Genomic DNA, 57,671 nt, shown 5'->3' with positions numbered 1-57,671 from the left:
AAACCGATTGGTATAACTTCCGCCTCGACAGAATCCAAGATATCACCCCTATTGAGTGGACACATCAAGATATCCCCAAAAATCTGCAACTACGCTACCACAAGCGCAATTTACCCACCCCGGATGAAATAGAAGCAAAAATGTCAGAGGCTTGGGGGTTTGATTTCTATTTAGATGCTCGCTCGATGTTATTACGATTTGACCGAGATTATCACGATCGCTACATTCGCCGAACTTTTCGCCATGACACATTTAAAGCGATCGCCTATTCACAAGTCAAAAATCTGATCAAAAAGCATACAGTCAATCTAGAACAACAGCAGGCATTATTACAAATTCTCGCCCATCGCTCCCCAGATGATGCTTACTACCGCGTGCAGTATCGACACGGTGATCACAACGTTATTATGCGTTTACGAGCATGGCGACCCAGAATAGAAGTTTTTCTCCCTTGGGATATGCGGCAAAGTATAGCTAATGATGTGGCTAGGGAGTTTCAACTTTATAATTCGTAGTTCATAATAACCTGAGACAAATGTAAATTAAGTAGGACGACTTGAAAAAACCAAACTATGCTAAGTAATGTAAAAAAATTAGGATTGAGTTCGTAGTATTCGCGTAGCGTCTCGTAGAGAGGACTTTAGTCCTTTTTTGTTCGCGCAGCGTCCCGCAGGGAACGGAGAGAACGCAGAGAGAACTAAAGTTCTTACTACAAACCTTTAATTATTTACCCTGTTCTACTTACATAAGTAATTAATATTTAATTACGCATTACGAATTACGAATTATGGTCGCACATATCCTTTTAGTTGAAGATGAAGTCAAACTGGCTCGATTTGTGGAATTGGAACTGAGTAGTGAAGGTTACAAAGTCAGCGTAGCCCATGATGGTATGACTGGTTTGACCTTAGCGCGGGAGTCAACGCCAGATTTAGTAATTTTAGATTGGATGTTACCAGGACTCACCGGCTTGGAACTGTGTCGGCGGTTGCGTGCAACTGGAAATAAAATACCAGTAATTTTGTTAACAGCCAAAGATGAAGTGAGCGATCGCGTGGCAGGATTAGATGCAGGAGCTGATGATTATGTAGTCAAACCATTTAGTATTGAGGAACTATTGGCAAGAATCCGCGCTCATTTACGCCGCACCCAAGAGACAAATGAAGACTCCTTACAATTTGCAGACTTAACACTCAACCGCCTTACCCGTGAAGTATTTCGAGGTAAACGAGCAATTGAACTCACCGCCAAAGAATTTGATTTATTAGACTATCTTCTTTCTCATCCCCGTCAGGTATTTACTAGAGATCAAATTCTCGAAAAAGTTTGGGGTTATGACTTCATGGGTGATTCTAATATTATTGAAGTTTATATTCGTTATCTCCGGCTCAAGTTAGAAGAAAATAATGAAAACCGTTTAATTTATACAGTGCGTGGTGTAGGTTATGCCCTGCGAGAATCTTGATAGTAGAGATGTAGCACTGCTACGTCTCTACTGGATGACGCATATTTCATTTTTGGAGATGTCAATGATCCGGATAAATCAGAATAAAGCTGAATAATGACTTTACAGTGAATCTATATGCTCAACTTATGGAAATGCCCCAACGCGTATCAGTTCGCTATAAAGATACGCCCTACAATACTAGTGAAATACGTTTAAAAACCTTCCGCCTTGGGTTACAAATTTGGGAAGAACAAACCAAACCTAGAAAAACAGAACTGTATGAGTTTATTTTGTCTTGCTTGAAGCAAATTGATCGCCAAGATCGTTTTATGGTTTCTCTATTATTTGTAGAGTTAGCAGACCTCATTCGCGATACTGCCCTAGATAGAAACATGAAAGAGGATATAATTAAAACCGCGTTTCGAGAGTTTGCTTGTGCAGTAACAGATTTTGAAGATATTGCCAAATAACTAAATAGTAAAGACGTTGCATGACAACGTCTTTACACATTCATAGAGTTAACAGAATCAGATTACATCTATTTTTTCTTGTTTTTATTCTTTTGGCTTTGTCGTCCGGCTTCAGCGTGTTGCTCGCTTGTACCACCAAGAGTTTTCTTCTCTTCACCACTATCCTGAATTTCTTCGGTATCTTCGCTACCTTCTTTCTTGCGTCCACCGCCATGAGAGTGTTTACCACCCTCACGACCGATTTCGGCCATATGTTCTCTGTCTTGGCTGACAGTTTCACCGCCTTTGCGTCCGGCTTCACGCGCTTCTTCAGGAGTAAATTCGTGAGCAGTTCCCTTCTCGTGAGCAGCGTGTCCACCCTTGCTAGCAATTTCACGCTGTTTGTCTTCATCCATCGAAGCGAAACCGCGCTTGCTTGTATCTGACATAATCAGACTCCTTGTAGATGTTTGGAGTTTTTGTCTTTTTGAGCCAGTGAAAATTTTTACTGGCTACGCTTTGAATGTAACTGAGCAAATTACTTTTATTCATTACCCATTAGTGAGAATCATGTCAGGGTAAACTCGTACTTTAGACATATCACCTGAGTTTAACTTGATTCTCAGAGTACGGGCTATGCAATTCTCACATATATAGTAAGTGAGTAAGTGTATTGAAAGTCTGATTCTACAGATTATCATTTTAGAATAATCAACCAACAACCTCTTAGCCGTAGATTTTATAAGTTATCACATTTATCCACTGGTTATTTTATAATTAAATCTAATGATTCAAACTCAGTCTGAAGTCAAACGCGCTCATGAACTGCGCCAGCTGTTGCAACAAGCTAGCTATGCTTATTATGTCTTGGATGCACCAATCATGGATGATGTCATCTATGACCAGCTATATCGAGAACTGCAACAACTAGAAATTCAATATCCAGAATTAGTATCACCCGACAGTCCCACTCAGCGCGTCGGGGAAAGGCCTGCTACACACTTTACCTCTGTACGGCACAATGTCCCCCTGTATAGTTTAGAGAATGCCTTTAATATTGATGAGTTGCAAACATGGGATCAGCGTTGGCGCAGACAAGTACCGCCAACAGATTCAGCCGAATACGTTACAGAATTGAAAATCGATGGTTCAGCTTTAGCTTTGACATATCATCATGGCGTTTTAGTTAGGGGTGCAAGTAGGGGTGATGGGGAGATGGGGGAAGATATCACCCAAAATGTGCGGACTATTCGCTCAATTCCTTTACGTTTAAATTTTGATGGGTTGGAAAATATCGAGAAAGTGGAAGTCCGGGGTGAGGCTTTCTTACCAATGGAAGTTTTTCAATACATCAATGAACGCCGACAAAAAGCCGGGGAACAGTTACTTGCTAATCCCCGTAACGCCGCCGCAGGTACACTCAGACAACTAGATTCTCGCATTGTGGCGCGACGACGGTTAGATTTTTTCGCCTACACACTGCACATTCCCGGTATGGATGACGCTAGTATTGCTAATACCCAATGGGAAGCTTTGGAATTGTTGCAAAAGTTGGGTTTTCGGGTGAACTCTCAACACAAGCTTTGCCAATCTTTAGCAGAGGTAGCTGAATACTATAAATACTGGGATACCGAAAGATTAAATCTACCCTATATGACTGATGGGGTGGTGGTGAAGCTGAATTCCTTTAAGCTGCAAGAACAGTTAGGCTTTACGCAAAAATTCCCTCGGTGGGCGATCGCACTCAAATACCCAGCCGAGGAAGCACCCACCCGTGTAGAAAATATTGCAGTGAATGTAGGACGCACCGGAGCTTTAACGCCGTTAGCAGAAATGCGTCCAGTGGAATTAGCGGGAACGACTGTATCTCGCGCTACCCTACATAATAGCGATCGCATTACCCAATTAGACATTCGCATCGGTGATACCGTCATTGTCCGCAAAGCTGGGGAAATCATCCCGGAAGTCGTCAGGGTACTAAAAGAACTGCGTCCGGCTGATACCGAACCCTTTATTATGCCGAGTCATTGTCCAGTGTGCGGACAGCCTGTGGTTAGAGAAACCGGGGAAGCTGTTACTCGCTGCGTCAATGCTTCCTGTCCCGCTATTCTCAAAGGTTCGATAGAACATTGGGTGAGCCGGGATGCTTTAGATATTAAAGGCGTGGGGGAAAAACTGGTGCATCAACTTGTCGATAAAGGCTTGGTGCATTCCGTTGCAGACTTATATGACTTGACAGCAGACCAATTATGTGGATTGGAAAGAATGGGGCAAAAATCAGCCGAGAAATTAATTCAGGCGATCGCGCAATCCAAAAACCAACCTTGGTCAAGAGTATTATATGGTTTAGGTATCCGTCATGTGGGCAATGTTAATGCTCAATTACTCACTGAAAAGTATCGCACAGTAGAACAGTTAGCCACAGCCAAACAATCAGATATCGCCGGGATTTATGGTATAGGTGCAGAAATTGCTCAATCTGTTTATCAATGGTTTCACATCAATGCCAATCAAACTTTAATAGAACGTTTGCAAACAGAAGGATTACAATTTGTTAACACAGAGGAAGCAAAAACCCCTAATAATATTAATCAAAAACTGCTTGGTAAGACTTTCGTAATTACTGGAACTTTGCCGACATTAAAGCGTGATCAAGCCAAAGAATTAATTCAAAAAGCTGGTGGGAAAATAACAGAATCAGTTAGTAAAAAAACCGATTATTTGGTTGTCGGTGAGGATGCTGGATCTAAGTTAGAAAAAGCACAATCTTTGGGAATTGCACAGTTAACTGAGGCACAGCTATTAGAAATTTTACCTGCAAATTAGCCAAAGAAATAGGGAGATAGAAAAATATCCAGAAATCTTACTTTCTTATCTCCCTTGTTTCCCTGATCAGAACTTGACATTATATTTGTCAGCCAGTTCAGAAAGCTTTTCATACTGTTGGATTGCGGCTTCAGTAATTAAAGCTTTCGCTTCTTCTGGACTCTTGCCATTTTCTGGAATTAAATACTTGATATAAAGTGCGACAAAATCTACCATGATTGCCGAACCAACTAATCCATGACTATCAGCTTCCTGTCCAGCCATTGCTGATACTAGTCCAGCTTTAATGGGGTCTGGTCTGGCTTTCATAAACTGATCAATAAGTTGCCAAATGTATTCATTTGGTGTGAGATTTTGTAACTTAGTTGGATCAAGTATAAATTCTCCTGCTACTACTTTTGCCTGCTCTAAAATACACCATTCTGCAAATTCTTTGAGTGCTTCTTCAGGAAGTTGTGGGAAATATTTGTGTAATTCTAAATCAGACACAGGCTCACCTTATAAATTTGAGTTTTGTTGCAGTACATTAAGGCAAGCCTAACTCACTATTTCTACAAGTTTTAGTGTGTTACGCTACGACTATTGAAAGATAACAGATATTAATTTTGTAGAGTTAGCATCAGCACAGAAGTAACTCCAAAATTCACAATAGTATTAGAGGATGTTTGAACGGTTCGGTCAGGTATAAATTGTCGTTCTGAGTGGAGCGAAGTAGAATGTAAAGCCTGACTTTTCACGGGATCTAGAAAACCCCTCTCCAAAGACACGGAGCGGCTTCTCGTGCTTAGTACCTCTCCCCTACAAGGAAGAGCCACTGCGTTGCCGGAGTTCCCCCGGTTGTAGTTAGTGGCGTTAGAGGCTTTAAATTTTCCCCCTTCCCTACTAGGGAAGGGGGTTAGGTTTCGCGTTAGCTAGTGAAGGGTTCAGCATGACTTTTCAAACAACCTCTTAAGTTAAGACGGTATCTCAACCAACACCGTTATTTTCATATGTAATATTTCGCATAAAAGCAGCATTTTTATTATAGTATTTGTCAAGGTTTCAACTACTCCACCCTGCTTGCCTACGGCAGGCTACGCGAAGCCTGATGATGGGATATCTCACTCAAAAAAATTAATACGATCATGAATCTAATCAACAAAAAATGGTGTAAAAATATATTAGTATTTGTAACATTTTTAATAGGGTTAATAACTATACCATCTGTACAGACCTTTGCGGGAGAAGGAACACCAGACTGGGGCTATGGTGGTGCAGCAAATCCCACTCAATGGGCTGAACTCAGTCATGATTTTGCACTGTGTGAATTAGGTAGAGATCAGTCTCCCATCAATATTGTTAGTGCTGTCAAAGAAAAACCTACACCAATATTTTTTAACTACAAGCCTACACCCTTAGTTGTTGTCAACAATGGTCACACTCTCCAAGTAAATTACGCACCAGGAAGCACCATCACCATTAATGGTGAAAAATATACACTTCTCCAGTTTCATTTCCATACTCCCAGTGAACATACTATTGGGGGAAAAGCTGCCGCGATGGAACTGCACCTAGTACACCGCAACGATGCAGGTCAACTATCAGTTGTGGGTATCATGATGAAAGAAGGAGCAGCAAATCGTCTAATTAATGAGATTTGGAAGTACATTCCTGCGGTTGGGGAAACAAAAACTGTGAGTCGCACTATTAACGCAGCTACTTTCTTACCTAAGACAAAAACATACTTCAGCTACCCTGGATCACTGACAACACCACCCTGTAGCGAAGGAGTGAGATGGAATGTTTTAGTAGAACCTATTACCGTCTCGAAAGAAGAAATTAGTATCTTTCAAAAACTATATCAGGTGAATGCCCGTCCAATTCAACCCGTAAATGGCAGAGTAATTGAATTGCATAGCAAATAGTTATTTGTCAGGATCTCAATTGATGAGAAATTTGATTTCTGCAAGCTACACACTCGTGACATATAGTCAGTCGTGAGTTAGACGTTCTATATTGTGGTAAAATCAGCATATAGAACAGGTGATTTCAAAACCTGTGAGGTTCAAACTATTAACCAAGTGGGCGATGACCGGCCATCGGTCGGAGACCATCGCAAAAGTTGCAGATTTGCAAAAACACTATGGCAAAGCGGAAAAAAAGCAATCTCCAGTGGATCAAAGAAACCCTCGACCTCAAGCCTGACCATCACTGGGAATCGCCATCAGGCTATAAAATTTTTGTCGCTAATCGGGGGGCTGTTCGGTTAAATGTCCCTCAAAATTGGGTGTTTGAGCCACAAGAAAAATCTTTTAAATTCCTGGATAAAAAACCACCTAAAGATGATTGCTGTCTAGAAGTATCATTTAATCAACTACCTCCCCGTGACTGGAGTTTGTTTCCCCTCAAATCTACCTTGAAAAAAGTGATGGACGATGACAGTCGCAACGTCATTGAGAGGGGAGAAATCTTCACGGTTAAACGCCAAACAGCCAAAATTGTGTGGACAGAGATTAAGTTTATCGATACCCAAGAAGAACCACGGGAAGCTTTTTCACGGACTTGCATTGGTTTGGGTTCAAATGTGCAGTGCTTGATTACATTCGATTATTGGGCAGATCAAGCCGAGCAACTAACACCCATTTGGGATGAAGTGATGCGTAGTCTGACATTAGGCCTATATATCAGTGATCCTAGCACTGGTACAGCTTTTCCAGACTGAAGTAGAACAAGCGATAGTCATCGCCTCTAGCCACCACTATGGTTGTGTTGGGGAGTGCGATCGCTATGCAAATCTAGAAGAATTCAATATTTTTCTTTAAAATAAATAAAAATGGCTGAATTAGAGTCTATGAATATCAATACATTAGAAGAAATTGAACTTGGCACATTAATTGTTCGCACACCCGGAACTCTTGGCGGTCGTCCTCACATTGCAGGAACTAGAGTATCTGTACAGAGAGTTGCTGCTTGGTACAAAATGGGTCTAAATGCAGAAGAAATTGTAGAACGAATGGGTAATTTGACTCTAGTGCAAGTGTATGCTGCCTTGACTTACTACCATGCTAATAGAGAAGATATTAAAGCTTATCTTGCTGCGGAGAAGTCAAGTTATGGCTCTAGATGATAATATTTTCAAATAGTTATAAATATTCCGTTAACCATACAAACAATGAAGGTTCCAGTCACACAAGACAAGGTACGCAAGATAGCCAGTCAAGAACACAATATTTACATTAACGAAGGAATTGATCAGCACACAGCCACCCAGATGGCTCCACGTTCATTACTAAAGCCCTTTTCTGAAGACTTAAAGCGTAATCTTTCAGATCAGCAAAAGTTTTTAGAAGTAGAACTATACAAGTGCCTAGATGAACCTTTTTATTCTGATGATGGGTTTATTCTTTATCAAGGTGATTCAACAGATTTTCTTCAAAAACTTAGTTCAAGCAATATTAAGATTGATCTAACTATTACATCCCCACCATATAACATCGGCAAAGAATATGAAGCACTAATGTCAGTTGACGAATATATTAATTGGTGTTCTCATTGGATGCAGCAAATTCATAACATCACTAAACCTAATGGTGCATTTTGGTTAAATGTTGGATACCTCGAAGTCCCCAGGAGAGGATTATGCGTACCAATACCCTATCTGTTATGGGATAAGTCACCATTTTATTTACTCCAAGAGGTTGTTTGGCAATATGGAGCAGGTGTTTCAACAAAATATCGTCTTAGCCCACGTAATGAAAAGTGGTTATTTTATATTAAAGACTACCAGAATTATACATTCAATTTGGATGACATCAGGGACTCCAATGTGAAGTATCCCAATCAAAAGAAAAATGGCAAATATAGATGCAATCCTCTAGGTAAGAATCCATCTGATGTCTGGGAATTTTCCAAAATTACAACAGGTACAAAGAGAAGTTCAAAAGAACGTACCGGACATCCGGCGCAGTTTCCTTTAGGCATTGTAGAGAGAGTTATTAACGCTTCATCAAATCAGTTAGAAATAGTGCTTGACCCATTTGCCGGTTCTTGCTCTACTGGGATAGCAGCAACAGGTTTGGGGCGTATATTTTTAGGTTTTGAGATGAGGACTGATTACTGCAAAATGGCAGTTGACAGATTTAAGGAATTTAAAAAAGAGAGGGATAGTTCTAATGAACAGTAAATACTATTTTCAGAATGACCTAAAGTAAGCTAGTAGTAATTAGTAATGTATATAAAATCTAGAGACATACAAGTATTATTGGACATAAATTTTCAGGAAAAATCTAATTTTTTTAGTGTTTCGTTCAGCTTTAAAATTTTTGCATTGCTTCCATGATAATTTTTCAAATCTCTGACATTTAGCACTCCTTCTTCTGCACAAAGCTGTGATATTTGTGAACCAACACCTTTTAAAACACGGATGGGAGCGTTCAGCCTATAATCACCTTCAATCTTAATTAGTTTGTATGTGTAGACTGATTCACTAAGACTAGCTGCTTGACCTGTCGCAGCTTTTTGAGCTTTCCAGTCAGAGTGATCAATCCATCCAAATCTAAGAAGATGAAGATCCTGCCGATAAAAGTTGACTGTAATATAATATCCAGATTTTTCTTTCTTTAGCAGTTCGGTATTTTCTATATTTTGTCCATAACTTCTATTCCCAAATACTTTTTCTCCTAGTTGTCCTGAACTTTTAATTTCAACAGAGTATAAATTATTAGGAATACATACGATATCTTTATCTTCTTTATTCTTCCCAGCACGCCAAAGATGAGGTTGCTGCCTCTCAAGTTCCTTAGCAAATAACTTTTCAAAAAAGTAACCTATTACAGTAGCAGGAACGTCGAGTTCAGACAGATTGATCGACAGTTTACCTTCTCCGATAGTTGTAGACCATAGGGTCTTCCAACTTTTAAAAGCAATCTGCTTGATGGTTTCAACATCTAAAGGGTGACAGCTAATCAACTCTTTAGTCTTTACCAACCATTCTTCCTCAGTTAAACCCTCATACGGGGAAGGCACTTAGTCAACTCCTTTCATCAAATTACTTAGCGAAACATCTAAAGCCTTAGCTAACCGAACAATATTAATAAAGGCTACGTTCCTCTCCCCTCTTTCTATCCCACCAATGTAAGTTCTATGAAGACCAGCTAAATCAGCCAAATCTTCCTGTGAGAGTCCTTTCAGTAATCTTAACTCTCTAATTTTTAAACCAAACTTTAAAAGTTCATGGTTATTAGCCATGAATTAATGTTGTCTGCTTGATGCTTATAAGTCTACAGACTATAAGTAGCACTCAATATTTAGAAATTGAGTTAAAAACCCCTGAACTGAAACGCAGCTATATTATCTGCTACGCTCATTTCTCAAAACAAGAATCAGTTATCAGTTGAATAATTAGCTGATAACTGATAACTAATTTGGCGTTCCATAATAGAGGGATGAATTAGGAGCGCATTTATGCAATGCCACTAATTTAAGCAGTGCGAAAACGCGCTAACTCCTCGCCTGTTTTCGCATCATGGGCGTGAACAGTACACACCAGACAAGAATCAAACGATCGCGCCACGTGTCCCACTTCCACAGGGTCGCTAGAATCTTCAATAGGTGTCCCTATCAAAGCTTGCTCAATCGGGCCACGTATTCCGTCTTTGTCACGGGGGCCGACATTCCAAGTAGTCGCAGCAATCACCTGATAATTCTTAATCTTGCCATCTTCAATATCTACCCAGTGACACAAAGAACCCCGTGAGGCTTCCGTTGCACCCCAACCGCGCCCGTCTTTTTCTTTAGGTTTGATATACCAGGGGTCATTTAAGACAAACTCACGCAAACATCGTTCCGCTTGGCGGTATAACTTGACAATTTCATGAACTCGTGCAAGCTGACGCACATGAATACTAGCACCACCCATTTGTTTAAAGACATCCAGGATAAACCCATCATAGTGTTGCCAAGATTCTCCATGTTGACCACCTGCGACTAACTGACGCGCTAGAGGCCCGACTTCCAAACGTCCAAAGTCTTTGTGTAGTACAGCCGTTGACCAAGAGTAGGCATTATTGAAGTCTTTAGTATTTTTCTGGGTGGGTTTGGTCGTGCGGTCAAAGGGGTGAACGTTGTCTGTACCTTCGTCATACCAGGCATGGGTGGTATTCTCACGGGCGAAGGTATGATCCATTAAAGTGTGAGTATCGGTGAAGCTGTTGTACACACCACTTTTCATAATCATAGCGGCGTTGCGCCCTTCGATAGTCGGCTTCTGGTATTTATCTTCATGGGGTAAATATCCCCAAGAGACATATTTACCAACACCAGCACCGTATCTATCTAAACCAATATCTAAACCCATGCGCCAATAGAAACCCAAGTCTGACTCACGATGTTTAATGTCTGCTTCTAACCAGTCCATGAAGTCATCATAAGTTTGAATTTCTTCGTAGCGTTCTAAAGAACAACCCAACCACACAGGTTCTAACCAGTTGGTGCGGAAGTATTCTAAAATTGCCCAAGCGCGGGTGATGTCTGTTAAAGTAGGGGCGCACATCACACCACCAGGCACCATATAACTGCTGTGCGGCCATTGTCCACCAAACAGGGCGTAAATTTCTACAGGTTTGCTGGAAATAGTCACACCGAGTTCATAGGATTTGCCTGTGAAAGCGGCGAAGCGACGGACAGCTTCATCGTAGAAGCGGCTACTCCGGTATTTTTTGTTTGTTAAGTCAATGGCGAACAATCCATAAAAGTAGCGGGGGATGCTTTGGATTGTTTCAACAATTTGACCGAGGTTTCTAGCTAAGATGGCATTGCGGGGAACTGTTGTCTTCCAGGCTGTATCTAATGCCCAGGATGCAGATGTCAAGTGAGAAGCACCACAGATACCGCAGATACGAGGAGTGACAATCAATCCAGCTTGGGGGTCTTTACCTCGGAGAATAATTTCAAATCCGCGAAATAGTTCGGCGTGTGTCCAGGCGTTAACGACTTGTCCATCTTCAATTTCCACGCGAACGTCTAAATCACCCTCGACTCTACCGACAGGCGAAATATCTAATGTTTTAATTCCCATTCTCCTCTCCTCTCGGTAATTGTTTTGTAGTAAGCACTTCAGTGCTTACTACGAACTAAACTGTAAAAAAGTCTTCTTCTGCCCAGTTGGGGGCTGTATTTTTAGCCACCATTGTGAGTAAGGCGTAGTCTTTGGTTTTGACTCCTGGTGGTAATTCTTTGGGGACACCCATAACGGTTTGAGTTTTAAATACCGTTCCGGGTTTGAGATCAAAGAAGGGAAATTCTGGTTCTGTACAACCTAAACACGGCATTCCGGCGCGGGTTTTCGAGGAAACGCGATTCCAGAGGATGCGGTTGCAGGAGGAATGGGTCATAGGGCCACGACAACCCAAGTCGTAGAATAAGCAGCCTTTACGCTGACCAAATTCGGCGGTGGTGGCTTTGTAAGCAAAGTGGACGTTACGAGTACAACCTGTTTGGGTGTAGGTGTTGAAGAAGGTTTGGGGACGGTGCAGTTCATCGAGGGCGATGTCAGCGATGCGTCCAGTAGCGATCGCCACTAATATCTGCGTAATCCAATCGGGGTGTGCTGGACATCCAGGAATATTAATCACTGGTAATCCCGATGTGGCGACGAAATCCTTACCTAAGAAGCCGCCTTCTTGACGCTTAAGAAATTGCAAACCTTCGGATTCGCTGGGGTTAGGCGACATAGCGGGGATTCCTCCCCAAGTGGCGCAGTCTCCCACCGCTACAACAAAGCTAGCAACTTTTGAGAGGTCATTTAGCCAATCTTTCATCGGGCGATCGGCAAACCGATTCCATTCACCTGTACCGTCGGGGGCATTAACTACAGTACCTTCAAATACCAAGATGTCTAGAGGTATCTTGCCGAGAATGCAGTCCCACAGTAGGGTTTGTAAGTTGTTGCCTAGTTCCAATCCCAAGGAAGGATGCCAAAGTAACTTAATGCCAAAGTCAGCAATTAGATCGCAGACTGTCGGTTCTTCGGCGTTGAGAAAAGACATAGTGTTGCCCGAACAAGCACCACCTTGCAGCCAGAGTACGTTAGTCATTGGCTATTTATTTGTCTATGTTTACTATTTATGACGCAGGTGTTGACGCTTGTAGAGTTTCACCCGGTGATAAATATTTAGTTTTAATTTTTAGAATAAGATATTTTTCGTTTTTATTTTATTTAATTAAATAAAAATTAATCTTTAACTGAAAATTAAATCTTTATCATACTTACTGAAAACTGCCATTTATTACACAGATTTTCATTAAATAATATGGAAAAATAAACTTTAATTTGACTTTTTAAGCATAAATACTATAGATACACTACCTTTAAATTTATCGGATATATTGACCAGCAAAAATATTTTTTAGTGCTATTCTCTGACAGAAAATAATATAAGTAATGAGTATTTAAAGCATACATTGATATTAGCAATTATACCCTAGAATTTAAGAATCAAGGTGTTCTATATTAAAAAATGAGTCATGTAATTATAGGGGAATGGGTATTGAGAAAACTTTTACCGCTTCTCTAGTTCCAACGCAAAGGGAACAACACTTCATAAAGTTCCTTTTGGCGTAAATAAATATAGCGTTTCTCGGTGGATTGAGGTACAAGAACCCCACCCCCTTCCCCCAAAGTTCTGTTCGGCAGAAACCGCCGCTCAGACTTCTATGTGCCGCAAGGAGGGGACTATGATATACCTCATGTAATTAGAAAACGCTATATATTTTCTTAAGAGGCTAGTACCGCAAAGCGTAAGTCAAAAAGCTTATCAAAAAGGCTTCTCATTTATTTAGAATGGATGCTTGATTTACACGGAAATGTACAAGTTAAAAATCTCATTCCCAATTGATAATTACCAAAACGGAGAATTAGAGAACATGAGTGAATTTTTAAATGACCTGAATGTGAGGGCATTTCTTACAAATATGGTAACGAGGGATTTAACTCTAACCACTGGATTACTGTGGTTAGTTATAGCCACAATTATCTCAATGGTTGGTGGTGCTATTGGCGGGATGATATTAGCTGGAAAAGAGATAGGTTATATGTTTTCTGCAACCATAGGGGCATTATTTGCGCCGAGTGGAGCAGTTCCCGCAGTGGTTTTAGGATTCGCCATTCTATATGTTTTGAGTAATTTTTAGGGGGTCATATGATTGAATTAAGTTGGTTTTCAGTGAAGTTATTTTTTCGAGGTAAACTAATCCGTGATCCACTCTATTTTATTAGACAAATTACCATTGGTATGAGCCTTGGTATGCTAGTGCTAATATTGCTAGCTCAGTTGGAAATTCCTTTCTGTATACCAATAACTATGTCTAGCTTAACAACAGGTATAATGATGCCCTTTCTTCTCAAGGATTTTAAAATGAAGTGAGTTATTATTCATCATATATTGATTACTTTTGATCAACTATTGACTAATGACTAATGACCGACCTTGAGGAATATATTCGGGAAATCGACCGATTTGAAGCCATTATATCTGAGTGGGATGAAAGCCAAAGGGGTGTAGCAGTTGGGCTACAAAGAGCAATTGAAGCTTTACATAAAGCAGCGTTGACAAATTTAATTAAAAGCCTCAAGCAAGAATCAATGTCAGCGTTGCGTCACGCTGTTGATGATGAAATTGTGTATGCGGTTTTGCTATATCACGATTTAGTTAAACCACCACAAGCTGACATTGAGGAAGTTCGCCCAGATTGATGAGACGTGAAGTAGTACCAAAAATGTAAAGACGTAGCAATGTTACGTCTCTACTCACGTTTAATTAATCTGCGATCGCCCAACGCACATAAGGACGAAAAGCTGTGACAGTTTTGTAGACAATTAGACTATCAGGTACGTTAAGATTTCGCAAATCGACACGAAAATATGCTTTTTTATTTTTAAATTCTACGTTGTAAAAAGCAGATGCTTGTGAACGTGCTTTACCCACACAAGAAGCATACTGATTATTCAAAGTTGAAACAAATTCTACAAACCGCTTATTGTTAGATGGAACTAACTTGGTTTCGTTGGCAAAAGCTGGAGTATCTGCCACTACTATATGCTCTGCACCACCTTCATAGGGTATACCCATCCACCATAATCCCACAGTTTTGGGACAATTACCACTGGTGCGTTGTACGTTGAACTGCACATTTGGGGCAAAAATCGGCCCTGGTTCTGGCTGTGATTGTGCAGATGTTTGATTGGCGATGATTCCTACTATTGCTAATGAACCTAAAAGTCCATTAATAATTCTGATTTGAGCCAGCTTTTTCATTACCTGAATTTTTTATATTATAGTTACTTTAATTACATGACTGGATGGCTGAAATAAAAGTGCCATGTTGTGACAATTTATCGTGTTTACAGTTACAGTTCTCCTGCCAGGAAGTAAGCAACAATATTAATTAATCAATAGAAATGCAGTCCTTAGAGTAAATTATGCTGCTATTACATGAAACCTCGAATTATTGTTTGCGGCTTAGAACGTACTGGATATAAAATCTTTCGTTTGCTCAGACAACAGGGAGCGTTTGTAGTTGGTATTCATCACAAACCCATCTCTGGCGAAGCAGCAGGCGATGTGATTATTGGTAGTTTATGTGCAGCTGCTACCCTAACAGCCGCAGGAATTCAGGAGGCGCATACCTTAGTTATAGCAGGAGCAGAGGATGAACTAAATTTATCAATCATGATGCAGGCGCGGGTACTAAATCCTCACATTCGGATTATTAACCGCTTATATAATCATAACTTGGGTGAACGTCTGGATAAAACCTTAACAGACCACTTAAGTATGAGTGTTGTGGGATTAGCCGCACCATTATTCACCTTTGCCGCTTTGGGAAATCAAGCGATCGGGCAAATCAAGTTATACGATCAAACTTGGCCAATTCAAGAAGTATATATTGATGAAAGCCATCCTTGGTTGGGTCGCCAGTTGAGTGATTTGTGGGAAGATCCTACACGGATGCCGATTTATTACTTACCCCTAGAAGGTGAGATGAATTTAATCTCGGCGGTAATTTCGGGACAAGAATTAAAAATAGGCGATCGCCTAATTATTGGTATCCAACCCCGCTTCCGCCCCATCCGTCGATCCTTAATTAAAAAATTCCTGAAAATATTAACTAGTTTGCGTCAGTTTCAGCAACATGGCCAATCAGTAGTAGTTGGTGCGATCGTGCTAATGGCAGTGATTTTAACTGCCACTCTCACCTATATGTCCACAGAATTAAGTTTGTCTGTGGTCGATGCGCTATATTTCTCTGTAGGCATGATTACAGGCGCAGGTGGCAATGACCAAGTTGTAGAAAATGCCCCCAATAGTATTAAATTATTTACTGTGGTCATAATGCTAGTGGGAGCAGTGGTCATTGGTATTTGGTACGCCATGCTTACCGATTTTGTTTTAGGTAGCCGCTTCAAGCAGTTTTGGGATGTAGCCCGTGTTCCTCAACGTCATCATTATATAGTCTGTGGTTTAAGTGGCATTGGCAATCGCATTGTGCAGCAACTCCATAGCACTGGTCATGAAGTTGTAGCTATTGAAACTGACTCTAACAATAGATATATCAACTCTGTCCGTGGATTGGGTATCCCTGTAATTCAAGGTGATGCTAGTTTCCGCACCATCCTGCAAACTAGCAATGTGCATACAGCAGCAGCAGTATTAACTGTGACTAACAACGATGCCACGAATCTAGAAATAGCCCTGAAAGCCAAAGGTTTAGCACCCAAAATTCCGGTGATTGTCCATTATGCTGACCCAGATTTTGCGGGAATGGCAAAGCAGGTGTTTGACTTTGAAGCCGTACTCAGTTCCGCAGAATTGGCAGCCCCTGCATTTGCGGCTGCGGCTTTAGGTGGACGCATCTTGGGCAATGGCATCACCAAAGATAAACTTTGGGTAGCTTTTGCGACTTTAATTACACCATCACATCCTTTTTGTAGCAAGTTGGTAAAAGACATCGCCATGTCTGCTAACTGTGTACCTTTATATATGGAAAGGAATGGTCTAAGAGTTCAAGGCTGGGATTTACTCACCACTTACCTGAATGAAGGGGATGTTTTATATTTGACAATGCCAGCAAATCGTTTATATTTATTGTGGCGAGACGAGCGAATTAGTGCTACACAAGCTTAATCTGAGAGATAATTCCTAACCAACTCTCCGCGTACCTCTGCGCTTACCTCTCTTACCCTCTGCGTTAAAACTTCCACCCAAAGCCAAATTACAAGCTTTCCATCAATTCAATACACTTGTGCATCTGCTGACGCATGGTCTCGACATTACCATGAAATCGCCGCCCATGTCCTGGTAACACCCACTCAAAGGTGTAATTTGCCAACTCTCGCATCGATTTAATCTGTTCTGACCACGAATACCAGCAGTAATCACGGAATGCAGCCAACTGATGCAACCTTTCTGACCAAGCGAGATGGTCGCCAGTAAACAGAAACTGGTTTTTGTAAAGTAGAACTGTGTGTCCTTTAGTGTGACCAGGAACAGGAATAATTAACAAATCTGGTTCAAGCACAAATGGTTCAGAACCTGTTAGCTGCATTTCTACATCGTGAGTACCCGCACCAATATCGTCAGTGTGAAGAATGCGATCGCACTGAAAATGTTCAGCAAACTTTTGATGATCTGCCACATCATCTTGGTGACTCAGATACAGATAACGAATTCCCCCCATTTCTTCTATCCGCTTAACTAACGGTGGCGCAAACCGGGGAGAGTCCACCAATATATTTCCTTCTGAACGTTGAATTAAATAGCTAGCAGCACCATAGGATTTTTCTGAATGATAGCCACAGTGGTAAACATTTTTATCTACTAAAATGGGAAAACTTTGTTGAGCAATTTTAATATCTTTTGGCTTTTCAACTGTCCCGATAGAACTAGTAGGACAAGCCAAAAGTGCTTGCAATGCTGCTAATCTTTCCGCTTCAGTTGTTGGTTGATGATGCACTGCTGACTGCTCATCAACACGATAAAATACATCAGGAGTCATCCAGCGACAGGTATCACAATCAATACAGCTAGTATCAACATAAAAATCGCCTGCAACATTTTGGGGGCGACGAATATTTAAATTAGCCATGATATACCTCTGTGTGCCTAGCTAACCCCTATGTCATCACGTTAGCAAAATTAGCCTACTTCTATCAGAACCAATAGATAGAATTCGTAATTCGTAATTCGTAATTCGTAACGATGCTCCGCCCCACTACGCTCTAAGCGCAGCTATGCCGCAGGCTTTACGTAATTCGTAATAGCCTATGGCAAGGCTAATAAAGTTATCCTGAAACCTGTAGAGACCTAGCACTGCTACGTCTCTATGTCTCTACTTTTTTACCAGATGTCTATGTATGAGCATTTAACCTTTAAACCCAGGGATTAATCTTTTTAGTGCGCGTCCAGCGACATTACTATAGGAAAGTTCACCACATAAAACTTTACCTATGATTTGGGGACTAGAAGGACGCTTAATACCAACTTGATAACCAACACCAGGAAAGCGATAAAATGCTCCGGCTAATTTTTTTGCCCAAGCCATTTCCGAACCCCATCTTTCATGGATGATCTCGGTGTATTGTTCTAAAGCGTTAATATCACCAGCAAGTGCTTGATCAATCATCCCAGCAGCTACTAAACCGCTAAAAATCGAGGGACGAATACCTTCAGCTGATATGGGATCAACTACACAAGCCGCTTCACCAGCTAAAACAGCATTTTGAGTATGCAGCTTTTGATTACCATCCCACACGCAAAGCGGATGACCATATTGCTGACTATTTTTCACATCTACATTAAATGATTGGGCATATTCAGCCACAATTTTCTTAAAGTTTTGGGGTTCTCCACCAATAAAAGTGCCTACTCCAATGGAATAACCATCAGCTTTAGGGAAGTTCCAAATATAGCCGTTTTTCACTAAACCAAACTCAACGTGAATTGTCGATTTGTCTTCCACATCAGCCGGAATTTCCGCTTCTAAAGCCCCTGCTAGTCTGCGTTTACGATCTTTGAAGCCTAACCATTTTGCCATTGACCCCTTTGCACCATCTGCGGCGATGAGGTAGCGACCTGCGACCTGACCATTGACTGTATTGACTTGCCAATGGTCGCTGTTAAATTCAATACCTGTAACTTCTGTGTTGTCGCGCAGTTCAGCACCTTGTTTCTGGGCTTGCTGGACTAAAAAATGGTCGAAAATATCTCGTCGCACCATCCAAACTGGTTCTTTGGTGGTGATTTTCGCTTCTACCGGATCATTTAAGTTCCAGGTAAAGCGAATTGAGTCCACTTTTAAGGAAATTGCTGGGCTAAAGTCAAAGTCAAACCAGTCAGCGATCGCAGGTGACACGCCACCACCACAAGGTTTATATCTAGGTAGGGATTCTTTTTCTAAAATTAATACTGAACGCCCTTTTTTAGCTAAATGATATGCTGCTGTTCCACCCGCAGGCCCAGCACCAACAATGATGGTGTCGTACATAAGCAATTCAAAATTCTTGCATTCAAAATTAATAAACCCAGAAAAAAGGGAAAAGTTCTCCAGGGAAAAAGAAAATTTCTTTCGCCTTTTCCCTTTGACCTCTTCCCCTCCTCCCATCAATTACAGGAAAGGCTTTACTGTCACCTGTCACCTGTCCCCTGTCCCCTATTTAGACAGTGCTGATATCTTTTTCTTTTTCCGCCAGTAACTCGTCAATTTTTGTCGTGTACTGGTTGGTCAGTTTTTGCAGTTTATCTTGTTGGTCTTTGGATTCGTCCTCAGAAATCTCTGAGGCTTTCTCTTGTTTGCGAATGGAGTCTATCGCCTCACGGCGGATGTTGCGAATCCCTACGCGACCTTCTTCAGCGTACTTGGCAGCTATTTTGACTAGTTCTTTACGGCGATCGCTAGTTAATGGTGGTATATTCAAGCGAATTACCGAACCGTCGTTGCTGGGTGTTAAACCTACATCTGAGAGGGAAATTGCCTTCTCAACTATGTTTAAGCTGCTTTTATCGTAGGGCTGAATCAGGACGGTTGTAGCATCTGGGGTACTGATATTGGCCAGTGATTTTAAGGGTGTAGGTGAACCGTAGTAGTCCACCAATACTTTATCTAGCAAACTGGCATTAGCGCGGCCAGTGCGGATTGTGTTAAATGCTTGTTGAGTGGACTCAACAGTTTTTTGCATTTTATTTTGAGCGTCAGCTAATTTCACACGAACCTCCCACAAGGGTACCGATAGATTCTCCTAAAACTGCCCGGCGAATATTGCCACGCACTGTTAGGTCAAAGACTAGAATGGGGATATTGTTTTCTTTGCACAAGGCGATCGCGGTACTATCCATTACCCGCAAATCATTCGCTAAAACATGGGTGTAGGTCAGACTAGTGTAACGTTTTGCATTCGGATAAATTTCCGGGTCAGCATCGTATATACCATCTACCTTAGTAGCTTTAAAAATTACTTCTGCATCAATTTCCGCAGCTCTCAATGCTGCTGTAGTATCTGTAGTAAAAAATGGATTTCCAGAACCTGCACCAAAAATAACCACCCGACCTTTTTCAAGATGACGGATGGCGCGACGACGAATATATGGTTCTGCTAATTCTTGCATAGCGATCGCAGTTTGTACCCGCGTCTGTACTCCTATACGTTCTAGTGAATCTTGCAGTGTCATAGCATTCATCACTGTGGCTATCATGCCAATGTAGTCAGCGTTTGCCCTGTCCATCCCCGCCGATGCTGCTTTCATCCCGCGAAAGATGTTGCCACCACCCACGACGATGGCTATCTGAACGCCTGCGGCTATCACCTCTGCTATTTCTTGGCCGATCTCTTTGACCACTTCTGGATCAATGCCATAGCCCATGTTGCCCATTAAGGCTTCACCGCTCAGTTTAAGTAAAACCCGTCGGTAATTCGTCGTTCCCATGAAATCACGCTTTATCAAAAAAGTTGCAATTGCCTCCAATTTAAGATAGCAGTAGTATGACTATCTATGTCTATATCCGCCAGATTATTGAAGTGCCTACTGGTTCTGTTTCAGGTGTGGTGATTTCTTCACCTTTAAACAAGGCTGCGATCGCATTTCTGAGATAGTCTTCGCCCGTACCTAATGGTTCGTGAGGATGATTGTCAATCTGTCCTCTATATCGCAATATACCATGACTGTCTACCAGAAACGCCATCGGTGTAGCGATCGCGCCAAAACTCCGACTCACATCTTGGGTTGAATCCCATAGGTAAGGAAAGCTCAACTGGTGGTTTTCCGCAAAAACCTTCATACTTTCCAAGTTGTTCCCCGGAAACCCAGTATGATCACTGGCATTTATCCCAATTAATATAAATCCGTCTGCTTGAAATTCCGCTTGAATTTCTTTTAGTCTATTGAGATATAAATTTACATAAGGGCAGTTGTGGCACATAAAAATGACACCAACTACACGGAAATTTTCTAAATAACGTCTAAGGTGGTGTACTTGATTGTGAATGCCTGGCAGTTCAAAATCTGGTGCATAACCACCAACAGGAGTATCAATTGTTTCAGTTCTAGCCATCTTCTTTCTCTGGAAGGTACTAGCAATAAAAATGTAGGTTAAGTTTTGCGTCAATTTTTTAGATGCAAACCACCCGTTAGCAGATGCTTAACATTCAATATATCTTATAAGCAGATTTCAGATACGCAACTTGTAAAACTACTGAATTTGCACTTGTGTTATTTTCATAAAATTTTGGATAAATGATGTATTATCCAGTCTTGATATCAAGAAATACGCCTGGCAAAATTATTGCTTTGAGTTATAAATTTGTCAAAAATTAAACTAGAAAATATTTAGTTCTATGTTTGATAAATTAGATGAAGATAAGGGATAGAGAGCATGATGTTATTATGCGATCGCTAGGCTGATCACTTGATAAATTTTGCTCAAAGTTTAAAATGATATTTATCAAGAATTACTCATGCCTTTGGGCTTTTTATTTTTGAAATTTGAAGCATAAATTTTTTAGTATTCGTAATTTCTCATGACTACTCAGACCATCAACTCTGATTCTCCAAAAACCTGGACTTGGCGAGGCTTCCCAATTTGCTATCAAACTCAAGGAAATACAGGGCCATCTGTGGTTCTAGTACATGGCTTTGGGGCTTCTTGGTTGCATTGGCGAAAAAATATTCCCGTGTTAGCCGAAAACTGCCGTGTTTATGCAATAGATTTAATTGGTTTCGGTGCTTCAGCTAAACCACAACCAGAAGTCGAAATGGCATACACACTAGAAAACTGGGGACAGCAAGTAGCAGATTTCTGTCGCGAAGTAGTAGGTGAACCAGCTTTTTTAGTAGGAAATTCTATTGGCTGCATTGTAGTGATGCAAGCAGCCGTGAGTAACCCAGACATTGCACTGGGAATTACTTTAATTAACTGTTCTCTACGATTATTGCACGATCGCAAACGAGAAACTTTACCTTGGTCTCGTCGTTTTGGCACACCGATACTACAACGCATATTATCTATCAAAGCAATTGGCAAATTCTTTTTTAATCAAGTCGCACAGCCAAAAACAGTCCGAAAAATTTTATTGCAAGCCTACGCTAACGCGGAGATAGTTACAGATGAGTTAGTAGACATTCTCACCGCACCAGCAAAAGACCCTGGTGCTGTAGCTGTATTTTTAGCTTTCACCTCATATTCTACAGGGCCTCTGCCAGAAGACCTTTTACCCCATCTACCTTGTCCAGCAATTATCCTGTGGGGAACAGCCGACCCCTGGGAAAATATAGACTTAGGTAGAGAGTTAGCCAATTATCCCCAAGTCTTGAAATTTATTCCCTTAGAAGGCGTAGGACATTGCCCTCAAGATGAAGCACCTGAAGTAGTCAACCCGATTATACAAGACTGGGTTTGGGAACGTTCCAAAATCCTCGATGCAGAAAAACTTAATACCTAAAAAAAAAGTAGAGACGTTGCATTGTCACGTCTCTATGAAACCAATTAGTTTTTGAGTTACACCAATTTATTATTTGTAAATACGTCCGCGCAGTTGGATTCTCCAACCGCGACCACTATCTGTCCCATAGCCACTTTGACCCATCATCATCCCTTGACCGTAACCGCCTTTATCACCGCAAGGACAATCTTCTTCGTCTTGTTGAGGAAGACCGATTATGGGCATTTGATCTTGTGGTGCTATAGTTGAAAATTGACCACCGACTAAAAATTCTTGCTGCTCTGTCGATAAATCCAGCAATAACTCGGTTGCAATTGTTTGACTCAACATAATTCTTTACCTCACTTACTTAAATAGGTGTGTAAAACCTACATTTTTATTATTAGAAATTAGGCAAATTTTTTAAATATTCCATAGTTATAGAAATACCAAATAAATATGTATCTTTTGGCTTAAAATAATATTATGAATATTTTTTCTTCTAAGTCCTTCAATGATTAACACCTGAGAAAATATATAAGCACCCATATAGGAGAAATACCTTTATGGGTGCAAAATGGCAATTACTGTGTTAACTTCTTCTCAAATGTACGAGTACCAATTAGTTAAAACTAGTGGCAACTGGAGTCATGGAGAAGTAAAAAACTACGTGTTAGGTGTAGTACCTAGTGGTCTGTCAAACCTACTTTGACGGTTGGTAAGACTTGATAAATCGACGTCTATACAGAACAACTATTCGTCAATTATGCCTTGACAGACTACTAGTCTTAGCATCTCTGTTCCGTTGATTTAATCAAAGAACAGATAACATTTTCCAAACTCACTCAAAGTTTGATTTATTTTGAGTGAGTTATGGAAATCTTATCTATTAGTCCTCCATACCATTGCCAGTGCTAATGCCACCATTTAAGCACTTAGCAAATGGCTTGACTGTTATGATGTGACCGATAACCATACGTGCTTTAGTAGGTAATGCTGGGCAAGTTGGTTCTTCAACATCTTCACTACCAACACCAGCACTACCAACGCCACCATTACCAACACCGCAACCACCTTTGTACCGTTTCCATCTACCACCAGATAAAAGTTGCTGTTCATCTGTGGATAAATCGGTTAATAAGTTGGTTGCAATTGTTTGACTCAACATAATTCTTTACCTCACTTACGTTATATAGGTGTTAATCACCTATACTTCTTTTATATATTTATTTTTTATTAAAAAAAATATCCTTTAGGTATAAAAAAAATAGGTTAACATTCTATCTTTAGATATTGCATCAAAGCATTTATTTTAAAAGTTTCTATTTGGAGAATATTGATTATTTTTGGATAATTAATTTCAGTAAACAAATAGCACCCACGCAGGTAAAAAACCTGTGTGGGTGCAACATTAAAGTTTCAATTACGGAAGTAGCACCGCAAGGAGGAAATCAACAGGCTCATATATCAAGACTTTTGCGTGTTTGAAATTGTAGGTTGATTGACGCCGTGCTGTACTAGTTAGTTTTATACTCCTTAAGCAAATCGGAAGCATCTCCTGACACATCTTCTAAATCTGAAGCATCTTCGATCTCCTCCTGATCCGCCTGTAAAACCTCCTTGTTGCCCTCCTGATAGAAACTGCTGTTCATCTGTGGATAAATCGGTTAATAAGTCGGTTGCAATTGTTTGATTCAACATAATTCTTTACCTCACTTACATTACATAGGTGTATAGCACCTATGTTTTTATTATTAAATAAATGCAAAAAAATAACTTACTCTATGGATATAAAAAATTTTATTAAATATCTAGCTTTTGACTGAAAAATATTATTTTAACTTGTTGATGAAATTAAGAAAGAGGAAGAAAGCTAGATAATATTTTTAATATCTAGCCTTGCGTTCCCTAAGTCGTTTAACTAATGAATTTAGAGAATATATCAGACTAATAAAACTTACTCAAGTTAATTAATGATGAGTAGTTTTATGCGTCTTCTCCTCCCACCACAAACCGCCATTTTTAACGTACTCGACGTACTCTTACGAGGCCAGTGCTACTAATTCTGTAGACACGAGTAGTACCAACACCAGCACTATCTAAGCCATCTCTACCTGTACTGGATGAGGAGGTTGTCTCATCATCTTCGCTGCTATCATCAAAGAATTGTCCGCCAGCTAGAAGTTGTTGTTCGTTTGTGGAGAGATCCACAATTAAATCTGATAAAGTCATTTGTTGTAACATGAAATTTTTACCTCACTTACGTATTTAGGTGTTGAATCACCTATGTTTTTATTATTAGATATTTACTGATAATTTAAATTGTTCTAAAGATAGAATTGATTATCTTAGTTTTATTTCTTTTGATTCATGAAAATATATCAATAAACAACCAATTTATTAGTATAAAAACTGATTATAATATTTCTGTTGTTTATATAAAAAAACCGTGTTTCCTAAGAAATCGAGGTTATTCTCTATCAATAATTATTTAGCCGTGAAGATATAGATTATCCATGCTTTGGGATGGATGTCCGGCGAAAAGTTAAGATTTATGGCAGTCAATATGCCCACACAAAAAGAAAAATAGGGATATGCTTTGAATTTTGAATTGTTATTTAGCAGTTCCCTTCCGTAAAGTAAATTATATTGATTTACACAGATAAAAACTTTAAATGTTCTCCCGGTTGAGCAAGTAAACTTTCCAGAGTACCTTGCATTTGGACTTTACCTTGATCTAGCAAAACAATCCAATCAGCACGCTGGACTACGCTAGGACGGTGGGTGATTAAAATTGTGGTTTTACCTTGGCGGTGTTCTAAGAGGCGATCTAAAACTTGCGTTTCACTAACTGGGTCTAATCCAGCAGTTGCTTCATCTAAAATTAGTACAGGTGGATTAGTCATCACCCCTCTTGCGATCGCTAATCGTTGTTTTTGTCCACCAGAGAGATTCGCCCCAAATTCTCCTAACACGGTTTGATACTTGCTAGGTAGTTGACTAATAAAACCATCGGCATCAGCAACATGGCAAGCTGTGACAATTTCCTCAAAAGGAATATGTGGTGTTCCTAAACGGAAATTTTCTAAAATCGAGCGACTCCAAAAATGTGGTTCTTGGGGGATATAAACTACCTGCTGTCGCAAACAATCAAGGGATAAATCGTGAATATTATAAAAACCAATGCGGATATTGCCAGAATTGGGTTGATATAAACCCGCCATGAGTTTCGCTAAAGAACTCTTACCACAGCCTGACTTACCAATCAAAGCAATAACCTGACCACCAGGGATTTTTAGAGAAAAATCTTCTAATAAATCAACTCTACCAGGGTGGTGAAAGTTGATATGGGAAAAACGAATATCTGTATCACCCGCTATTTGTGCAACAGGCTTTTGTATTTTTTCATCCTCTTCTGGAGTTGCATCAATCACTTCTAACAGCCGAGCAACAGCAGTTTGAGAGCGAAAATATTCATCAACTAAACCCACTAAAGTACCTATTAATGCCAAAACATTAAACTGGAGAGCATTAATAGCCAACATTTGACCAATGCTTAATTGTCCCTGAACCACCAGCATACTGCCTAGACCCAGTAAGACCACACCGCCAATTGTAGATAGGAATTTAGCGAGAGTATTGTTAATAATGCCAATTTGAATAGTGCTAAAAGTGAGATTAGCTAGACGACCAAAACGACTTTGCAATTCATCCCAAAATTGCGGCGCGGCATTTGTAGTTTTTAGCACCTGTGCGCCCTTAAAGGTTTCTACTAACACACCTTGATTTTCTGCACCCAAAACTAATAGATTCCGCGTCTTTTGTTGCAGGACTGGTAAAAGTGGCAAGGTGGATAAACTCATTAAACCGCCAATTAAAATTACGGCGATCGCCAACTGCCAACTATAAAAGAGCATCAAGCCAAAAGAAATAACCGCAATGAAAAACTGACTAGGTAACAGAACTACAATCTGTGATATTAATTGGTTAATTTCATTAATATCTCTGAGTCTGCTGGTGATTTCCCCACTACGCCGAGCTTCGTAATAAGTTAAGGGTAATTGTAATATTCTGCGTCCAAATTCCAACACTAGTCCTAATTGCAGTCGTTGCCCAAAATGAGCAATCATGGTCGATTCTAATAATTCCAGAGTGCTACCAAATAAAGTCATGACCACAACGGCTGTGACTACAACAGTTAGTAGCTGGGTATCTCCACGAACTAAGACATCATCTGTCAGTATTTGAATCAGAACAGGAGTACCTAACCCCAGGATGCCCATAACAATGTTGAGCATAAAAACCTGGAATAGTAGCCCACGATAGGGTAAAAGACGCTGAAAAAACCGTACAAAACCCGCCTGGGGTTTTTCTTGGGGTTGTTGAGAAAAACGATTGGGATCTGGCTCAATTAAGAGCATGACCCCATTCCAGGCGGCTTTTAACTCTTCCTTACTGACATAACGCAGACCGACACCAGGATCAGCTATGACATACTTTTTCCCCCGCTTGTCGTGTAAAACTACCCAGTGGTAGCCCTGCCAGTGAATAATAACTGGCAAACGTAGTTCTTTGATTCTGTCAATGATTTCCGGTGACGCTTTCACGGCTCTGGTATTGAAACCGAGATTTTCAGAACCGCGTTTAAGACCTAATAAAGTTGTACCTAATTGTCCTGTTCCTACTGCTTCTCGGCTTTTATTTAAACTTAAAAAGCGTCCATAACGCCTGCAAATTGTCACTAGACAAGCTGCGCCACAGTCTTCTTCACTGAACTGTAAAACACACGGGTAATTCTTTTTGAAACCAAACATAATAATTCAAAATTCAAAATGAACAACGAAAGATGTTGACTATTGACTGGGGTATTTATTGGACATTAAGGTAAAATCTCCCTTTCCTACTAACTACTCAGCACCGGCTAAACGCCGCGCTACCGCTAACACTACTCATTACTCCAGGACTTACGTAAGTGTCACAATTGATAGTTGGTGCGTGACGCTATAAGTCTCATTACTACGTTCAAATACTTTCGCAGCGTCACACACCCTACATGAAAAATATGCCAGTTGCGTAAGTCCTATACTCATTACTCATTACTCCCTACTCATTACTCATTACTCAGCACTCCCTACATATCTGCAATTAATCTGGCTTTACGGAGAATGAAGTGGAGGACAGTTTCTTGGCGAGAGATAATATCGGCTTGTCCTTCCATGCCTGATTTGAGTTGACATTGCCTTGCACCTCTACCAACGTAGGGGGTTTGGGGTTCAATAATGACTTCATAGCCAGCTTTGGGAGGGCTGGGTAATGAAGTATTGTTGGCAATGGGTAGGGCATCGGCGGCAATGGTTTTCACAGTGCCTTTGAGAGTGCCGTAGTCTGGATAGGGGCAAGCAGAAACCCGCATCTGGACTTGTTGGCCGGGTTTGACTTTATTAATGTCTTGAGACTGGATGTTAGCTTTAATTAGTATGGGGGCATTAATGGGAGCAATTTGTGCGATCGCTTCACTCGGTTGCACTACCTGGCCTGAGTTACGCAAATTCAACTGCAACACTGTCCCCGCAATGGGTGCGCGAATTACACTCTGATTGATGTCGTTGTCAGTTTGTTGTAGTTCTTTGCGGGTTCTATCTAGTTGTGTTTGGAATTGTAGGCGTTGTTGTAGCAGTGTTTCTCTTTCTTTATTTAAAGCCGCTAAGGTAACCTCACCTTTAGCCTGTTCTTGTTTAATTCGTTCAGATGCGACAGTAACAGGGGCATTACTGGGATTAAGGGCAGTGTTAGCTTTAACTACGTTGGTTTGTGCAGTTGTTAAAGCTTGTTCTTTCTCTTCTAGGAGATTTTTAGCATTAGCTTTGGCTTGTTCTAGCTTCGCCTCAGCCGAAATCACCGCTTGCGCTTTGTCCTCTAGGAGATTTTTAGCATTAGCTTTGGCTTGTTCTAGTTTCGCCTCGGCGGAAATAACCGCTTGTTCTTTCTCTTCTAGGAGATTTTTAGCATTAGCTTTGGCTTGTGCTAGTTTCGTTTCGGCGGAAATAACCGCTTGTGCTTTTTCTTCCAGGAGATTTTTAGCATTAGCTTTGGCTTGTGCTAGTTTCGCTTCAGCCGAAATCACCGCTTGTTCTTTTTCGTCTAAAAGATTTTTAGCGTTAGTTCTGGCTTGTTCGAGTTTCGCCTGTGCTGATTTTACTGCTTGTACTTTTTCCTCATATACATTACGCGCGATCGCACCTGATGCAACTACCGGACGCATTCTGTCTCGCTGTACTATAGCTAAATTCAAAGCGGCTTCGGCTTCTTGGATATTTGCTGTTAAGAGGTTTTCTCGTTGCAGGCGATCGCGCTGTTCTCTAGCTAACTTTAAGGCTGTTTCGGCTTCTTGGATATTTGTTGTTAAGAGCTTTTCCCGTTGCAGGCGATCGCGTTGTGCTTTGGCTAATTCCAAGGCGGCTTCTGTTTCCCCTACTGTCGCCGTTAAGAGGTTTTCGCGTTGGAGGCGATCGCGTTGTTCTCTCGCTAACTTTAAGGCTGTTTCGGCTTCTTGGATATTTGTTGTTAAGAGCTTTTCCCGTTGCAGGCGATCGCGTTGTGCTTTGGCTAAGTCCAAGGCGGCTATCGTTTCTTGGATTGTGGCTTTCAAGAGGTTTTCGCGTTGCAGGCGATCGCGTTGTACCCTAGCTAGAGTTAAGGCGGCTTGCGCCTGTCCCATATCAGCCATAGCTGTAATTTGCTGATCTGTATAGTTGCGTTGTGTGCCACTGAGTTCAGCTTGTGCAGCGATCGCAATCCGGCTATTTAAGTTTGTCTGTGCAGCAATTTGAGTATCTATTTCTCGCAACTGAGCATCAATTTTATTGAATTGTAATTGACTCTGCTGAATGACATTTGTTAGTTGACTCTTTTGATTTTGCAGACGGGAACTATCAATATAAGCAATAGCTTCTCCAGGTGCTACTGTTTGATTTTCTGTCACAGCAATTTTTTCAATTTTGCCACTAATTAGTGACTGTACAAGCTTAATATCTCCTACAGGACGAATAGTTGCAGGTACTTTAACAGTCACGTTGTATTTCAGAACGGATGTGAGAGCAACCCCAGCTACAAAGATACTTAATACTACCCCTACACCGATACTTGTCCATTTACCAAGGTGGGGAAGAAACTCGTTAGCTTCTAGTATGGGAAGTTGCTCTGGAATCGGCTCATTTGACTGATGCCAAAAATTATTTTCTTGGCGGGGTAAAGTGTTCACAGTATTGCACCTTCCATTGATAGATTTTTGAAAAAATACAGCTATGGAGGCAGGTGTTATAGCTCACTATAAAGTCCAAAACACTAGTTTTAGTTATCGAAAGACTTAATACCTATTTCCCCAGGCATAAATAACAGTGTCAACCCCAAAAATGATGCTGACATTAGCAAAAATTATGATTGATTATTGATATAATCAGCGCAGGGGAACAAGGAAACATTACCCCATCCGGTAATTAGTTTCCTTCTAGCTCTAGCGTTGGTAGCGTCTAGAGAAAATAGAGGAGAACGCTCAAACTCCCTCAAAAACCTCACTTACGTTGAGCGAGTCAATGTCACCTCCTCTCCCCCTTTTTCAATAACAGACTCAGGTTTCAATTCGTAATGCGTAATGCGTAATTCGTAATAGCCTGCGGCTTTGTAAAAAAGTTGTGCGCCTGCGTAATAGCCTGTGACAAGGCTAACGCTTGCGTAATTAAGCGAATAAGATTCCATGAAAATTTTCGTGTTTGTATATGTTGTCATATTCTGACAAATTGATATTAGCTCTTAGTTTCTTCACCCCATAAAGGTAGATAGAAAATAAGAACCAACTAATTCAGCAAAGTAAACAGATTAAACCTATCCAATATCCCATCAGAGAACCAATTCTCTGTCTTTATATATCAACATTAATTAAGTAGCTTACAAGCCTTTATCAGTCTTATTTACAAGACTTTTACTATCAGCCTCATCATTTGTTATGAGGTAATATCTACAACGCAAATAATTATCTAGCCAACCTTGGTTGACTTTAACTTTGTTGCCCAACAATAAGTCTCTTAGCGTGCTAAAGAGAAAATTTTATTGCTCTTTTAGTCTCCTAGAGCATTTCTGAGCATGATGGCAACTCAAACATAGTTTTCTTTCTCAAGGAAAATCAATCTGTAATATTCAGATTGGTATAGTTATGATGAATTTCCAAAGTTTACGACGCTACTTGGGAAATTTCCAAGGATTCCCTCTGCAATGATGGAATTATTCAGAATAGCAATTGCAGATTTCTGGTAAATGGATACAAGAATAGTTTACAGATAAACACATTAACATGATTGTTAGCCTCACTTACATAATGAGGTGTATTACCACCTACGAACTTAACTATAAGCACTGTTCGCTCAGAATTCATAAACCGGAAGACAGAAATCATCCTAGTCTGTTTACTACTTTAAGTAGATGTAACGTAGAAAAATGGGAATAGGGAAGGCGAAACATCATACTTGTTACAGTCCATCCCACTGGAATTCAGCTAGTAGTAATAAGCAAAAAACCATCAAAGCACCAGTGCAGAGAAATTGCCAAGCTAATATATAAGGCAAAACGAAAATCAAGAGTAAGTGCAGTATACCTACGAAGATTAAAGCACGCGATCGCACTCCCAAAGCAGTACAGAAGTAGCCAAATGCACTCAATCCCAACCACAAGGGACACAAATTTAACAAGATGACACTCCAGCCTAAGAAAATACCCAAATCAGTTAATATCACCCCCAACAGCATGAATATCACCCAGCAATATAAAACCCAGCTAACTTGTCGCACTTTTACCCAGTAACGAGTCCAAATTACCATCACAGCTATACCAATACAGCTAAGTAATGACCACAAAGCAGCTTGCAAACTCCAACTAATCGGCAAAAACTGGGCAGTGACAAACATAGGGATAAGCAATAAACTCCAAAATATACAAGCTTGATCAATGCAAGTATAAAAAGTGGAATAAAGCTTAATTTTGCCAATTTGCCAATTAACAAACACACTTCCTTCTAATTCATGTGTATCTACAGTTGTTTGTTTGCAACGTAGAGGCGGATCTGAATAATTAAAAAAGGTCATTTTTCTAAATAATTCAATTGTTAAAGTAAAAATGTTCGGTTTATTTAATATTGAAATTTAGTTATCTTTTATTCCCACTCTCTGTAGTCAGAAATTTAGTTTGTTATATTCTGCTACTAGGAAGAAAATCTGTAATTCTGTTTACAAAAAAATCGCTATGTAAAAAACCCCTAAAGAATTTTTCTCTAGAGGTATATCTTTGTGTTGACACTTTCCTAACTATCGGACTGCTATTTGATTTTTTGATAAGGCTTCTGTCCTGTCCCCTGTCCCCTATCCCCTGTCCCCTTCAATAGATTCTCTCTATGCTCAGGTATGGTAAAGATTTATTTGGATAAGTTCACAAACTTTAATACAATGGTGTTATTCACACATTAAGTATTTTTGCTCACTACCATGATGGCTGATGGATTTCCTTGGCTAACCGCGATTATTCTACTGCCACTCGTTGCTTCCTTGCTCATTCCCGTGCTGCCAGATAAAGATGGCAAGCTGGTGAGATGGTATGCCCTAGGTGTAGCGATCGCGGATTTTGTTTTGATGTGCTACACTTTTTGGCGGCATTACGATGCTAGCAGTCCGACTTTTCAACTTGCGGAGAATTATGCCTGGATACCTCAGTTGGGTTTTAGCTGGGCTGTTTCAGTTGATGGCATTTCGATGCCGCTTGTACTGCTAGCTGGATTTGTCACAACCCTAGCGATGTTGGCTGCATGGCAAGTTGACCTGAAGCCGCGCCTGTTTTATTTCTTAATGTTGGTGCTGTATTCGGCACAAATAGGGGTATTCGTTGCCCAAGACTTACTATTGTTCTTTATTATGTGGGAAATAGAACTAGTTCCCGTATATTTACTAGTATCTATTTGGGGCGGTCAAAAACGCCGCTATGCTGCCACAAAATTCTTAATCTACACCGCAGCCGCTTCCATTTTTATTCTCATAGCTGGGCTAGCAATGGCTCTCTATGGTGACAACACCACCTTTGATATTGTAGAACTGGGTACGAAAAATTACCCCCTAGCTTTAGAGTTATTACTGTACGCCGGATTATTAATTGCTTTTGGTGTCAAGCTGGCGATTTTCCCTCTACATACCTGGTTGCCGGATGCCCACGGTGAAGCTTCTGCTCCCGTGTCAATGATATTGGCGGGTGTACTCTTAAAAATGGGCGGATATGGACTAATCCGCATTAATTTAGAACTTCTGCCTGATGCCCATATTTACTTTGCGCCTGTCTTAGCAACTTTGGGTGTCATCAATATTATTTACGGTGCTTTAAACTCCTTTGCCCAAACCCATATGAAACGCCGCCTGGCCTATTCCTCTGTGTCTCACATGGGATTTGTGCTGTTGGGTATCGCTTCCTTTACCGATGTGGGTGTAAGTGGTGCAATGCTACAAATGCTGTCTCACGGTTTAATTGCGTCCGTGTTGTTCTTCCTGGCTGGTGTCACTTATGACCGCACCCACTCAATGACTATGGACAATCTGGGTGGTATTGGTCAAGTCATGCCTAAAGTATTTGCCTTGTTTACCGCCGGTGCAATGGCTTCCTTAGCACTCCCTGGGATGAGTGGCTTTGTGAGTGAACTTCAGGTATTTGTCGGTGTCACCACTAGCGACATCTACAGTCCCACCTTCTGCACAGTGATGGTATTCCTCGCCGCCGTGGGAGTTATCCTCACACCAATTTATCTGCTGTCGATGTTGAGACAGGTATTTTACGGTAGTGGTGCAGAACTCTCCTGCAACATTAATAACGCTGCTTATGAAAACAATGAGGACGAAGGAACAGCTTGTTTTGGTACAGACTGCTTACTACCTAGCCAAGCAGTATATAGAGATGCCAGTGTCAGAGAAGTTTTTATCGCCGCCTGCTTCTTGGTATTGATTATTGGTGTTGGTGTTTATCCCAAGATAGCGACCCAGATGTACGATGTGAAGACTGTAGCTATCAATACTCAGATACGTCAATCTTATACAGAAATTGCCCAAACCAATCCCGGCATATATGCGAAGGGATTTATTTCTCCGAAAATCACAGAACCTGAAGTGATGGCTGTGTCGGGAATTATCAAATAAATCATACTTTCGATAATATTAAGCGATCGCTCTATTGTTAGGCGATCGCTTTTTTTTCGTCCGCGCAGATAACATACGATAGAACAATGGAGAAGCGATCGCCGATAGCAAGTCAAAAAACATGGTAGCAATAGTTGATATTGGCATTAGTAGCCAGTATGGAAGCGGAGGAAATGGTGAATCAGTTGGTTTTCCTGCGATCGCTACTACAATAACGCAAAAGTAACCCCTACTATTCGTTTCTCCTAGGCTAGACAACAAAGTGAAACAAATGTACTATTAATTAAATCCCAAGTATATTGGCAAAAATTAGCATATTCACATAGATTTATGGTGAAACTTATTACCTACCCAGGGGTAAAGGCATCATGACAAACAATCAATGGCATCTTCAAGAACGTTTGCAGAAATATCCAGGTTATCGAGGTGAATATACTACCACCTTTGCAAACCGACCAGTAGTAGAATTTAATCCAGAGATGGGAATCAGCGATCCTGTAGGTACAGCTTATGCAATCAGATGTGAATATGATGATGAAGAAAACGCTGTAGATAAACTAGCAAAACTGCTAGAAGATGAGCAAGCAAATCATCTGCAAGCTTTAGTTTTTGGCCTTTGGGATGGGGATATGCCTAATGATAGTTCCCAGGGTGTAATTGAAGCGTTGGTATCTGCTAAAGATCAACTGACAAGTTTGCAAGCAGTATTTATTGGCGATATCCACTCTGAAGAGAGTGAAATCTCTTGGATTATGCAGAGTGATATTAGCCCCATCCTAGAAGCTTATCCTAACTTAGAAGTATTGCAAGTCCGGGGCGGTGAGGGTTTAGCTTTTAGTCCCTTCGTTGGACATGATCATTTAAAAGCACTGATTATTGAAACTGGCGGTTTGAGTAGTGCAACGATTAACCAGATTTGCGCCTTGAACTTACCAAAATTACAGCATTTGGAATTATGGTTAGGTTCAGATAACTATGGTGGCGACTCCTCCATTGTAGACCTCAACCCTATACTGATTGAACAAAAGTTTTCTAATTTAGATTATTTAGGGTTAAGAAATAGCGAATATTCTGATGATATTGCAGAAGCATTAGTACGTTCTCCCCTACTCAACACCATCAGAATTATTGATTTATCAATGGGAACTCTTAGTGATGTAGGTGCAGAATTACTCCTAAAAAATCCTGTTGTACAGCAATTAGATATTCTCAATCTGTCTGAAAACTATCTATCAAAAGAAATTATCAGCTTTGTAGAAGAACAACAGGGAAATTTTCATGTTCAAATCATGATAAATGGACAAAGAGGAGAAGACGAATACGACGAAGAACGTTATTGTGCTGTTGCTGAGTAAAGGGGACTGGGGATTGGGTAAGTAAACTAATGTTTAACTGTGTCATCATCGCCAACCTGGAAAATCGTCGGGTTGGCTTTATGCAACAAGCACTAGCACATTTTGATTTACCATCTGCAACCGTTGTATCTTATGCAGATTTGATTGCAGGTAGGGAGACGTTAGAAAAATTCAACGCACCTAATACTATTATTCGGTTTGAGTCGCCAGAGAAAAACTTTGAGGTAGAGAAAGCCATAATTTCGGCTGGTGCGGAAGTTCCAGATACAGGTAATCAACAGCGTATTAGTGCTAAAGCTGCGGCTGATTTAGTGTTTGATAAAGGACGGATTCTTTACCCGCGACAGTGGTATTTAGGCTGGCGATATTTATTACATCAATGGGAAAAGCAAGTATTATCGCCAGTGATGAATCATCCCTATGATATTAGTGTGATGTTTGATAAGCCATTATGTTGCGATCGCTTTTTTCATCACAATATCCCAATTCCGCGTTCTTTGGGTGTAATTCACAACTATGAGCATTTAAGAGAAGAGATGCAAATTCAGGGGTTGGAACGGGTATTCATCAAACTATCTCATGGTTCATCTGCCTCTGGAGTGATTGCTTATCGTGCCAATTCTCAGAGACAATCTGCCATCACCACTGTAGAACGAGTCCGCCAAAATGGGCAAACCCAACTTTACAACTCCCGTAAAATTCATCACTATACCAACCACGAAGAAATTACCGACATCATTAATATATTGACTACTGAAGGCGTGCAAGTAGAAGAATGGCTTCCCAAAGCACAAATTCAAGGACATCCGTTTGATGTGCGTGTAGTTGTCATTAACACAGAAGCACAACACATAGTAGTCAGATTAGGCAAAAGTCCCATGACTAATCTACACCTAGGTAACGAACGGGGAGATACAGCAGAATTTTTAGCTAAAGTTGGACATGAGAACTGGGAGAAGATGAAAAAAACCTGTGAAGCCGCAGCCGCATTATTTCCTAACAGCTTATATTGCGGAATTGATTTATTAATTTTCCCAGACTTTCACCGCCATGCCATTTTAGAAATCAACACCTTTGGTGATTTATTACCCGGAATTTTCTGGAATGGCTTCGACACATACACAAGCGAAGTGCAAGCAGTTTTAGAGAGACAAACAAATGCTTGACATGAATCAAATCGTCGGCACACACGACATAGTCTTTATCACATTCGATACTCTCCGTTATGACGTTGCAGTTAACTTGTTAGCACAAGGACGCACACCCAACTTAGCCGCAGTATTACCGCAAACTGGCTGGGAAGAACGCCATTCCCCAGGAAACTTTACTTACGCTGCACATCAAGCCTTTTTCGCCGGCTTCTTACCCACACCAGTTAAACCTGGAATACACCCAAGATTATTTGCTTTAGGGTTTGAAGGTAGCACAACCACCATAGAGCAAACGTGTGTACTAGAAGGTTCTAACATTGTCAGTGGATTAGCCATCAAAGGCTACCATACCGTCTGTATTGGTGGTGTCGGCTTCTTCAACAAACTCAACCCCTTGGGAAAAGTCCTACCTTCCTTATTTGCAGAAAGTCACTGGAGTAAAGAACTTGGTGTTACAGATCCCAACTCTACAGAAAATCAGATAAAACTAGCCGAAAAAATTCTCAAAGCAACACCCCAAACCCAACGCCTATTCTTATTCATCAATATTTCCGCACTACATCAACCAAACTACTTTTATCTCCCCGACGCGACAACAGACACCATCGCCTCCCACGCCGCCGCCTTAGAATACGTAGACAAACACCTAACCAAACTCTGGGAAGCACTAAAAAAACGCGCCGCCACCTTCTGCATCCTCAGTTCCGATCATGGCACAACCTACGGCGAAAATGGCTACACAGGCCATCGTCTCAGCCACCCCACAGTATGGACAATTCCCTACGCACAATTAATCCTCCCCAACTAAAAATCTCTTCTCCTCTTTCTTTGCGTCTTTGCGCCTTTGCGCGAAACCTTCAAAATCCAACTCCACCAAGCCAACTATCCCAAAAAATGCTCAACCAACTCCTAAAACAATCCCCCTATCAAACCTACGTCTACTCCTACCCCCACAAAACAGCCTATCGACCCCTAAACCCACCCATCAACCTCACCCAACTATGGACAAAACAAAATAAACAATCACTATTCCTCTACATTCACATCCCATTTTGTGAAATGCGCTGCGGATTTTGTAACCTATTTACCACAGTCACCCATAACGAAGACTTCGTTACCCAATACATCCGCACCATTCAACGACAAGCACAAAGAGTCAAAGCCGCACTAGGAAAAGCATCCTTTGCCAGATTTGCATTAGGTGGCGGGACACCAACCCAGTTACCCATACACCACCTAGAAACAATACTCAACATAGCCGAAGAAACGATGGGTGCTAACTTACAACAAATCCCCGTTTCCGTCGAGATGTCACCAGAGACAGCCGATAAAGATAAATTACAACTATTGCGCGATCGCGGCATTGATCGAGCTAGTATTGGCGTACAAAGTTTCATTGAATCAGAAGTTCTAGCCACCCAACGCCGCCAAACCATCCCCCAAGTAGAAGCCGCACTTACAAGAATGCGCGAAGCTGGCTTTCCCACAATTAACATTGACCTAATTTACGGACTACCCGGACAAACCGTAGATACATGGTTACAATCAATACGGTCTGCATTACGCTTCCAACCAGAAGAAATTTATCTATATCCCTTATACGTCCGACCCCTCACAGGTTTAGGACGTTCAGACAAAGAATGGGACGATATCCGTATATCATCTTACCGTGAAGGGCGATCGCTCCTCATCTCAGAAGGATACACCCAAATTTCCATGCGAATGTTCCAACGCGTGTCTCCCTTATCTCCCGCCTCTCCCGTCTACTGCTGTCAAGCCGACGGTATGGTAGGAATAGGTTGCGGCGCACGTTCCTACACAGACACCTTGCATTATTCCAATGAATATGCGGTGGGTTCAAAAGAAGTCCGCGATATTTTGCAAGCCTATATACAAACACCCGATGAAACCTTCGACTACGCCACCTATGGCTTTCAATTAAATATTGAAGAACAGCATCGCCGCTACATTTTATTATCTCTATTGTCTAATGAAGGTATAAATCTCACCGCCTATCAGCAAAGATTCCAAAGCAATATCTATACTGATTTCCCCGAATTAAAACAACTCATAGATTTGCAATTAGCCACACAACCAGAACAAATATTGTGTTTAACCGAAAAAGGAATTGAATATTCAGACACCATAGGTGCTTGGCTATTCTCAGAACAAGTCAACCAACTAATGCAAACCTACAACCTCAAATAACCTCTTACTCCTCTCCGCGCCTCTGCGTGCATAAATTCTCATACCCAAATTCAGCCATGCACCTTAAAATTCTCTATCGCGGTTCATTAATCAGTTGCAACTATGGTTGTGAATATTGCCCTTTCGCCAAAAAACAACAATCAGCCGCAGAGTTAGCAACGGATAAACAAGAAATAGAAAGATTTATTAACTGGATTGCTCAAAATTCACACTATAAATTTTCTATATTATTTACCCCTTGGGGAGAAGCCTTAATTCATAAATGGTATCAACAAGCATTAGTTAAATTAACCCAAATGCCTCATGTTCATAAAGCCGCAATCCAAACTAATCTTTCCTGTAAATTAGATTGGGTAGAAGATTGCAACAAAGCAAAAATGGCATTTTGGGCAACATTTCACCCAGAATGGGTAACGTGTAATAAATTCCTCTCGCAATGTTTAGAATTAAACCAGCGTGGCATTAATTTTAGTGCTGGCGTTGTTGGCTTTCCTCAATTCAAAGCACAGATTACTTACTTACGTCAAAACTTACCAATTCACATTTACTTATGGATTAATGCAGTTAAAAAGGAACTACCAAATTTATCACAAGAAGACAGAGCTTTTTTTCAATCTATCGACCCATTCTATGAACTAAATACTCAACATTATCCCAGTTTAGGTAAAACTTGCCGTGCTGGCAAATCATTGATTTCTATTGATGGTGAAGGAACAATAAAACGCTGCCATTTTATCAAATCACCCATTGGTAATATTTATGATTATAACTGGGAGGATTCACTCTTTGAACGTACTTGCATTAATGAAACCTGCCATTGTCATATAGGTTATGTTCACCTAGATTATTTAGAGTTAGATAAAGTATTTGGTTCTGGTATTTTAGAGCGTATTCCGCATAATTGGGATTATAATTTAGCAGCCTTGTTAACAGGCGAGTCTAAATATAAAGCTTAGAAATTAGTTTATTTATATAAAAATGGTTTAATATCATAATTTCCATCGCACTAAAAATATCTTCTATCAAGCACAACTTCTGCCCGATCATGTCCATAATCAGGAAAGCATTCATTCAAGTGAAAAATAAATCTCCTAAAACAATCTAAGTTAAGAGGATGTTCATTAACATAATTGATATATATGTCTCTATTTTGTCTTCTTCCATTAGCAGTTGCAAATTCACTTCGTATATTAGATGAAATTCTTTTTGCTTTTCTGAGTATAATCACCTCATCAATAGAAGTAAGTTTTGTATTTATAGGAGTCATATCAAGCCACTCACAAAGGAGTATGTATTTACAACCAGAAACCGCTCTTTTCAATTCATTTGCAGTTTGAGATGCTTCCTGAAACATAGTCTTATCTAAATTAGTTTTTATTTCAGTAGCAAAATAAGAAACTTCTATAGTTGCTGTGAAAATATCTTGCCCTGGTGGATTCTCTTTAATAATTATTTGGTGTGACTTACTCACGGAGAAATCTTGATCCTTTGTTTTTATAAATGCTCCTCCATCTTGAAGAGCTATAAATGGAGAATTAAAGCTTAAACCAGCAAAAGAAGTTTTCGAGCCGCACTCAAAATTTTGCAGTCTGCCAAAGCCAGGGACTAACCTAATATCAAACAGCCTTGGTAAAAACTCTTCTAAAATTGTGTTGTCAAGTTTTAATTGCCCCTTTTGTCTATACAGGAAATCCTCTTTTGAATCGAATATTAAATCTATATCAATAAAATTTTTATATTCATTTAATTTGTCAATCATGAACTTTAAAAGCTCATCACCTAATAGCTTATAACTATTGAGTTCATCTACCCAATTTTTGTATTTGTTTAGAGCTTCTTCTACCTTATGCTTGTCCAGAGAAGGAAGCTTATTATTGTCTAATAGCTTTTTAAGCTTATCTCCATGAGCAGATGATTTTTGAACTTTAACCATGTTTACTGTATTTTTTACGTTAATAGTGAATTTTTAACACATCCTGTACTTAAGTGCTAACTGGATGGGACTTCAAGGCTTAACCTTGGAGAAATTTGGACTTGAGAGGCAAAAGCTATTGCGCTATCTATATCTGTTTTAACATCTCCCTCTGCCTGTTTAATCGATCTCTGTAGTCCCCAAACGCCAACAGAGCGTGCAATTTCAAGATAATTAGACACTGGGCTACTCTCAGGCTTTAGCGTAAATATGTCTTCATAAATCTTTTCTCCGAAGCGGTTTGTAAAAAACCTTTCTTGCCACTTTTCTACAGCAAATCCTGCAACACCTAAAGCTATAATTACTACTAGTAGACTATTTTCAATACTTACTCCTCTAATAGAGGACGTTCGCCCAATTACAATAATTGCCTTACCTTCTTCACCTAATACCCTTCTCATTTCCAAAAAAGCACTACACATATCCATACAGTATTGAATTACTGTCAGGAATCTATTACCTCTGTGTTTTCTATTAGCACCGATCTCTGAAATTGCTGCCTGTAGTGGCTTCCATCCTAGTATTTCTAGTGCTTTTCGATAGTTTTGATGATAATTGAATACGTTTATATAAGGGGGAGATGTAAGTATTAAATCTATAGTTGAATCTTTGATTACTTCTAAATTACGAGCGTCACTAAGTAATACAGAATATTTTTTTTTACTATAAGGAAGCATTTGTATCGTATCTAAAACTGAATTGAGTGACTTGAAAAAATTCTCAGGCTTTGCTATGTTTTGATCACCCATTGCTAACATAACAGAGAGCGTTACAATTATGCGATTGTAAAAAGAATTTTGGCATTCCTTATAAAAATTAAGTAATTCTCCTTGAAAATCAACAATGTCTTTAGTGTCATATTTTAATAATGAATCTTTTTCAAAATAAGAAATATTTTTACTGACTAAGCTTCTAATTTCTCTACAAATAAACTGTCTATCACCTGAGTCAATTTCGCTAAAATTAACTATTGATGAAAAAAAATATGCCGCAGGATTTACATCTGCTCCATAGCAAGAAAAATTTTTTCTTGCTGATTCATATAAAGTAGTTCCACCTCCACAAAAAGGATCTAATATACAAAAATTATCAGAAGTGTTTTTTGCTAAAAGATACTCAACTAACTGAGGCGAAAATTGTCCCCGCCACGGAAATAGGCTATTCCTCTTTTTATTTTCTATATTCAGAAATGATTATTGTATAGCAATGTTTTTATCTACCTTAATCTTTGATAACTGCTCGACTATGCTTTCAACATTTGGAAATATCATTGAGGACATTTTACTATTGAACCGTGAGGTAAAAGAGATGTATATACTTTACCAGTAAAAACTTATGATTTATAGCAACAAGGTTGTTTTTAAAACTTTCTTCTTTGGTTAGTATTGATTTTTATGTCTTTCGTATTCTTCCATCCTTCATTTTTTATCAGAATACTCGTTGAACGTCCAGATATTTCTTTCTCCATTATGGCAATTAATAAATGCTACAATAGCTCTTGCTATCAAATAGTTACAGCATATTTAACGGGAAAAAAGTATCGTTTTGGGCTAGGGCTAATTCATCAAATCAAATTCTCCATCGCTTTTTGTAAATCATTCGTTAAATCAGCAACAGCTTGTCTCGCGCCTAAGCGACTCTCTTTATACACTGGGTAACATTCCGATACAGATAACGGTTCACCAATCGTTAATTTTACCCGTTGCTTACCCAAGGTTGGACGTTGAAAAGATTTATCGCCTTGAATTTGAGCAATCATTTTCCACAAGATTAAAACGGTTTCGGCAAATCTTTCTACTGTGGGTTTTTCGCGGATGTAGTTACCAGAAACAGCCACAAAACTTTCTACTAATCTCATGTGCCACATTCTAGCATTGGCTTCTTCTGCCACGCGATCGCCTAATGCTCTCTCGACAGCAGATAATCCTTTGATATCCTTATACTCTTCTCTAAATATATAGTTCCAGCCAGCCTGCTCTACCCGCCGACAGCGATCGCTAACTTGTCCCTTTGGTTGTACATTAAAATACTGCTCCGCTATTTCTAAGGCTGCACTCAATAAAGCTTGTAATCTTAATGCTAAGGCTTGATTGCGGTCTGTAACTTCCTCTGGGACAGTAGACAACTTAAGATGATAAAAACGCGTATAAAACTGTTCCATCAAAGACAGTAAGTGTTCAGCCAAAGTCAATAGACGCGGATACATTGACTCTAAATTGGGAATTTGGCTGTCTGGAATTGTATCTACAGGTAAACCGCTAGCAACTGCTAAGTCATCTAAAAGTTGAGCGATCGCATTCCAGGGAGCATCGACATAACTATATTTAATCCCGACTGGTACAATTAAAACTTGCTCGGTGCGTCCAGCTTTTTGCAAGTCTTCAGCACACCAAAAACCCATTTGAGCAATTCCTGGTTCTAAGGGACTGATGATTTCTGAAAGTCCATTAGTCGCGCCTTCTGGTGCTGCTGACATTGGGAACTTTCCATTGGCGAACAAATCCCGCGCCGAACGTAATCCCGTCCAGTCAGCCTTACCCCGTTGAATGGGAGTCCCACCCAAGTTTGACGCAAGCCAGCCAACATAGTCACCCGCCCAGAGAGGAATACCGCGATCGTAGATAAAATGAGCATGAATTGGATGTTTGAATGCTATACCCTGCTGTCGTGCTGCCTTTGGCACAAGTTGCGAAAGCAAATACACCAAAGCAAAAGGATCTTCGGTTTTAGGGTGGCGAAATGCAAGCAAAAAGCGGATTTTCCCCTCTTGAAACTGGTGATAGAGATTTGCTAAAACCTCTACATTCTCTGCTTCAATTTGGGTAATGGGAGTTTGAGTGCGTATCCATGTTGGTAGAAACAGGTGAACAAATCGCAGCAATAAAGGATTAAAAGCTGGGGGGATAAATTCTAAAGGTGGTTGTGCTTGGTAAATCATGATATTGGGGACTGGGGACTGGGGATTGGGGATTGGGGAATTGGGGAATTGGGATTGAATCTAAAATTTAAAATCCAAAATCTAAAATCCAAAATCTAAAATTCTTAACCTATACTTTGTACTTCATACTTCATGCTTAGTATTTCGTGCTTGAGTTGATACAGAAATTAGCGATTTTGCAATCAGGAGTTAAAAAATAAACGATGCGACTGTCACAAATGTTATTCGTCACACTGCGGGATGATCCGGCTGATGCGGAGATTCCTAGCCATAAGTTGTTACTACGTGCTGGTTACATTCGTCGCATCGGTAGCGGTGTTTATGCTTATATGCCTTTGATGTGGCGCGTACTGCAAAAGGTTTCTCAGATTGTGCGGGAAGAAATGAACGCTACAGGCGCACAGGAATGTTTACTTCCCCAACTCCAACCGTCTGAGTTATGGAAGGAGTCGGGACGCTGGGATACTTACACCAAGGCTGAGGGGATTATGTTTTCCCTGATTGACCGCCGTGAACAACAATTAGGATTAGGGCCGACGCACGAGGAAGTGATTACTGCGATCGCTCGTGATATGATTCGCTCTTACCGTCAGCTACCCCAGCACCTCTACCAAATACAAACTAAGTTCCGTGATGAAATTCGCCCCCGCTTCGGTTTAATGCGCGGTCGGGAATTTATCATGAAGGATGGCTATTCTTTCCACGCCGATGAAGATAGCCTGAAAAAAACTTACCAAGATATGTACCAAGCATACAGCAATATGCTGCGGCGTTCTGGTTTGGCTTTCCGTCCAGTGGAAGCTGATTCTGGTGCAATTGGTGGTTCTGGTTCAACAGAATTTATGGTGTTGGCGGAAGCCGGCGAAGATGAAGTTCTCTACACCGAAGATGGTAAGTACGCCGCGAATGTCGAAAAAGCGGTTTCTTTACCTGCTGACGCTGAACCTTCGCCGTTTACTACCTATGAAAAACGGGAAACACCGGGAACAGAAACAATTGAAACAGTCTGTAAATTCCTCAAGGCTGCTTCTACACAAGTAGTCAAAAATGTTCTTTACCAAACAGCTTATGATAACGGCTTAACGGTTTTGGTACTGGTAAATATTCGTGGTGATCAAGAAGTTAACGAAGTCAAATTACAGAACGAATTGACTAAATTAGCTCCTAATTACGGTGCAAAAGCGATTATTGGTTTAACTGTTCCCAGTGCAGAAACACAGCAAACTTGGGCAGCTAAATCTTTACCTTTAGGCTACATTGCCCCTGATCTTGCTGATGAATATATTGCCGCAAACAAACAAATTCATCCTAAATTTGTCCGGTTAGTTGATCAAACCGCCGTTGAGTTAAAAAACTTCATTACTGGTGCAAATGAAAGCGGCTATCACGTCGTGGGTGCGAATTGGGGTGAGCAATTTCAGCTAGCAACAAGTGTAGTCGATATCCGCAAAGCTAGACCAGGCGATCGCGCCCTTCATGACCCGCAACAAACCTTAAAAAGTGCTAGAGGCATTGAAGTCGGTCATATTTTCCAATTAGGCATAAAATATTCCCAAGCAATGGGCGCAACCTATACTAATGAACAGGGTGAAGAAAAACCTTTAGTTATGGGTTGTTACGGTGTCGGTGTCTCCCGTTTAGCCCAGTCAGCCGTAGAGCAATCTTACGATAAAGATGGCATAATTTGGCCAGTAGCGATCGCACCTTATCAGGCGATCGTGACCATTCCCAACATTAATGATGCTCAACAAGTAGAAATTGCGGAAAAACTTTACACGGAACTGAATCAATCAGGAGTAGAAACATTATTAGATGACCGCAATGAAAGAGCCGGAGTAAAATTTAAAGATGCTGATTTAATCGGCATACCTTATCGAATTGTTACCGGACGAGCAATTACCAACTGCAAAGTTGAAGTTGTAGAAAGAGCAACTCGTAAAGCTCAAGAAATTCCCATAGAGGAAGTTGTGGCTACGCTTAAACAGTGGATCAAGGCAGCAACAGAGACTAACAATTAAATATCTAGGGCGCAGAGTAGTCAATACAATCCTTCCTCTGCGTTCTTCATAAAACTGTTAAGAATCTGATGGAAAGATAAGATTTACAGATTTACATAATTGGGCAGGTGACGGATTAGAAAGATAAATTATAAAATGAAAAATAAAAAAGAGTTTAGAATTCAACTAGATGGAGTTAATTAACCTAATTAAATTTTCCACTCAATGGGGATATTAGACCCATTGATTTCTCAATCAGTTGTCAAGTAGCTACCATAAACTGCGTACATCAGGATAAATGAAAATACTTTTTAACCTATTCCCTACCGTTTCCAAGTGCCTTATTTTCGAGTAGCAATTTTGACTTCTAATTTCACTCCGTATGTAACTTTCTTTCCAACCTAACCCCCAACCTTTTCCCTAGTAAGGAACGCAAGCTATGGAGAGAGGTTTCAAGAATAAATCGCACATCGCGTAAGTCCTGAATTCTCCACTCAAAAGCCCCGGATGGAAATTTACCAGCTATCAGTTTAGATTTTTGGAAACTCTATACTTTTAACTATCGTCCCTAACCAGGCTGCTCTCCACAAACAGACTACCTCAGCCCCCAGTCAGGAAGGTTTTAAAAATGAACGACCAACAAGGAAAACGTATATCTTCAGGTGTTATTGCAGCCGTCTCCGCCGCAGTTGTAGCCGTTGGTGGCGGTGTGGCTTGGTTAACTGCCAACACCAATTCTCCGACACAATCAACCCCATCGCAAAGAATCCAGCAGCCATACAATACACAGCCAGGTAATGAACAAACAACTAATGTTTATTGGCTCAAAACCAACGAAAAAAGCATAGAATTAGTTCCTCAGCCTATTAGAGTAGCATCGGTTCGACCTAACCAAGTTCTAGAGCAGGCTTTTCAAAGTTTGTTAGCAGGCCCCACAGAAGGGACAAATTCCACCACCATTCCCCAAGGAACTAAGTTATTGGGGCTAAAAGCGGAAAATAAGGATGAAATCCACGTTAATTTATCTGAAGACTTTACCAGTGGTGGTGGCAGTACCTCTATGGTAGGTCGTGTAGGTCAAGTAGTTTATACCGCCACAACATTAAACCCCAATGCCAAAGTTTATATTGAGGTCAACGGTAAACCATTAGAGGTTTTAGGTGGTGAAGGTGTAGAGATAGAACAACCCATGACCCGCGAAAGCTTTAAAAGAGAGTATCCACTTTAATGAAACTGTTGACTGTTGACTGTTGAGGAATCTCCTCTACCCGTATGCTCCCAGTCTCCAGCCTTGCAATGAGTGGATTTGCAATGAGTGGATTTTAGATTTAGATTATTCAATCCAAAATCTAAAATCCAAAATTCCTAGCCCCCAGTTCTCTTTCATTTAATTTTTACTACTTAGCACCCTAAAGTTACGGGCTTGCTGCTCTAGCCTAGTGGCGAGGCGATCGCAAACCCGATTACATAATTCAAAAATCATTTCATCTTCCACCCTGTAGTAAGCACAAGTCCCTTCACTGCGGCGGCTAAGAATCCCAGCTTGCCACATTACCTTCAGGTGTTTGGACACGTTTGCCTGTGAAGTGTGTGTTGCTTCTACCAATTCTTGTACACATTTTTCTTCATCCCGCAATAAGTGCAACAGGCGCAGACGCATCGGCTCGCTTAAGAGACTGAAGTATTCAGCTACTTGTTGCACTACTTCTGGCGGTACAGGCAACGCTTGTTTCATCAGGATTAACCCGCAGAACTCCAAATGTTAACAATGATTCATTCATTCATGAAGAATAATGACTCACTTGTTATATAGATTAATACCTAATCAGGGTTAATTCTCATCAAAGGTTGGTTATATTCCACCGGTTCACCATTTTGGATGAGAATTTCTACGACTTGCCCAGAAACCTCAACCTCGATTTCATTCATCAGCTTCATCGCTTCGATGATGCAAACTGTTTGACCTTTACGGACGCGATCGCCCACTTCTACAAACGCCGCTTCCCCCGGTGCAGGAGCGCGGTAAAATGTCCCCACCATTGGGGAAGGCACTTCTACAAATTTCTGGTCAATGATTGGCGGAGAACTTGCCCCTGAGTGTGCGCCAGAATTAGTTACCGCATGGTCAGCAACACGATTGCCAACTTCCGGTGCAGAAATTTGTGGTGATGGCTGTGCGATCGGTTGCACCGATGGCATGGATACAACGTGATTACTCACATTAGCAGCTTTACGTACTGTTAACTCAAACTCATCACTTTTGAGTGTTACTTCTGCAATATCAGTTTCTGCAATAGTTGCCAACAGTTGGCGAATTTCATTAAAGTCCAATGGCACAGTTTTTTTTACCTCGACCTGTCCGTAAATAAGAATTTTAAGTTTGGCAGGGATTTAATCCCCCTGGAGGGATTGAAATCGGGATTGCCTCAAGAATGAAAGCAAACTTATTCCCTGCCTATGTATTTATCATCACGGGTATCAATTTTGATGCGTTCTCCTTGGGTAATAAACAAAGGAACCATCACAGTTGCCCCGGTTTCCACAGTCGCCGGTTTAGTCCCACCTGTAGCAGTGTCACCTTTCACACCTGGATCTGTTTGCGTCACCTCTAAAACTACAGAATTAGGCAGTTCCACTTCTAGAACTTGCTCACCCCAACGAATCACGTTCACTTCCATACCTTCCTTGAGATACTTGACGCGATCGCCAATTTGGGCAGCACTCAATCTACCCTCTTCGTAAGTTTCCATATCCATAAAGACGAACTCATCGCCCTCTTTATAGGTATGCTGCATCGTGAGTTTTTCGAGAGTGGCCTGCGGCACACTTTCCCCCGCCCGGAAAGTTCTTTCTAAAACCTTGCCGGTTTGGACACTTTTAAGTGTTGTCCGTACAAAGGCAGAACCCTTACCTGGCTTAACGTGAAGGAAATCAATCACTCGCCATACAGACCCATCTAATACAATTGATACGCCGGGTCGAAAATCGTTACTGGAAATCATGAAGCTTTTAAATCGTGGAAGACAATCGGCATTTATTGTACCCTTCTAGGGTAGTAATTAGGTAATTAGTCAATAGTTATATAGTCATTGGTCATTGGTCATTACTCAGCACCGGCTAAACGCCGCGCTACCGCTAACAGCACTCAGCACTCAACACTCATGTATGGGAAGATGAGTGTTGAGTTACGCATTTTAGCCATACCATGTTGAATTTATTAAAATCCTGGCTGAAGAACAGCCTCATGGCAATACTGTTGGTAACAATATTTTTAGGCATAAATACAGCTGGCTGGACTCCTTCCAGTAACGCTGCCTTGCCATCTGGAAACGCAATCACTGACGGCAAAGCTCTATTAAGATATGCACTCCCGATAGATAATAAGCCAGTACGTCAATTGCAAGCCAGTCTAGAAGATATCTCTACTCAACTGCGTGCAAATCGGCGATGGGGTGCTGTCTCCAGAGACCTGAGTAAAGCATCCCGCATTCTTGATAAACCTTCACAAATCCTAGCAAGCGTTCCGGAAGAACGCCAACCTCAAGCCGAAGCTTGGCTGAATGAATTAAAGTCTGGCGTGGAAAAAAGTAAAGAATTGACCCAAACCAAAGACAAAGAAAAAATGCTCGAAGAGAGAGCAAAACTGCTGAATTTGGTATCTCTATTAGAAGAGTCAATGGTCAAGGAATACCCCTTTGAAGTTCCAGAAGAGTACAGTAACCTCCCACAACTCAAAGGTCGTGCCACAATTGCTATCAAAACCAATAAAGGTAATTTGACAGTTGTTGTAGATGGTTACAGCGCACCTGTAACTGCTGGTAACTTTGTCGATTTAGTAAAACGTGGTTTTTACAACGGCTTAGAATTTACCCGTTCAGAAGAGTCTTATGTTCTACAAACCGGAGATCCACCAGGAAAAGAACAGGGTTTTATTGATCCCAAAACAGGCCAATACAGAGCTATTCCCCTAGAAATACTTGCAGAAGGTGACAAAGCCCCCACCTATGGTATTACCTTAGAGCAAGCTGGTCGTTATCTTGATATGCCAGTTTTACCTTTCTCTTCCTTTGGTGCATTGGCTATGGCTCGTCCTGAAAGTGAAGTTAATGGCGGTTCTTCTCAAGTCTTCTTTTTCTTGTTTGAACCAGAACTCACCCCCGCCGGACGTAACCTATTAGATGGTCGTTACTCTGTTTTTGGCTATCTCATTGAAGGTAGAGAAATCTTGGATATCCTCAAAGCTGGTGACAAAATTGAATCAGCTACCGTAGTTCAGGGAATAGAAAACTTAGTAGAACCCCAAGCAGCCTAGACAATTATTTTGTAGAGACGCGTTTAATCGCATCTCTACAGATTCATAAAAAGTCAGGAGAGTGTCAACCTTCTTCGCTCTCCCAACTAACCAAGATTTCCAGCCGCTAACACCTGCTCAACGGCGATGGCGTTCCGCCCAGCGTAGCTGATCGCTATTTCTCCAAAAGTCCGCGATATAATTTTCTGATTATCTGTATATACTGTCTCTTCGTACAGTCCTTCTTCCAGCAACAGCACAGAGATTTTCTTTTCTAACGGGTCTACAATCCAATATTCTGGTACTTCAACCGCCGCATATTCAGAACGCTTATAACGATAGTCCCGCTTGATGGAATCTGGACTGATAACCTCTACAATTATTAACTGCGGTGATTCAAAGACGGCTGATACATTGATCAATTCTCTTGCTTGTTCCTGCGTCACCACACACAAATCACTTAACCTAGACTTATTTCTTCCTGTCCTTACCCCAGCTTCCCGAAAAGTTAACCAAGGTAAATCCAAACGCTTAATTTCTGCTTTGAATGCGGTGTCTACAAAATCGACAATCAAGAAATGTTGAATTGTAGGGGGGTTCATTAATTCCAGTCTGCCATCCACTAGTTCATAGGGAAAACCACTGCCATCATCATAATTTAAGTAATCTTCAAATGTGAGATTTGTTACTAGTGAAGTGAGCATCCCAACCGACCCCTAGACGATAACATTATCCTATCTTGAGGGAGTAGGGACTGGGGACTGGGAAAAAGCAGAGGATTAATGACTAATGAATAATGACTAAAGTTAAAGATATTGGCGAACAAGGCCTTCTAGAAAGATTACAGCGTTTCTGTCCACCAGAAATTATTGGTGATGATGCGGCGGTATTGGTGACAGCACCAGAGCAATCTTTAGTTGTCACCACAGATATGCTAGTTGACGGTGTGCATTTTAGTTATATCACCACGTCCCCAGAAGATGCTGGTTGGCGTGCTGCGGCTGCTAATTTGTCAGATTTGGCAGCAATGGGTGCTTCTCCCTTGGGAATTACTGTGGGACTGGGACTTCCTGGTGATTTGAGTGTGAGTTGGGTCGAAAGCTTATACCAAGGGATGACAGAATGCCTGCAACAATACGATACCCCGATTGTGGGTGGGGATGTAGTGCGATCGCCTATTACTACAGTTTCAATTACCGCCTTTGGTCAAGTTCACCCCCATAAAATTATCCGTCGCTCTGCCGCCAAAGTCGGCAATGCAATTATTGTCACAGGTGTTCATGGGGCATCTCATGCGGGCTTAAAATTACTGTTAAACCCTGAATTAGGGCAGAACCTCACCCCAGTAGAAAAGACGGTTCTAATCAAAGCACACCAGCGTCCCCAACCACGATTAGATGTCTTACCCCTCATTTGGCAGATTTTAGAATATCCATTCCCTATTGCCGGTATGGATAGCAGTGATGGGTTAGCAGATGCTGTCTTACAAATTTGTCGCGCCAGTGGTGTTGGTGCAATCTTAGAAAGTGAGCAAATTCCTCTACCAACAGCTTTTACTCATTGGTTAACTCCAGAGCAAGCCCTAGAATATGCTCTGTACGGTGGTGAAGACTTTGAACTAGTGCTGTGTCTACCACCAGCATTGGCAAAAACTCTCATACAGATGTTAGATAACAGTGCAGCCATCATCGGCACTATTACATCTCATTCCCAAGTCATACTTAAGCATCAAGATGAAAAAATCCCTGACCGAGTTCTCAGCCTCAGTCAAGGATTTCAACATTTTAGTCAATAGTCAACAGTTCAAAATCCAATTACAAATCCAAATTTATCAACCTTCTAAAATCAGGTCTTCTTAATTTTGAATTTTGTTAGCGCAGCGTTAGCGAGTCTGCGAGCGTCATTTTGAATTGATTAGACCCACTTTTCAGCGACTAATTCAGCCAAATCTAGAACGCGTTGGCTGTAACCCCACTCGTTGTCATACCAAGCCATGACTTTAACCATGTCATTACCCATAACCAGAGTCAAGTTAGCATCAACGATAGAAGAAGCATCGCTACCTTGATAATCGGAAGATACCAATAGCAGTTCGCTGTAGTCCAAAATGCCTTTGAGTGAACCTTCAGCCGCATCTTTGAGAGCTTGGTTAACTTCTTCCGTAATAGTACGCTTCTCAACCTGAACTACGAAATCTACCATTGAGACGTTCGGGGTAGGTACGCGTAAGGCAACACCATTCAGCTTACCTTTAAGGTCTGGAATTACTAGTGCCACTGCTTTTGCTGCACCAGTAGAGGTGGGGACAATGTTGATGGCTGCTGCCCTTGCCCGGCGTAGATCACGGTGAGATGCGTCTAGCAATCGCTGATCACCTGTGTAGCTGTGAGTGGTAGTCATCGTACCTTTGATGATGCCGAATTTGTCATTCAACACCTTGGCGATGGGTGCGAGGCAGTTGGTTGTACAGCTGGCATTACTAATAACATGATGTATGTTGTGGTCATAATCATGATGATTCACACCAATTACAAATGTACCGTCCTCGTTTTTACCGGGGGCAGTGATGAGAACCTTTTTTGCACCAGCATTAACGTGCCTCAACGCTCCTTCTTTGCTGGTAAATACACCAGTGGCTTCGATAATTAAGTCAATTTCCCACTCTTTCCAGGGCAAGTTTTCTGGGTTGCGATCAGACACGCATTTAATGGTCTTGCCATTAACGGTGATAGAGTTGTCATCGGCGGTAATGTCAACATCCTTTAACTTCCCAAGCATTGAATCATACTTCAGGAGGTGTGCATTAGTTCTAGGATCTGATGTGTCGTTAACAGCTACTAGGTCAATATTGCTATTTTCTCGTCCTAGCCAACAACGTGCAAAATTACGTCCGATACGCCCGAAACCATTTATTGCGACTCTAATCACAGTATCTTGCCCTCTGTATATATGCCTATAAGTTGATATCTTTGACCCCAATCATATCGCAAAGGGGGGGAGTATTTATAACCTTAAAGTGTTGGATCAATAAAAAAAAACATATTTTATTCAGATTCATCTGAGTAGAGGTTGTGAGCAGCAATGTAGGATCTAACCTCTTCTGGCACTAAATGAGTAATTAATTTCCGCTCTCGACACAGGTTACGAATTAGACTTGACGAAACTCTCACTAATGGTGTATGCAAGAGTTGCCAGCGAATAGTTACTAACTGCTTTGCCAGTTTTTTCTCGACTTGCTTGCAGATTGATTCACTTTGAGCTATATTCTCACCACCTAGCAATCTAGGTGCAATTAGCCAATCACACATTGGTGCTAGTTCGTGTCTACGGTACCAACGAGGTAAGGTTTGGAAAGTATCTAAACCTACAATCCAGTACCAGTGAGTATTTGGGTAACAAGTAGACAAGTCGATCAAAGTGTTGATCGCATAAGAAACCTCTGAGCGTTTTGCCTCTATCTCTGAGACCGTAAACGCTGATATTTCTCTTGTAGCTAATTGTAGCATTGCCACCCGATGCTCAAATCCGGCAGCTTTTTTGTGAGGAGGATTTCGGGACGGCACCCAGATAACCTTATCTATGGGTACTTGATGCCAAGCTGTCTCAGCTATTAGCAGGTGTCCCCAATGAACTGGATCAAATGTGCCACCAAAGATTGCCAGTTGCTGCATTTGGTTATGCCTTGGCTCTATGCAATCGAAAATCATTTTCATTCCTAAAGGAATATCTTAATCAATTCATGCTTTGGCTTGATGAAATCTTAAAAGTATTTTCGCTACGAATGTACTTAATCTAGCTAACACCAGTAAGGACTCAAAAAGTATGTATTTCAAATTACAAGAATTTCTTTCCCGATGTGACGGAAATTTACTGAATAGTCTTAAAAACAGTTTGGAAATAGCAAAAACCTCCAACCGATGTAAAATCGTTCTCAACGAAAGAAAACACAACAAAACAGCCCGATAACATCAAGAATGAAAAAGATATAGAAGTAGTTACGGTAAAAATCAAAATCCTGTTATGATACGCGTGTCATTTGTGATTATGGTGTGGTGTGGTGTGGTGTTTAAGAGGAGCAATCAATGAATAATGCTGTAGATTTTGGCGGTAGACCGTTTCATTTTATTGGTATCGGTGGTATAGGTATGTCTGCCTTGGCATACGTGCTGGCTAAACGTCAATTGCCAGTATCAGGTTCTGATCTGCGACCAAATCATATTACACGTAAGTTAGAATCTATCGGGACTCATATTTTTAGTAGACAAGAGGCTAGTAACCTCGAATTTTTTCATCCTCAAGTGGGAGCTAATGAAATAGAATTAAATTCAGAAAAACAAGTTCCTTCTATCAAGGCAAACCTGCCTCAAGTTATTTGTTCAACAGCAATTAATGCCAACAATCTAGAGTATAAAGCAGCTCTGGAATTAGGTTGTCCAATTTGGCATCGTTCAGATTTACTAGCAGCCTTGATTGCCGAACACCATAGCATAGCCGTAGCAGGAACTCATGGTAAAACTACAACCAGTAGCATGATTGGCTATATGTTATTGGAAGCTGGTTTAGACCCTACGATTATTGTAGGTGGTGAAGTAAATGCTTGGGAGGGCAATGCTAGGTTGGGGCAAAGTCACTATTTGGTAGCGGAAGCAGATGAATCTGATGGTTCGCTAGTGAAACACGCTCCTGAAATTGGCATTATTACTAATATTGAATTAGATCATCCTGACCACTACGACACCTTAGAAGAAGTAGTTGAGACCTTCCAAAAATTTGCCCAGGGTTGTAAAACCTTAGTGGGCAGCATTGATTGCACTACAGTACGCGATCGCCTCAAACCTACAATCACCTACAGTCTCCATCCAGAGACTGACGCTGACTACACTGTGACTAACATTGACTATCATGCCAATGGAACTGCTGCTTTAGTCTGGGAAAAAGGTAAAGCCTTGGGAGTGCTGAATATGCGCTTGCTGGGTCGCCATAACTTGAGTAATGCTCTAGCTGGTGTAGCTGTTGGGCGTATTTTAGGCTTAGAATTTGGAGCGATCGCCAAAGGTATCGCCACCTTTGAAGGTGCTAGACGACGTTTTGAGTTTCGCGGTGAAGTTGATGGTATTACCTTTATTGATGACTACGCTCATCATCCAAGCGAAATTCGTGCAACCCTAGCTGCGGCAAGGCTGCAAGCCAGACCAGGACAAAGAGTAGTGGCGATATTCCAGCCCCATCGCTATAGTCGGACGTTAACCTTTTTAGAAGAATTTGCTGAGTCTTTCACCCATGCTGACTTGGTGGTACTAACTGATATTTACAGTGCTGGTGAACCCAATTTAGGACAAATCAGTGGTGAACAGTTAGCTGAGGCTGTAGCTAAAGAACATCCCCAGGTAGTTTATCAACCAACTTTACCTGCTGTAAATGAATTTCTACTGCAAACTCTTAAGACTGGGGACTTAGCACTATTTTTAGGTGCAGGTAACTTAAATCAGGCGATTCCTGAAATCATTACTGCACTTTGCGAACCGGCTACAGCTACAGCTACATTATAAAAGTTTTGCCTGAGCAAGAGTTTTATCAATTCACTCTATTGCTGTACTCATACAGCAGATAAATGTAAAAATTTCACAATTTATTGATGTAAAGATGAAAATTTCCCAGGCAGCTGGAAACGCCTGCACAGTTCCTGCTTCTACAGTAGAAACACAGGAAAAAAATGATTTAAGTGAAGGTAAAATCATTTACTTACCAGGTACTAATTGCGAAATCAAGTCCCAAGCTTTTTTATCTGCATATACTTCCTATCGAGTTGGTGGAGCGGCTGAATGGTACGTTGCACCAAGGAACATAGAAGCATTGCAAGCCAGCATCAAGTATGCACAAGAACATAATTTAAGAGTCACCACCCTAGGCGCAGGCTCTAATCTGTTAGTTAGCGATCGCGGTCTAGACGGTCTAGTGATCGGTACTCGCCATCTACGCTACAGCCACTTTGATCCTGTCACAGGCCAATTAACCGTCGCGGCGGGAGAATCAATTCCTAGTTTGGCATGGGCAGCAGCACAACTAGGCTGGCAAGGTTTAGAGTGGGCTGTTGGTATCCCTGGAACATTGGGAGGTGCAGTAGTAATGAACGCCGGCGCACACAGCAGCTGCATCGCAGATATGTTAGTGAGTGCTGAAGTCCTCTCCCCAGATGGGACATTAGAGACTCTAACACCTGCTGACTTAGGTTATACATACCGCACTTCACTACTACAAGGTAGCGATCGCATCATCACTCAAGCCACCTTGCAACTCAAACCAGGATTTGACCCCGCCCAGGTTGTAGCCATTACCAAACAACACAAACAGCATCGGCTGAGTACCCAACCCTACAACTTCCCCAGTTGTGGCAGCGTGTTCCGTAATCCCACACCTTACACGGCTGGGTGGTTAATCGAACACACAGGTTTGAAAGGCTATCAAATTGGTGGCGCACAAGTAGCTCATCTCCACGCCAATTTTATTGTCAATCGTGGTGGAGCAAAAGCCAACGATATTTTTAACCTAATTCGCCATATCCAGCACACAGTCCAAGAGAACTGGTCAATATGGTTAGAACCAGAAGTCAAAATGATGGGTGAATTTCAGGCTGCTGCTTGAGGTGCAGAGAACTCTTAAGAGGTAGGGAGAAGAGCAGAGGAGAATGAATCTTGCCCAATTCCCTATGCCTAATTCCCTATGCCCATTAAATATTAGTAAAAAAAGAGGCAAATTCCCGGCCGCCTCTATAATTGAATTTGATTTGTTATTCAAAGCACACGCGGATAATTTAGTTATGGCAGAAAAAGGACAAGGATTTGGCTTTGGCTTAGGAAAAATGAAAGAACTAGCCGAAGCGTTCAAAAAAGCACAACAAGTTCAAGAGGGTGCAAAGCGACTCCAAGAAGAATTGGAGCAAATGGAAATTCTGGGAGAGGCTGGTGGTGGACTAGTGAAGGTAATTGTCAGCGGCAACCAAGAACCCAAGCGCGTGGAAATTTCTCCCGATGCTTTAGCACAAGGCTCAGAAATGCTTTCCGACTTGGTGACAGTAGCCATGAAAAGTGCCTACGAAAAGTCTACAGCCACCATGCGCGAACGCATGGAAGAATTGACCAGTGGACTAGAACTACCTGGGTTTTAGCGATTAGTCATTAGTCATTAGTCATTAGTCACTCGTCATTAGTCATTCTTCAAAAGATTTGTTGACTATAGACTGTGAACTACTGACTTTTGACATATCTATAGTAGAATTTTATATCAATCTTTAGGAATAAGTCTTCAGATTCTCCCAATAGATTCCTATTACGAATTACGAATTATGAATTATAAACTGTTGTTTGTCTGTTTGGGGAACATCTGCCGTTCACCATCAGCAGAGAACATCATGAATTATTTGATTGATCAAGCTGAATTAAGCGATCGCATCCTTTGTGATTCGGCTGGCACATCTAGCTATCACATTGGCAGTCCACCAGATCGCCGTATGAGTGCCGCAGCCTCGACAAAATTAGGAATTAAGCTACAAGGACAAGCTAGACAACTCCAGAAATCAGACTTTCAGGAATTTGATCTGATTTTAGCAATGGATCGAGATAATTATGACAATATCATTGCCCTTGATCCTACTGGACAATATCACCATAAAGTGATTTTGATGTGTGAATTTTGTTCTCGACACACCCTTAAGGAAGTTCCAGACCCCTACTATGGTGGAACGGAAGGCTTTAATCAGGTAATTGATTTACTCCTTGATGCGTGTGAAGGACTATTGCAACATATTGTGAGTGCTGAGTAGTGAGTGCTGAGTGCTGAGTAGTGAGTAGTGAGTAGTGAGTAGTGAGTAGTGAGTA

General features: G+C 40.9%; 54 protein-coding genes and 1 pseudogene (1 of these 55 running past the window's edge). 28 read left to right on the top strand and 27 right to left on the bottom strand.

Annotated features, from left to right (window positions below; translation table 11 throughout):
- From ACM0OR_RS03435 to ACM0OR_RS03425, 3 genes are all read left to right on the top strand, one after another.
- Window positions 1-515: the 3' portion of a TIGR03985 family CRISPR-associated protein gene (locus ACM0OR_RS03435; protein WP_414575001.1), read on the top strand. It extends 814 nt beyond the left edge of the window; only the last 515 of its 1,329 coding nucleotides appear in the window; the start codon falls outside the window, past its left edge; it ends in the stop codon at window positions 513-515.
- A gap of 272 nt (window positions 516-787) precedes the next feature.
- Window positions 788-1,465 (top strand): response regulator transcription factor, encoded by a 678-nt coding sequence (locus ACM0OR_RS03430; RefSeq protein WP_323267361.1) that lies wholly within the window; start codon window positions 788-790, stop codon window positions 1,463-1,465.
- A 128-nt stretch (window positions 1,466-1,593) separates the two neighbouring features.
- Window positions 1,594-1,917, top strand: coding sequence for a hypothetical protein (locus ACM0OR_RS03425; protein ID WP_190703907.1), 324 nt, complete (start codon window positions 1,594-1,596; stop codon window positions 1,915-1,917).
- A gap of 68 nt (window positions 1,918-1,985) precedes the next feature.
- Here the strand turns inward: ACM0OR_RS03425 and ACM0OR_RS03420 are convergent, their stop codons facing one another.
- Window positions 1,986-2,345 carry a general stress protein gene (locus ACM0OR_RS03420; protein ID WP_414575000.1) on the bottom strand — a complete coding sequence of 120 codons (360 nt, stop codon included), beginning with the start codon at window positions 2,343-2,345 and terminating at the stop codon, window positions 1,986-1,988.
- Between the two features lie 337 nt (window positions 2,346-2,682).
- Here ACM0OR_RS03420 and ligA point away from each other — a divergent pair, with 337 nt between their 5' ends.
- Window positions 2,683-4,722 carry an NAD-dependent DNA ligase LigA gene (gene ligA, locus ACM0OR_RS03415; RefSeq protein WP_414574998.1) on the top strand — a complete coding sequence of 680 codons (2,040 nt, stop codon included), beginning with the start codon at window positions 2,683-2,685 and terminating at the stop codon, window positions 4,720-4,722.
- Between the two features lie 66 nt (window positions 4,723-4,788).
- Here the strand turns inward: ligA and ACM0OR_RS03410 are convergent, their stop codons facing one another.
- Entirely contained in the window at window positions 4,789-5,211 is a 423-nt protein-coding gene (locus tag ACM0OR_RS03410; protein ID WP_190703917.1) for a hypothetical protein, read from the bottom strand.
- A gap of 635 nt (window positions 5,212-5,846) precedes the next feature.
- Here ACM0OR_RS03410 and ACM0OR_RS03405 point away from each other — a divergent pair.
- The 5 genes from ACM0OR_RS03405 to ACM0OR_RS03385 all read left to right on the top strand — a co-directional run bounded on the left by ACM0OR_RS03405 (window position 5,847) and on the right by ACM0OR_RS03385 (window position 8,884).
- On the top strand, window positions 5,847-6,626 hold the full coding sequence (locus ACM0OR_RS03405; RefSeq protein ID WP_414574997.1) for a carbonic anhydrase: 780 nt from the start codon (window positions 5,847-5,849) through the stop codon (window positions 6,624-6,626).
- Window positions 6,627-6,844: 218 nt separating this feature from the next.
- Window positions 6,845-7,423, top strand: coding sequence for a hypothetical protein (locus tag ACM0OR_RS03400; protein ID WP_323267365.1), 579 nt, complete (start codon window positions 6,845-6,847; stop codon window positions 7,421-7,423).
- Window positions 7,389-7,523, top strand: a complete 135-nt coding sequence (locus ACM0OR_RS03395) for a hypothetical protein (protein ID WP_414575045.1) — start codon at window positions 7,389-7,391, stop codon at window positions 7,521-7,523. The genes ACM0OR_RS03400 and ACM0OR_RS03395 overlap by 35 nt, the downstream gene beginning before the upstream one ends.
- A gap of 29 nt (window positions 7,524-7,552) precedes the next feature.
- Window positions 7,553-7,828 (top strand): DUF433 domain-containing protein, encoded by a 276-nt coding sequence (locus ACM0OR_RS03390; protein WP_414574996.1) that lies wholly within the window; start codon window positions 7,553-7,555, stop codon window positions 7,826-7,828.
- A 45-nt stretch (window positions 7,829-7,873) separates the two neighbouring features.
- The gene (locus ACM0OR_RS03385) at window positions 7,874-8,884 is read left to right on the top strand and encodes a DNA-methyltransferase (protein ID WP_414574994.1); all 1,011 of its coding nucleotides are present in this window, start codon (window positions 7,874-7,876) and stop codon (window positions 8,882-8,884) included.
- A 92-nt stretch (window positions 8,885-8,976) separates the two neighbouring features.
- Here the strand turns inward: ACM0OR_RS03385 and ACM0OR_RS03380 are convergent, their stop codons facing one another.
- From ACM0OR_RS03380 to ACM0OR_RS03365, 4 genes are all read right to left on the bottom strand, one after another.
- The gene (locus ACM0OR_RS03380) at window positions 8,977-9,726 is read right to left on the bottom strand and encodes a ScaI family restriction endonuclease (RefSeq protein WP_414574992.1); all 750 of its coding nucleotides are present in this window, start codon (window positions 9,724-9,726) and stop codon (window positions 8,977-8,979) included.
- The gene (locus tag ACM0OR_RS03375; protein WP_323267369.1) at window positions 9,727-9,948 is read right to left on the bottom strand and encodes a helix-turn-helix transcriptional regulator; all 222 of its coding nucleotides are present in this window, start codon (window positions 9,946-9,948) and stop codon (window positions 9,727-9,729) included.
- 232 nt (window positions 9,949-10,180) lie between these two features.
- A complete protein-coding gene (locus ACM0OR_RS03370; RefSeq protein ID WP_414574991.1) occupies window positions 10,181-11,776 on the bottom strand; it encodes a nickel-dependent hydrogenase large subunit in 1,596 nt (531 codons plus the stop codon).
- A gap of 55 nt (window positions 11,777-11,831) precedes the next feature.
- Window positions 11,832-12,794: a hydrogenase gene (locus ACM0OR_RS03365; RefSeq protein ID WP_414574990.1), complete on the bottom strand. Its 963-nt coding sequence runs from the start codon at window positions 12,792-12,794 to the stop codon at window positions 11,832-11,834.
- 829 nt (window positions 12,795-13,623) lie between these two features.
- Here ACM0OR_RS03365 and ACM0OR_RS03360 point away from each other — a divergent pair.
- The 3 genes and pseudogenes from ACM0OR_RS03360 to ACM0OR_RS03350 all read left to right on the top strand — a co-directional run.
- Window positions 13,624-13,890 (top strand): hypothetical protein, encoded by a 267-nt coding sequence (locus tag ACM0OR_RS03360; protein ID WP_323267372.1) that lies wholly within the window; start codon window positions 13,624-13,626, stop codon window positions 13,888-13,890.
- 8 nt (window positions 13,891-13,898) lie between these two features.
- The gene (locus ACM0OR_RS03355; RefSeq protein ID WP_242039387.1) at window positions 13,899-14,123 is read left to right on the top strand and encodes a hypothetical protein; all 225 of its coding nucleotides are present in this window, start codon (window positions 13,899-13,901) and stop codon (window positions 14,121-14,123) included.
- Window positions 14,124-14,176: 53 nt separating this feature from the next.
- A pseudogene (locus ACM0OR_RS03350) lies at window positions 14,177-14,446 on the top strand (hypothetical protein); the annotation flags it as partial.
- A gap of 70 nt (window positions 14,447-14,516) precedes the next feature.
- Here the strand turns inward: ACM0OR_RS03350 and ACM0OR_RS03345 are convergent.
- Window positions 14,517-15,014: a hypothetical protein gene (locus tag ACM0OR_RS03345; protein ID WP_414574989.1), complete on the bottom strand. Its 498-nt coding sequence runs from the start codon at window positions 15,012-15,014 to the stop codon at window positions 14,517-14,519.
- 177 nt (window positions 15,015-15,191) lie between these two features.
- Between ACM0OR_RS03345 and ACM0OR_RS03340 the strand changes: the two genes are divergently transcribed.
- A complete protein-coding gene (locus ACM0OR_RS03340) occupies window positions 15,192-16,883 on the top strand; it encodes an NAD-binding protein (protein WP_414574988.1) in 1,692 nt (563 codons plus the stop codon).
- Between the two features lie 88 nt (window positions 16,884-16,971).
- Here the strand turns inward: ACM0OR_RS03340 and ACM0OR_RS03335 are convergent, their stop codons facing one another.
- The 5 genes from ACM0OR_RS03335 to ACM0OR_RS03315 form a co-directional block, all read right to left on the bottom strand.
- On the bottom strand, window positions 16,972-17,844 hold the full coding sequence (locus tag ACM0OR_RS03335; protein WP_414574986.1) for an MBL fold metallo-hydrolase: 873 nt from the start codon (window positions 17,842-17,844) through the stop codon (window positions 16,972-16,974).
- Between the two features lie 276 nt (window positions 17,845-18,120).
- Window positions 18,121-19,242, bottom strand: a complete 1,122-nt coding sequence (locus tag ACM0OR_RS03330) for a geranylgeranyl reductase family protein (RefSeq protein ID WP_414574985.1) — start codon at window positions 19,240-19,242, stop codon at window positions 18,121-18,123.
- Window positions 19,243-19,411: 169 nt separating this feature from the next.
- Window positions 19,412-19,960: a ribosome recycling factor gene (frr, locus tag ACM0OR_RS03325; protein ID WP_190703964.1), complete on the bottom strand. Its 549-nt coding sequence runs from the start codon at window positions 19,958-19,960 to the stop codon at window positions 19,412-19,414.
- A complete protein-coding gene (pyrH, locus tag ACM0OR_RS03320) occupies window positions 19,947-20,678 on the bottom strand; it encodes a UMP kinase (protein WP_414574984.1) in 732 nt (243 codons plus the stop codon). The genes frr and pyrH overlap by 14 nt, the downstream gene beginning before the upstream one ends.
- Window positions 20,679-20,748: 70 nt before the next feature.
- Window positions 20,749-21,303, bottom strand: coding sequence for a thioredoxin family protein (locus tag ACM0OR_RS03315; RefSeq protein WP_190703968.1), 555 nt, complete (start codon window positions 21,301-21,303; stop codon window positions 20,749-20,751).
- Between the two features lie 466 nt (window positions 21,304-21,769).
- Between ACM0OR_RS03315 and ACM0OR_RS03310 the strand changes: the two genes are divergently transcribed.
- Entirely contained in the window at window positions 21,770-22,690 is a 921-nt protein-coding gene (locus ACM0OR_RS03310; RefSeq protein WP_414574983.1) for an alpha/beta fold hydrolase, read from the top strand.
- Window positions 22,691-22,759: 69 nt separating this feature from the next.
- Here ACM0OR_RS03310 and ACM0OR_RS03305 read toward each other — a convergent pair whose 3' ends face one another.
- The 6 genes from ACM0OR_RS03305 to ACM0OR_RS03280 all read right to left on the bottom strand — a co-directional run bounded on the left by ACM0OR_RS03305 (window position 22,760) and on the right by ACM0OR_RS03280 (window position 31,803).
- A complete protein-coding gene (locus ACM0OR_RS03305) occupies window positions 22,760-23,020 on the bottom strand; it encodes a hypothetical protein (protein WP_414574982.1) in 261 nt (86 codons plus the stop codon).
- A 538-nt stretch (window positions 23,021-23,558) separates the two neighbouring features.
- Window positions 23,559-23,837 (bottom strand): hypothetical protein, encoded by a 279-nt coding sequence (locus tag ACM0OR_RS03300; protein WP_414574981.1) that lies wholly within the window; start codon window positions 23,835-23,837, stop codon window positions 23,559-23,561.
- Window positions 23,838-24,691: 854 nt separating this feature from the next.
- Window positions 24,692-24,913, bottom strand: a complete 222-nt coding sequence (locus tag ACM0OR_RS03295; protein ID WP_414574980.1) for a hypothetical protein — start codon at window positions 24,911-24,913, stop codon at window positions 24,692-24,694.
- A 410-nt stretch (window positions 24,914-25,323) separates the two neighbouring features.
- Window positions 25,324-27,483 (bottom strand): peptidase domain-containing ABC transporter, encoded by a 2,160-nt coding sequence (locus ACM0OR_RS03290; protein WP_414574979.1) that lies wholly within the window; start codon window positions 27,481-27,483, stop codon window positions 25,324-25,326.
- A gap of 317 nt (window positions 27,484-27,800) precedes the next feature.
- Entirely contained in the window at window positions 27,801-29,930 is a 2,130-nt protein-coding gene (locus tag ACM0OR_RS03285) for an HlyD family efflux transporter periplasmic adaptor subunit (protein ID WP_414574978.1), read from the bottom strand.
- Between the two features lie 1,261 nt (window positions 29,931-31,191).
- Entirely contained in the window at window positions 31,192-31,803 is a 612-nt protein-coding gene (locus ACM0OR_RS03280) for a hypothetical protein (protein ID WP_414574977.1), read from the bottom strand.
- Window positions 31,804-32,199: 396 nt separating this feature from the next.
- Between ACM0OR_RS03280 and ACM0OR_RS03275 the strand changes: the two genes are divergently transcribed.
- From ACM0OR_RS03275 to ACM0OR_RS03250, 6 genes are all read left to right on the top strand, one after another.
- Window positions 32,200-33,885 (top strand): NAD(P)H-quinone oxidoreductase subunit 4, encoded by a 1,686-nt coding sequence (locus ACM0OR_RS03275; protein ID WP_414574976.1) that lies wholly within the window; start codon window positions 32,200-32,202, stop codon window positions 33,883-33,885.
- A 368-nt stretch (window positions 33,886-34,253) separates the two neighbouring features.
- Window positions 34,254-35,240: an STM4015 family protein gene (locus tag ACM0OR_RS03270; RefSeq protein ID WP_414574975.1), complete on the top strand. Its 987-nt coding sequence runs from the start codon at window positions 34,254-34,256 to the stop codon at window positions 35,238-35,240.
- Window positions 35,241-35,269: 29 nt separating this feature from the next.
- The gene (locus ACM0OR_RS03265) at window positions 35,270-36,406 is read left to right on the top strand and encodes an STM4014 family protein (RefSeq protein ID WP_414574974.1); all 1,137 of its coding nucleotides are present in this window, start codon (window positions 35,270-35,272) and stop codon (window positions 36,404-36,406) included.
- A complete protein-coding gene (locus ACM0OR_RS03260) occupies window positions 36,399-37,199 on the top strand; it encodes an STM4013/SEN3800 family hydrolase (RefSeq protein WP_414574973.1) in 801 nt (266 codons plus the stop codon). The genes ACM0OR_RS03265 and ACM0OR_RS03260 overlap by 8 nt, the downstream gene beginning before the upstream one ends.
- Window positions 37,160-38,599 carry an STM4012 family radical SAM protein gene (locus ACM0OR_RS03255; RefSeq protein WP_414574972.1) on the top strand — a complete coding sequence of 480 codons (1,440 nt, stop codon included), beginning with the start codon at window positions 37,160-37,162 and terminating at the stop codon, window positions 38,597-38,599. The genes ACM0OR_RS03260 and ACM0OR_RS03255 overlap by 40 nt, the downstream gene beginning before the upstream one ends.
- Before the next feature lie 56 nt (window positions 38,600-38,655).
- A complete protein-coding gene (locus ACM0OR_RS03250; protein WP_414574971.1) occupies window positions 38,656-39,555 on the top strand; it encodes an STM4011 family radical SAM protein in 900 nt (299 codons plus the stop codon).
- 50 nt (window positions 39,556-39,605) lie between these two features.
- Here the strand turns inward: ACM0OR_RS03250 and ACM0OR_RS03245 are convergent, their stop codons facing one another.
- The 3 genes from ACM0OR_RS03245 to ACM0OR_RS03235 all read right to left on the bottom strand — a co-directional run bounded on the left by ACM0OR_RS03245 (window position 39,606) and on the right by ACM0OR_RS03235 (window position 43,509).
- Window positions 39,606-40,532, bottom strand: a complete 927-nt coding sequence (locus tag ACM0OR_RS03245; RefSeq protein ID WP_414574970.1) for a Bpu10I family restriction endonuclease — start codon at window positions 40,530-40,532, stop codon at window positions 39,606-39,608.
- 56 nt (window positions 40,533-40,588) lie between these two features.
- Complete coding sequence (locus ACM0OR_RS03240) at window positions 40,589-41,752, bottom strand: DNA adenine methylase (protein WP_414575043.1); 1,164 nt, start codon at window positions 41,750-41,752, stop codon at window positions 40,589-40,591.
- Between the two features lie 383 nt (window positions 41,753-42,135).
- Entirely contained in the window at window positions 42,136-43,509 is a 1,374-nt protein-coding gene (locus ACM0OR_RS03235) for a 1-acyl-sn-glycerol-3-phosphate acyltransferase (protein ID WP_414574969.1), read from the bottom strand.
- Between the two features lie 203 nt (window positions 43,510-43,712).
- Here ACM0OR_RS03235 and ACM0OR_RS03230 point away from each other — a divergent pair, with 203 nt between their 5' ends.
- Together ACM0OR_RS03230 and ACM0OR_RS03225 are read left to right on the top strand one after the other, a co-directional pair.
- Window positions 43,713-45,527 carry a proline--tRNA ligase gene (locus ACM0OR_RS03230; RefSeq protein ID WP_414574968.1) on the top strand — a complete coding sequence of 605 codons (1,815 nt, stop codon included), beginning with the start codon at window positions 43,713-43,715 and terminating at the stop codon, window positions 45,525-45,527.
- A 607-nt stretch (window positions 45,528-46,134) separates the two neighbouring features.
- Complete coding sequence (locus tag ACM0OR_RS03225) at window positions 46,135-46,734, top strand: GerMN domain-containing protein (protein WP_414574967.1); 600 nt, start codon at window positions 46,135-46,137, stop codon at window positions 46,732-46,734.
- A gap of 159 nt (window positions 46,735-46,893) precedes the next feature.
- Here ACM0OR_RS03225 and ACM0OR_RS03220 read toward each other — a convergent pair whose 3' ends face one another.
- From ACM0OR_RS03220 to efp, 3 genes are all read right to left on the bottom strand, one after another.
- Window positions 46,894-47,241, bottom strand: a complete 348-nt coding sequence (locus ACM0OR_RS03220) for an ArsR/SmtB family transcription factor (protein WP_190704034.1) — start codon at window positions 47,239-47,241, stop codon at window positions 46,894-46,896.
- 86 nt (window positions 47,242-47,327) lie between these two features.
- Window positions 47,328-47,843 (bottom strand): acetyl-CoA carboxylase biotin carboxyl carrier protein, encoded by a 516-nt coding sequence (accB, locus tag ACM0OR_RS03215; RefSeq protein ID WP_414574966.1) that lies wholly within the window; start codon window positions 47,841-47,843, stop codon window positions 47,328-47,330.
- Window positions 47,844-47,950: 107 nt separating this feature from the next.
- On the bottom strand, window positions 47,951-48,508 hold the full coding sequence (gene efp, locus ACM0OR_RS03210) for an elongation factor P (protein WP_190704040.1): 558 nt from the start codon (window positions 48,506-48,508) through the stop codon (window positions 47,951-47,953).
- Between the two features lie 203 nt (window positions 48,509-48,711).
- Between efp and ACM0OR_RS03205 the strand changes: the two genes are divergently transcribed.
- On the top strand, window positions 48,712-49,818 hold the full coding sequence (locus tag ACM0OR_RS03205; RefSeq protein ID WP_414574965.1) for a peptidylprolyl isomerase: 1,107 nt from the start codon (window positions 48,712-48,714) through the stop codon (window positions 49,816-49,818).
- Window positions 49,819-49,904: 86 nt separating this feature from the next.
- On the opposite strand, the gene ACM0OR_RS03200 is transcribed toward ACM0OR_RS03205, so the two are convergent.
- Window positions 49,905-50,501, bottom strand: coding sequence for a Uma2 family endonuclease (locus tag ACM0OR_RS03200; protein WP_414574964.1), 597 nt, complete (start codon window positions 50,499-50,501; stop codon window positions 49,905-49,907).
- Between the two features lie 92 nt (window positions 50,502-50,593).
- On the opposite strand from ACM0OR_RS03200, the gene thiL reads away from it, so the two are divergent.
- Window positions 50,594-51,592, top strand: a complete 999-nt coding sequence (gene thiL / locus ACM0OR_RS03195) for a thiamine-phosphate kinase (protein ID WP_414574963.1) — start codon at window positions 50,594-50,596, stop codon at window positions 51,590-51,592.
- 119 nt (window positions 51,593-51,711) lie between these two features.
- Here the strand turns inward: thiL and ACM0OR_RS03190 are convergent, their stop codons facing one another.
- Together ACM0OR_RS03190 and nadD are read right to left on the bottom strand one after the other, a co-directional pair.
- The gene (locus ACM0OR_RS03190; protein WP_190704051.1) at window positions 51,712-52,725 is read right to left on the bottom strand and encodes a type I glyceraldehyde-3-phosphate dehydrogenase; all 1,014 of its coding nucleotides are present in this window, start codon (window positions 52,723-52,725) and stop codon (window positions 51,712-51,714) included.
- A 116-nt stretch (window positions 52,726-52,841) separates the two neighbouring features.
- Window positions 52,842-53,468, bottom strand: coding sequence for a nicotinate (nicotinamide) nucleotide adenylyltransferase (gene nadD, locus ACM0OR_RS03185; protein WP_323267557.1), 627 nt, complete (start codon window positions 53,466-53,468; stop codon window positions 52,842-52,844).
- Between the two features lie 411 nt (window positions 53,469-53,879).
- Here nadD and murC point away from each other — a divergent pair, with 411 nt between their 5' ends.
- From murC to ACM0OR_RS03165, 4 genes are all read left to right on the top strand, one after another.
- On the top strand, window positions 53,880-55,346 hold the full coding sequence (gene murC, locus ACM0OR_RS03180; RefSeq protein ID WP_414574962.1) for a UDP-N-acetylmuramate--L-alanine ligase: 1,467 nt from the start codon (window positions 53,880-53,882) through the stop codon (window positions 55,344-55,346).
- Window positions 55,347-55,440: 94 nt separating this feature from the next.
- Complete coding sequence (murB, locus tag ACM0OR_RS03175; protein WP_323267537.1) at window positions 55,441-56,439, top strand: UDP-N-acetylmuramate dehydrogenase; 999 nt, start codon at window positions 55,441-55,443, stop codon at window positions 56,437-56,439.
- Between the two features lie 175 nt (window positions 56,440-56,614).
- On the top strand, window positions 56,615-56,962 hold the full coding sequence (locus ACM0OR_RS03170; protein ID WP_190704110.1) for a YbaB/EbfC family nucleoid-associated protein: 348 nt from the start codon (window positions 56,615-56,617) through the stop codon (window positions 56,960-56,962).
- Window positions 56,963-57,139: 177 nt separating this feature from the next.
- Window positions 57,140-57,616: a low molecular weight protein-tyrosine-phosphatase gene (locus ACM0OR_RS03165; RefSeq protein ID WP_414574961.1), complete on the top strand. Its 477-nt coding sequence runs from the start codon at window positions 57,140-57,142 to the stop codon at window positions 57,614-57,616.
- Window positions 57,617-57,671 lie beyond the last annotated feature (55 nt).

Origin of the sequence: Anabaena sp. CCY 9402-a (assembly GCF_963920945.1) — a bacterium.
Taxonomy (GTDB): domain Bacteria; phylum Cyanobacteriota; class Cyanobacteriia; order Cyanobacteriales; family Nostocaceae; genus Trichormus; species Trichormus minutissimus.
This window is presented reverse-complemented; position numbering and strand designations above follow the sequence as displayed.

What these genes read in the sequence shown, in the direction of transcription:
- ACM0OR_RS03430 (WP_323267361.1), top strand. Translation starts at nt 788, where the DNA reads ATGGTCGCACATATCCTTTTAGTTGAAGATGAAGTCAAACTGGCTCGA.
- ACM0OR_RS03425 (WP_190703907.1), top strand. Translation starts at nt 1,594, where the DNA reads ATGGAAATGCCCCAACGCGTATCAGTTCGCTATAAAGATACGCCCTAC.
- ACM0OR_RS03420 (WP_414575000.1), bottom strand. Translation starts at nt 2,345, where the DNA reads ATGTCAGATACAAGCAAGCGCGGTTTCGCTTCGATGGATGAAGACAAA.
- ligA (WP_414574998.1), top strand. Translation starts at nt 2,683, where the DNA reads ATGATTCAAACTCAGTCTGAAGTCAAACGCGCTCATGAACTGCGCCAG.
- ACM0OR_RS03405 (WP_414574997.1), top strand. Translation starts at nt 5,847, where the DNA reads ATGAATCTAATCAACAAAAAATGGTGTAAAAATATATTAGTATTTGTA.
- ACM0OR_RS03400 (WP_323267365.1), top strand. Translation starts at nt 6,845, where the DNA reads ATGGCAAAGCGGAAAAAAAGCAATCTCCAGTGGATCAAAGAAACCCTC.
- ACM0OR_RS03390 (WP_414574996.1), top strand. Translation starts at nt 7,553, where the DNA reads ATGAATATCAATACATTAGAAGAAATTGAACTTGGCACATTAATTGTT.
- ACM0OR_RS03385 (WP_414574994.1), top strand. Translation starts at nt 7,874, where the DNA reads ATGAAGGTTCCAGTCACACAAGACAAGGTACGCAAGATAGCCAGTCAA.
- ACM0OR_RS03375 (WP_323267369.1), bottom strand. Translation starts at nt 9,948, where the DNA reads ATGGCTAATAACCATGAACTTTTAAAGTTTGGTTTAAAAATTAGAGAG.
- ACM0OR_RS03370 (WP_414574991.1), bottom strand. Translation starts at nt 11,776, where the DNA reads ATGGGAATTAAAACATTAGATATTTCGCCTGTCGGTAGAGTCGAGGGT.
- ACM0OR_RS03365 (WP_414574990.1), bottom strand. Translation starts at nt 12,794, where the DNA reads ATGACTAACGTACTCTGGCTGCAAGGTGGTGCTTGTTCGGGCAACACT.
- ACM0OR_RS03360 (WP_323267372.1), top strand. Translation starts at nt 13,624, where the DNA reads ATGAGTGAATTTTTAAATGACCTGAATGTGAGGGCATTTCTTACAAAT.
- ACM0OR_RS03355 (WP_242039387.1), top strand. Translation starts at nt 13,899, where the DNA reads ATGATTGAATTAAGTTGGTTTTCAGTGAAGTTATTTTTTCGAGGTAAA.
- ACM0OR_RS03345 (WP_414574989.1), bottom strand. Translation starts at nt 15,014, where the DNA reads ATGAAAAAGCTGGCTCAAATCAGAATTATTAATGGACTTTTAGGTTCA.
- ACM0OR_RS03340 (WP_414574988.1), top strand. Translation starts at nt 15,192, where the DNA reads ATGAAACCTCGAATTATTGTTTGCGGCTTAGAACGTACTGGATATAAA.
- ACM0OR_RS03335 (WP_414574986.1), bottom strand. Translation starts at nt 17,844, where the DNA reads ATGGCTAATTTAAATATTCGTCGCCCCCAAAATGTTGCAGGCGATTTT.
- ACM0OR_RS03330 (WP_414574985.1), bottom strand. Translation starts at nt 19,242, where the DNA reads ATGTACGACACCATCATTGTTGGTGCTGGGCCTGCGGGTGGAACAGCA.
- pyrH (WP_414574984.1), bottom strand. Translation starts at nt 20,678, where the DNA reads ATGGGAACGACGAATTACCGACGGGTTTTACTTAAACTGAGCGGTGAA.
- ACM0OR_RS03315 (WP_190703968.1), bottom strand. Translation starts at nt 21,303, where the DNA reads ATGGCTAGAACTGAAACAATTGATACTCCTGTTGGTGGTTATGCACCA.
- ACM0OR_RS03310 (WP_414574983.1), top strand. Translation starts at nt 21,770, where the DNA reads ATGACTACTCAGACCATCAACTCTGATTCTCCAAAAACCTGGACTTGG.
- ACM0OR_RS03305 (WP_414574982.1), bottom strand. Translation starts at nt 23,020, where the DNA reads ATGTTGAGTCAAACAATTGCAACCGAGTTATTGCTGGATTTATCGACA.
- ACM0OR_RS03300 (WP_414574981.1), bottom strand. Translation starts at nt 23,837, where the DNA reads ATGTTGAGTCAAACAATTGCAACCAACTTATTAACCGATTTATCCACA.
- ACM0OR_RS03295 (WP_414574980.1), bottom strand. Translation starts at nt 24,913, where the DNA reads ATGTTACAACAAATGACTTTATCAGATTTAATTGTGGATCTCTCCACA.
- ACM0OR_RS03290 (WP_414574979.1), bottom strand. Translation starts at nt 27,483, where the DNA reads ATGTTTGGTTTCAAAAAGAATTACCCGTGTGTTTTACAGTTCAGTGAA.
- ACM0OR_RS03280 (WP_414574977.1), bottom strand. Translation starts at nt 31,803, where the DNA reads ATGACCTTTTTTAATTATTCAGATCCGCCTCTACGTTGCAAACAAACA.
- ACM0OR_RS03275 (WP_414574976.1), top strand. Translation starts at nt 32,200, where the DNA reads ATGATGGCTGATGGATTTCCTTGGCTAACCGCGATTATTCTACTGCCA.
- ACM0OR_RS03270 (WP_414574975.1), top strand. Translation starts at nt 34,254, where the DNA reads ATGACAAACAATCAATGGCATCTTCAAGAACGTTTGCAGAAATATCCA.
- ACM0OR_RS03265 (WP_414574974.1), top strand. Translation starts at nt 35,270, where the DNA reads ATGTTTAACTGTGTCATCATCGCCAACCTGGAAAATCGTCGGGTTGGC.
- ACM0OR_RS03260 (WP_414574973.1), top strand. Translation starts at nt 36,399, where the DNA reads ATGCTTGACATGAATCAAATCGTCGGCACACACGACATAGTCTTTATC.
- ACM0OR_RS03255 (WP_414574972.1), top strand. Translation starts at nt 37,160, where the DNA reads ATGGACAATTCCCTACGCACAATTAATCCTCCCCAACTAAAAATCTCT.
- ACM0OR_RS03250 (WP_414574971.1), top strand. Translation starts at nt 38,656, where the DNA reads ATGCACCTTAAAATTCTCTATCGCGGTTCATTAATCAGTTGCAACTAT.
- ACM0OR_RS03245 (WP_414574970.1), bottom strand. Translation starts at nt 40,532, where the DNA reads ATGGTTAAAGTTCAAAAATCATCTGCTCATGGAGATAAGCTTAAAAAG.
- ACM0OR_RS03235 (WP_414574969.1), bottom strand. Translation starts at nt 43,509, where the DNA reads ATGATTTACCAAGCACAACCACCTTTAGAATTTATCCCCCCAGCTTTT.
- ACM0OR_RS03230 (WP_414574968.1), top strand. Translation starts at nt 43,713, where the DNA reads ATGCGACTGTCACAAATGTTATTCGTCACACTGCGGGATGATCCGGCT.
- ACM0OR_RS03225 (WP_414574967.1), top strand. Translation starts at nt 46,135, where the DNA reads ATGAACGACCAACAAGGAAAACGTATATCTTCAGGTGTTATTGCAGCC.
- ACM0OR_RS03220 (WP_190704034.1), bottom strand. Translation starts at nt 47,241, where the DNA reads ATGAAACAAGCGTTGCCTGTACCGCCAGAAGTAGTGCAACAAGTAGCT.
- efp (WP_190704040.1), bottom strand. Translation starts at nt 48,508, where the DNA reads ATGATTTCCAGTAACGATTTTCGACCCGGCGTATCAATTGTATTAGAT.
- ACM0OR_RS03205 (WP_414574965.1), top strand. Translation starts at nt 48,712, where the DNA reads ATGTTGAATTTATTAAAATCCTGGCTGAAGAACAGCCTCATGGCAATA.
- ACM0OR_RS03200 (WP_414574964.1), bottom strand. Translation starts at nt 50,501, where the DNA reads ATGCTCACTTCACTAGTAACAAATCTCACATTTGAAGATTACTTAAAT.
- thiL (WP_414574963.1), top strand. Translation starts at nt 50,594, where the DNA reads ATGACTAAAGTTAAAGATATTGGCGAACAAGGCCTTCTAGAAAGATTA.
- nadD (WP_323267557.1), bottom strand. Translation starts at nt 53,468, where the DNA reads ATGCAGCAACTGGCAATCTTTGGTGGCACATTTGATCCAGTTCATTGG.
- murC (WP_414574962.1), top strand. Translation starts at nt 53,880, where the DNA reads ATGAATAATGCTGTAGATTTTGGCGGTAGACCGTTTCATTTTATTGGT.
- murB (WP_323267537.1), top strand. Translation starts at nt 55,441, where the DNA reads ATGAAAATTTCCCAGGCAGCTGGAAACGCCTGCACAGTTCCTGCTTCT.
- ACM0OR_RS03170 (WP_190704110.1), top strand. Translation starts at nt 56,615, where the DNA reads ATGGCAGAAAAAGGACAAGGATTTGGCTTTGGCTTAGGAAAAATGAAA.
- ACM0OR_RS03165 (WP_414574961.1), top strand. Translation starts at nt 57,140, where the DNA reads ATGAATTATAAACTGTTGTTTGTCTGTTTGGGGAACATCTGCCGTTCA.